The organism is Qipengyuania vesicularis (assembly GCF_019711415.1).
GTDB lineage: Bacteria > Pseudomonadota > Alphaproteobacteria > Sphingomonadales > Sphingomonadaceae > Qipengyuania > Qipengyuania vesicularis.
On sequence record NZ_JAIGNJ010000001.1, the window covers coordinates 1 to 52,500 of the forward strand.

The 52,500-nt window shown below is 62.1% G+C and carries 46 protein-coding genes and 1 tRNA gene; 23 read left to right on the forward strand and 24 right to left on the reverse strand.

Going from position 1 to position 52,500, the window contains the following annotated elements:
* Positions 1 to 565 precede the first annotated feature (565 nt).
* Complete coding sequence (locus K3146_RS00005; protein WP_221544181.1) at positions 566 to 1,789, reverse strand: MFS transporter; 1,224 nt, start codon at positions 1,787 to 1,789, stop codon at positions 566 to 568.
* An 85-nt stretch (positions 1,790 to 1,874) separates the two neighbouring features.
* Here K3146_RS00005 and K3146_RS00010 point away from each other — a divergent pair, with 85 nt between their 5' ends.
* Positions 1,875 to 2,210: a tRNA-binding protein gene (locus K3146_RS00010; RefSeq protein WP_221544182.1), complete on the forward strand. Its 336-nt coding sequence runs from the start codon at positions 1,875 to 1,877 to the stop codon at positions 2,208 to 2,210.
* On the opposite strand, the gene K3146_RS00015 is transcribed toward K3146_RS00010, so the two are convergent.
* The 4 genes from K3146_RS00015 to K3146_RS00030 form a co-directional block, all read right to left on the reverse strand.
* On the reverse strand, positions 2,207 to 4,174 hold the full coding sequence (locus K3146_RS00015; RefSeq protein WP_221544183.1) for a tetratricopeptide repeat-containing sulfotransferase family protein: 1,968 nt from the start codon (positions 4,172 to 4,174) through the stop codon (positions 2,207 to 2,209). The genes K3146_RS00010 and K3146_RS00015 overlap by 4 nt on opposite strands.
* An 82-nt stretch (positions 4,175 to 4,256) precedes the next feature.
* Positions 4,257 to 6,899: a TonB-dependent receptor gene (locus tag K3146_RS00020; protein WP_221544184.1), complete on the reverse strand. Its 2,643-nt coding sequence runs from the start codon at positions 6,897 to 6,899 to the stop codon at positions 4,257 to 4,259.
* A gap of 364 nt (positions 6,900 to 7,263) precedes the next feature.
* On the reverse strand, positions 7,264 to 8,946 hold the full coding sequence (locus K3146_RS00025; RefSeq protein WP_221544185.1) for a BCCT family transporter: 1,683 nt from the start codon (positions 8,944 to 8,946) through the stop codon (positions 7,264 to 7,266).
* A 284-nt stretch (positions 8,947 to 9,230) separates the two neighbouring features.
* Positions 9,231 to 10,469 (reverse strand): TetR/AcrR family transcriptional regulator, encoded by a 1,239-nt coding sequence (locus K3146_RS00030; RefSeq protein WP_221544186.1) that lies wholly within the window; start codon positions 10,467 to 10,469, stop codon positions 9,231 to 9,233.
* A 141-nt stretch (positions 10,470 to 10,610) separates the two neighbouring features.
* Between K3146_RS00030 and K3146_RS00035 the strand changes: the two genes are divergently transcribed.
* From K3146_RS00035 to K3146_RS00045, 3 genes are all read left to right on the forward strand, one after another.
* Positions 10,611 to 13,733, forward strand: coding sequence for a TonB-dependent receptor plug domain-containing protein (locus tag K3146_RS00035; protein ID WP_221544187.1), 3,123 nt, complete (start codon positions 10,611 to 10,613; stop codon positions 13,731 to 13,733).
* A gap of 118 nt (positions 13,734 to 13,851) precedes the next feature.
* Positions 13,852 to 15,324 carry an SLC13 family permease gene (locus K3146_RS00040; RefSeq protein ID WP_221544188.1) on the forward strand — a complete coding sequence of 491 codons (1,473 nt, stop codon included), beginning with the start codon at positions 13,852 to 13,854 and terminating at the stop codon, positions 15,322 to 15,324.
* Between the two features lie 9 nt (positions 15,325 to 15,333).
* On the forward strand, positions 15,334 to 16,743 hold the full coding sequence (locus K3146_RS00045) for a lyase family protein (RefSeq protein ID WP_221544189.1): 1,410 nt from the start codon (positions 15,334 to 15,336) through the stop codon (positions 16,741 to 16,743).
* On the opposite strand, the gene K3146_RS00050 is transcribed toward K3146_RS00045, so the two are convergent.
* From K3146_RS00050 to K3146_RS00070, 5 genes are all read right to left on the reverse strand, one after another.
* Complete coding sequence (locus K3146_RS00050; protein WP_221544190.1) at positions 16,730 to 17,806, reverse strand: PEP-CTERM sorting domain-containing protein; 1,077 nt, start codon at positions 17,804 to 17,806, stop codon at positions 16,730 to 16,732. The two genes, K3146_RS00045 and K3146_RS00050, sit on opposite strands and share 14 nt — an antisense overlap.
* A 39-nt stretch (positions 17,807 to 17,845) precedes the next feature.
* Positions 17,846 to 19,744, reverse strand: coding sequence for a tetratricopeptide repeat protein (locus tag K3146_RS00055; RefSeq protein WP_221544191.1), 1,899 nt, complete (start codon positions 19,742 to 19,744; stop codon positions 17,846 to 17,848).
* 13 nt (positions 19,745 to 19,757) lie between these two features.
* The gene (locus K3146_RS00060; RefSeq protein WP_221544192.1) at positions 19,758 to 20,225 is read right to left on the reverse strand and encodes a PEP-CTERM sorting domain-containing protein; all 468 of its coding nucleotides are present in this window, start codon (positions 20,223 to 20,225) and stop codon (positions 19,758 to 19,760) included.
* Positions 20,226 to 20,412: 187 nt separating this feature from the next.
* Positions 20,413 to 22,215, reverse strand: coding sequence for a hypothetical protein (locus K3146_RS00065; RefSeq protein ID WP_221544193.1), 1,803 nt, complete (start codon positions 22,213 to 22,215; stop codon positions 20,413 to 20,415).
* A gap of 40 nt (positions 22,216 to 22,255) precedes the next feature.
* Positions 22,256 to 22,684, reverse strand: coding sequence for a potassium channel family protein (locus K3146_RS00070; RefSeq protein ID WP_221544194.1), 429 nt, complete (start codon positions 22,682 to 22,684; stop codon positions 22,256 to 22,258).
* 228 nt (positions 22,685 to 22,912) lie between these two features.
* On the opposite strand from K3146_RS00070, the gene K3146_RS00075 reads away from it, so the two are divergent.
* The 5 genes from K3146_RS00075 (at position 22,913) to K3146_RS00095 (ending at position 30,231) form a co-directional block, all read left to right on the forward strand.
* Positions 22,913 to 24,349, forward strand: coding sequence for a TolC family protein (locus tag K3146_RS00075; protein WP_221544195.1), 1,437 nt, complete (start codon positions 22,913 to 22,915; stop codon positions 24,347 to 24,349).
* Positions 24,350 to 24,354: 5 nt separating this feature from the next.
* Positions 24,355 to 26,076, forward strand: coding sequence for a type I secretion system permease/ATPase (locus K3146_RS00080; protein ID WP_221545167.1), 1,722 nt, complete (start codon positions 24,355 to 24,357; stop codon positions 26,074 to 26,076).
* Between the two features lie 5 nt (positions 26,077 to 26,081).
* Positions 26,082 to 27,425 carry an HlyD family type I secretion periplasmic adaptor subunit gene (locus K3146_RS00085; RefSeq protein WP_247711014.1) on the forward strand — a complete coding sequence of 448 codons (1,344 nt, stop codon included), beginning with the start codon at positions 26,082 to 26,084 and terminating at the stop codon, positions 27,423 to 27,425.
* Between the two features lie 121 nt (positions 27,426 to 27,546).
* The gene (locus tag K3146_RS00090; RefSeq protein WP_221544197.1) at positions 27,547 to 29,856 is read left to right on the forward strand and encodes a M10 family metallopeptidase C-terminal domain-containing protein; all 2,310 of its coding nucleotides are present in this window, start codon (positions 27,547 to 27,549) and stop codon (positions 29,854 to 29,856) included.
* An 87-nt stretch (positions 29,857 to 29,943) separates the two neighbouring features.
* A complete protein-coding gene (locus K3146_RS00095) occupies positions 29,944 to 30,231 on the forward strand; it encodes a hypothetical protein (RefSeq protein ID WP_221544198.1) in 288 nt (95 codons plus the stop codon).
* Between the two features lie 38 nt (positions 30,232 to 30,269).
* On the opposite strand, the gene K3146_RS00100 is transcribed toward K3146_RS00095, so the two are convergent.
* A tRNA-Ser gene (locus K3146_RS00100) sits at positions 30,270 to 30,361 on the reverse strand.
* Positions 30,362 to 30,589: 228 nt separating this feature from the next.
* Between K3146_RS00100 and K3146_RS00105 the strand changes: the two genes are divergently transcribed.
* From K3146_RS00105 to K3146_RS00115, 3 genes are all read left to right on the forward strand, one after another.
* Positions 30,590 to 31,396, forward strand: a complete 807-nt coding sequence (locus K3146_RS00105; protein ID WP_247710964.1) for a DUF1134 domain-containing protein — start codon at positions 30,590 to 30,592, stop codon at positions 31,394 to 31,396.
* 87 nt (positions 31,397 to 31,483) lie between these two features.
* A complete protein-coding gene (locus K3146_RS00110; protein WP_221544200.1) occupies positions 31,484 to 32,665 on the forward strand; it encodes an amino acid aminotransferase in 1,182 nt (393 codons plus the stop codon).
* Between the two features lie 45 nt (positions 32,666 to 32,710).
* The gene (locus tag K3146_RS00115; RefSeq protein ID WP_247710965.1) at positions 32,711 to 33,217 is read left to right on the forward strand and encodes a GNAT family N-acetyltransferase; all 507 of its coding nucleotides are present in this window, start codon (positions 32,711 to 32,713) and stop codon (positions 33,215 to 33,217) included.
* A gap of 258 nt (positions 33,218 to 33,475) precedes the next feature.
* Here K3146_RS00115 and K3146_RS00120 read toward each other — a convergent pair whose 3' ends face one another.
* Positions 33,476 to 33,736, reverse strand: a complete 261-nt coding sequence (locus K3146_RS00120) for a hypothetical protein (RefSeq protein WP_221544202.1) — start codon at positions 33,734 to 33,736, stop codon at positions 33,476 to 33,478.
* 204 nt (positions 33,737 to 33,940) lie between these two features.
* On the opposite strand from K3146_RS00120, the gene K3146_RS00125 reads away from it, so the two are divergent.
* Positions 33,941 to 34,675: an energy transducer TonB gene (locus tag K3146_RS00125; RefSeq protein WP_221544203.1), complete on the forward strand. Its 735-nt coding sequence runs from the start codon at positions 33,941 to 33,943 to the stop codon at positions 34,673 to 34,675.
* On the opposite strand, the gene K3146_RS00130 is transcribed toward K3146_RS00125, so the two are convergent.
* The 6 genes from K3146_RS00130 to K3146_RS00155 are packed head-to-tail and all read right to left on the reverse strand — an operon-like array spanning position 34,672 to position 38,524.
* Positions 34,672 to 35,289: a riboflavin synthase gene (locus K3146_RS00130; RefSeq protein ID WP_221544204.1), complete on the reverse strand. Its 618-nt coding sequence runs from the start codon at positions 35,287 to 35,289 to the stop codon at positions 34,672 to 34,674. The two genes, K3146_RS00125 and K3146_RS00130, sit on opposite strands and share 4 nt — an antisense overlap.
* A gap of 6 nt (positions 35,290 to 35,295) precedes the next feature.
* A complete protein-coding gene (gene ribD / locus K3146_RS00135; RefSeq protein ID WP_221545239.1) occupies positions 35,296 to 36,297 on the reverse strand; it encodes a bifunctional diaminohydroxyphosphoribosylaminopyrimidine deaminase/5-amino-6-(5-phosphoribosylamino)uracil reductase RibD in 1,002 nt (333 codons plus the stop codon).
* A complete protein-coding gene (locus K3146_RS00140) occupies positions 36,260 to 36,718 on the reverse strand; it encodes a hypothetical protein (protein ID WP_221544205.1) in 459 nt (152 codons plus the stop codon). The genes ribD and K3146_RS00140 overlap by 38 nt, the downstream gene beginning before the upstream one ends.
* A gap of 32 nt (positions 36,719 to 36,750) precedes the next feature.
* Entirely contained in the window at positions 36,751 to 37,473 is a 723-nt protein-coding gene (locus K3146_RS00145; protein WP_221544206.1) for a M48 family metallopeptidase, read from the reverse strand.
* Entirely contained in the window at positions 37,470 to 37,928 is a 459-nt protein-coding gene (locus K3146_RS00150; RefSeq protein WP_221544207.1) for a YcgN family cysteine cluster protein, read from the reverse strand. Before K3146_RS00150 ends, K3146_RS00145 begins: the two co-directional genes overlap by 4 nt.
* Complete coding sequence (locus K3146_RS00155; protein ID WP_247710966.1) at positions 37,916 to 38,524, reverse strand: SCO family protein; 609 nt, start codon at positions 38,522 to 38,524, stop codon at positions 37,916 to 37,918. The genes K3146_RS00150 and K3146_RS00155 overlap by 13 nt, the downstream gene beginning before the upstream one ends.
* Positions 38,525 to 38,613: 89 nt before the next feature.
* Here K3146_RS00155 and K3146_RS00160 point away from each other — a divergent pair, with 89 nt between their 5' ends.
* The 6 genes from K3146_RS00160 to K3146_RS00185 all read left to right on the forward strand — a co-directional run bounded on the left by K3146_RS00160 (position 38,614) and on the right by K3146_RS00185 (position 43,141).
* Entirely contained in the window at positions 38,614 to 39,210 is a 597-nt protein-coding gene (locus tag K3146_RS00160) for an ankyrin repeat domain-containing protein (RefSeq protein WP_247710967.1), read from the forward strand.
* On the forward strand, positions 39,210 to 39,881 hold the full coding sequence (locus K3146_RS00165; RefSeq protein WP_221544209.1) for a COQ9 family protein: 672 nt from the start codon (positions 39,210 to 39,212) through the stop codon (positions 39,879 to 39,881). Before K3146_RS00160 ends, K3146_RS00165 begins: the two co-directional genes overlap by 1 nt.
* Before the next feature lie 56 nt (positions 39,882 to 39,937).
* Complete coding sequence (locus K3146_RS00170; RefSeq protein WP_221544210.1) at positions 39,938 to 40,177, forward strand: FeoA family protein; 240 nt, start codon at positions 39,938 to 39,940, stop codon at positions 40,175 to 40,177.
* On the forward strand, positions 40,174 to 42,036 hold the full coding sequence (gene feoB, locus K3146_RS00175) for a ferrous iron transporter B (RefSeq protein WP_221544211.1): 1,863 nt from the start codon (positions 40,174 to 40,176) through the stop codon (positions 42,034 to 42,036). The genes K3146_RS00170 and feoB overlap by 4 nt, the downstream gene beginning before the upstream one ends.
* 90 nt (positions 42,037 to 42,126) lie before the next feature.
* The gene (gene ssb / locus K3146_RS00180; protein ID WP_221544212.1) at positions 42,127 to 42,624 is read left to right on the forward strand and encodes a single-stranded DNA-binding protein; all 498 of its coding nucleotides are present in this window, start codon (positions 42,127 to 42,129) and stop codon (positions 42,622 to 42,624) included.
* Positions 42,625 to 42,673: 49 nt separating this feature from the next.
* The gene (locus K3146_RS00185; protein ID WP_247710968.1) at positions 42,674 to 43,141 is read left to right on the forward strand and encodes a hypothetical protein; all 468 of its coding nucleotides are present in this window, start codon (positions 42,674 to 42,676) and stop codon (positions 43,139 to 43,141) included.
* Here K3146_RS00185 and K3146_RS00190 read toward each other — a convergent pair whose 3' ends face one another.
* Together K3146_RS00190 and K3146_RS00195 are read right to left on the reverse strand one after the other, a co-directional pair.
* Positions 43,142 to 43,678, reverse strand: a complete 537-nt coding sequence (locus K3146_RS00190; RefSeq protein ID WP_221544213.1) for a YceD family protein — start codon at positions 43,676 to 43,678, stop codon at positions 43,142 to 43,144.
* Complete coding sequence (locus K3146_RS00195) at positions 43,675 to 44,193, reverse strand: ubiquinol-cytochrome C chaperone family protein (protein ID WP_221544214.1); 519 nt, start codon at positions 44,191 to 44,193, stop codon at positions 43,675 to 43,677. Before K3146_RS00195 ends, K3146_RS00190 begins: the two co-directional genes overlap by 4 nt.
* 174 nt (positions 44,194 to 44,367) lie before the next feature.
* Here K3146_RS00195 and K3146_RS00200 point away from each other — a divergent pair, with 174 nt between their 5' ends.
* The 4 genes from K3146_RS00200 (at position 44,368) to K3146_RS00215 (ending at position 47,181) form a co-directional block, all read left to right on the forward strand.
* Positions 44,368 to 44,841, forward strand: coding sequence for an outer membrane protein assembly factor BamE (locus K3146_RS00200; protein ID WP_221544215.1), 474 nt, complete (start codon positions 44,368 to 44,370; stop codon positions 44,839 to 44,841).
* Positions 44,842 to 44,909: 68 nt separating this feature from the next.
* A complete protein-coding gene (gene hslV / locus K3146_RS00205; RefSeq protein WP_282098451.1) occupies positions 44,910 to 45,470 on the forward strand; it encodes an ATP-dependent protease subunit HslV in 561 nt (186 codons plus the stop codon).
* A gap of 8 nt (positions 45,471 to 45,478) precedes the next feature.
* Entirely contained in the window at positions 45,479 to 46,777 is a 1,299-nt protein-coding gene (gene hslU, locus K3146_RS00210) for an ATP-dependent protease ATPase subunit HslU (RefSeq protein WP_221544216.1), read from the forward strand.
* The gene (locus tag K3146_RS00215) at positions 46,777 to 47,181 is read left to right on the forward strand and encodes an ACT domain-containing protein (RefSeq protein ID WP_221544217.1); all 405 of its coding nucleotides are present in this window, start codon (positions 46,777 to 46,779) and stop codon (positions 47,179 to 47,181) included. Before hslU ends, K3146_RS00215 begins: the two co-directional genes overlap by 1 nt.
* 7 nt (positions 47,182 to 47,188) lie before the next feature.
* Here K3146_RS00215 and K3146_RS00220 read toward each other — a convergent pair whose 3' ends face one another.
* The 4 genes from K3146_RS00220 to K3146_RS00235 all read right to left on the reverse strand — a co-directional run bounded on the left by K3146_RS00220 (position 47,189) and on the right by K3146_RS00235 (position 52,450).
* Positions 47,189 to 47,965 (reverse strand): hypothetical protein, encoded by a 777-nt coding sequence (locus tag K3146_RS00220; RefSeq protein ID WP_221544218.1) that lies wholly within the window; start codon positions 47,963 to 47,965, stop codon positions 47,189 to 47,191.
* A gap of 48 nt (positions 47,966 to 48,013) precedes the next feature.
* On the reverse strand, positions 48,014 to 49,519 hold the full coding sequence (locus K3146_RS00225) for a SulP family inorganic anion transporter (RefSeq protein ID WP_221544219.1): 1,506 nt from the start codon (positions 49,517 to 49,519) through the stop codon (positions 48,014 to 48,016).
* Positions 49,520 to 49,623: 104 nt separating this feature from the next.
* Positions 49,624 to 51,441, reverse strand: a complete 1,818-nt coding sequence (locus tag K3146_RS00230) for an ABCB family ABC transporter ATP-binding protein/permease (RefSeq protein ID WP_221544220.1) — start codon at positions 51,439 to 51,441, stop codon at positions 49,624 to 49,626.
* A 49-nt stretch (positions 51,442 to 51,490) separates the two neighbouring features.
* The gene (locus K3146_RS00235; RefSeq protein ID WP_221544221.1) at positions 51,491 to 52,450 is read right to left on the reverse strand and encodes an aspartyl protease family protein; all 960 of its coding nucleotides are present in this window, start codon (positions 52,448 to 52,450) and stop codon (positions 51,491 to 51,493) included.
* Between the last annotated feature and the right edge of the window lie 50 nt (positions 52,451 to 52,500).

Genomic DNA, 52,500 nt, shown 5'->3' on the forward strand with positions numbered 1-52,500 from the left:
GATCCGTCCAGCACGGGTCTGCTTCTAAACCTAGCGAACCTCGATCATGCGATCCGGCGAATGGCCGCTTTCCACCCCAACAGCGGAACCTCAATGCATTCCCGCAGGTGATATTAGCTGACATTAGCCTGCCAAATCGCCGACAATAGACCAAGTGCGGGGGCACTTTTGGGGGGCACTTGTGATTGCTCTTGAAAAGAAATTAAAAAATATCAAGCCATTGTACGGAATGTGTGGGTCACGTAAGCGCACCACCTTTAACGATGGCGGAAACCCCAGTTCTTGGTGCCCCTATAGACGACTGCTGAGAACTTTTGGGCCGTATGGCGGGGCAGGTGACCGCTTCGCCTCATTTCGGAAGATCAAATTATTCTCAAGAATGCCTAAAAGCGGACCGGCAGCTTTGCTCCGATAGTTGGTACCGCCATTGTCCGATACTGGTTGATCTGGTGACATTCAGCTTTCCGGCTTTAGGTCGGAGATAAACGACATTCGCGGAGGTCGGAGTTGGGGCGGGATCGTGCCGACCCTGCAAATTACTAGACCGCAAACCGTCGCCCATCCATCAGCCATCGCCCTCCGCCTCAAGGACAGCAGCCATCGGAGTGGTTCTCGGCAGGCTTTGGAATGTCTGCTGCAATTCTCCCGGAACGGCCGCGCGCATTGCCAATCGCCAGATACCGAACGCGCCGCCCCATGCGGCGAGAGCTCCGATGATTATGAAGAGTCCGGTAGGGCCGAACGCGCCCATTCCGGCCGAACCGACAAGCGGGCCGGCCACCGCTCCTGCGGAATAGACAAGAACGAGACCACCGCTGGCGGATATCCGCTCCTCTTCGGTAAGGTGGTCGTTCGAATGCGCCACACACAAGGGGTAGAGGGCGAAAGCAAAGCCGCCGAACAGACTGCCCAGTGCAATCGTTCCGGTGGGCCCCAGCGGAAGCAGGGCGATGGCCGCGCACACTGCTGCAGCGGCCACGAAGCACAGGATGACTATCAACCGCCGGTCGAAGCGATCGGAAAGCAGGCCGAGTGGATATTGCAGAGCGACCCCGCCTGCGATGACGCACGACGTGAAAAGCGCGACCTGCGACAGGCCCATGCCGATCCGCTGTATGTAGACTGCGCCCAATGCATAGAAGGCGCCCAGCATCGCCCCCGTCATCAGCGTGCCGACAATGCCTAGGGGCGATGCCTTGTATAGCCGACGCAAGGAAAAAGGCGCGACAGCTTCGATACGGGGCTGTTCCATGCGCGTAAGCAGGACGGGCAAGAGGGCGATCGACAGCAGGATAGCCGACACCATGAACGGAAGGTCGGGTGCATTATCGCCAAGGTTGAGCAGGAATTGCCCAGCCGCTTGCCCGCAATAGAGCGCGATCATGTAGAAGGCGAGCACTGCGCTACGGTTTTGCGGACTCGCCTGCTGGTTCAGCCAGCTTTCGAGGCAAACAAACACGCCGGCCATCGCAAATCCGTCGATGAAGCGCAGCGCCGTCCACACGCCGGGGTGATCGATGATCGCGTAGGTCAGGCTGCTCGCCGAATAGACGGTCACGAAAGCGGCAAAGGCACGAATATGGCCGATGCGGGTAATGACTTTCTCGACCCGAAGCGATCCCAGCATCAGCCCGGCAAAGTAGCTGGTCGCGACAAGCCCGATGATCCCCGCCGAAGCTCCGGCAAGCTCAAGCCTGATTGCGATCAGCGTCGAAAGAAATCCGCTCCCCATCATGAGGATGAAGATCGCGACGAGAAGTGCGCGAACGGGATAGGCGGACGACATCATAATTGCGCCCGTATTCTCGCCCGGCGATCGCTTCAAGCCCAACGCACGGTTCGACATCGAGGCGGTGGACCGTTAGGCCGACGTAATGGACCAGATAGGCTTCGATGATTTTCTCAAGGTGGACATCCGCAGCGGCACCGTGATCGCCGCGGATCCCTTTCCAGGGGCCCGGAAGCCGGCGATAAAGCTTCGCGTAGATTTCGGCGCCGAGATCGGGGTGAAAAAGAGCTCTGCACAGATCACCGATCTCTATGCGCCGGCGGATCTGGTCGGGCGCAAGGTCATGGCCGTGGTGAATTTCCCTCACCGCCAGATCGGCCCCTTCATGTCGGAAGTTCTCGTGCTTGGATTCCCCGATGCGGACGGCAGGATCGTGCTCGCTTCGCCGGGTGATGCACCCGATGGCGCGCGATTGGCCTAAAGCGCCAGGGGGCCGAGCGCATCCTTTAGCGGTTCGAGCCAGGGCTCATAGGGCTTCCAGGCATCCTGCCCGCTGCGATTGATCGGTTGGCGTACCTGCTCGCTGCTGGCGGTGCGAACTGCTCGCTTCGACTTGTGGAAGTCGAGACAGGCTTCTTCGAAAGGGAGGTTGCAGTATTCCAGGATTCGGCGCGTCTGACCTTCCAGATCGTCGAGTACGTCCTCGTGGTGCACACGCAGGATCTTGCCTGGGAGTACATTGTCCCAGTGTTCCATCAGTGCGACGTAGTCGGAGTAGTAACGACCGACTTCGGTTAGCCCGTAGGTGAACTCCTGCCCTTCGGCGAACAGCTGTTTGAAGCCGGAGAAACAGCAATCCATCGGCGCGCGGCGGGCGTCGATGATCTTCGCGTTCGGCAGGATAAGGTGGATCAGGCCGATGTGACGGAAGTTGTTCGGCATCTTGTCGATAAAGAAGGGTGCGCCCTGCCGATGGACGCGGGTTTCCTCGATGAACTGCTGACCGAATTGCGCAAGCTGCTCGAGCGACAGGTCGTGAAGCACCTCCGGATAGTTCGACTGGCCCGCCCTGCGACCGCGCAGTTTGTGGGCAAGGGCGAGGATATTGGGCAGTTCCATCGTTCCGTCGACCTGGCTGTGGCTCGCCAAAATTTGCTCCAACAACGTCGAGCCGGCGCGCGGAAGGCCGAGGATGAAAATTGGGTCGGGCGCCGCATGCCCTGCACCCGAGTGGGAATCGAAGAGCTCCTTCGTGCAGATCTCTGCCTGCCGTGAAAGCTCCTCGCTCATCGCATCGGCACTGTAGCGGGTCTGGGCGCGTTTGAGCGCATTGCCCTCGTCGTAAAAACGGAAGGATTCTTCATATTCCCCGCGATCTTCATATGCCTTGCCGAGGCCAAAGGAGAGGTGGACCCGGTCCATGAAGCCCAGTTCGGGTCTCTCCACCTGCGCCCGCATTGCTGCGATCTCTTCGTCGGGAAAGCTGTAGGTCTTCAAGTTTGCAAGTGCATAATAGGCGTCGCCATGGTCGGGCTTTGCGGCAAAGGCGGCGCGGTAGCTAGCGACCGCCGCTTCCTGCTTACCCGTCGTCTTGAGTGCATGGCCGCGGCTGGTGAGCGTGGCGGCATCTCCCGGCAGTTTTTCGAGCACCGCGTCGAACAGTTCGAAAGCGCGGTCGAAGTCGCCTGTCTGCATGCTCTCGATCGCGAGATGCGATTGGAACAGCGGGTTTTCCGGATCGCGGGCGTACAAGCCCTCTGCCTCATCGCGTGCTTTCTCGAATTTTTGGCGCCGGCGAAGCGCATCGATATAGTCGAGACGCACCTGCACATTGTCCGGCTCGAATGCTGCTGCGCTGTCGAGCAGGAACTCGGCATCGTCGAGGATGCCCAGCTTGATGCCGATCTGCGCGAGCAGGCGCATGCCTTCCACATTCCTCGGATTGGCGCGCAGGAAATGGCGACAGATTTCCTCTGCCCGCAGCAAGCGCCCTTCGTGAAGGTGGTGTGTAACTGCCACCAGCTCGCGTGGTAGCGCGGCGATACGCTCGGCCTGTGCCTTGGCGGCGGCGGCCTCAGCCATGCGGCTAGCCCCTTGAAGTTCATCTGCCAATGCACGCCAACTCGCATCGAGTGCGGGGTTGAGGCGCGTCGCCAGCGAATAGGCAGCGATCGCATCATCCCTGCGGCCCTGTGCGCGGGCAAGGTGCCCGGCCTCCTGCCAGGCGCGGCCGTATTCGGGCATGGCATGGTGAAGGGCCTGCAAATGGCTCTGCGCGCGGCCGAACTGTTTGAGATAACGTGCAGAGACGGCCGCCATATAACGCGCCTCGGTGTCGTCCGGCGCATTGGCCAGCATCTCGTCCGCGAGCTCTGCACCGCGTGCAAAGTCGCCCGCCTGAAGCGCCTGCTGCGCTGCCTTCAATGTACTCTCACGCGCCGTCATGCGTGTGCCCTTAACAAGCGAAAGCGGCGGAAGCGATGCCCAAGCCCGCTCCCGCCGCCAGTTCTTCGATTAGCTTCGCCGATCAGTAATCGAAGCCGACCCGCAGCCCCACGGTGAGCGGGCGGTTGGTGGTGATCCGTGCGCGATCGTTGACGAAGTTGCCCGAGATCTGTGCTCGCTCATCGAACAGATTGTCGGCGTAGAGTTCGACGCTCCACTGGTCGCTCTTCACGCCTGCGGACAGGTTGGCGATCGTGTAGCTGTCAAGTTCGAGCTTGTTGATCTCGATCACATCGGTGAACTTCGATGCCGAGTACGAAACCTGTGGCTGGATGAAGGCCATCCAGTCGCTCGAAAGGTCCCATTCGTAGCGGAGACGCAGATTGCCCTGGAAGCTCGGCGCGAAAGCCAGGTCTTCACCCACGACCACGTCTTGTGTCGGGATTAGCACCTCGGTGATTTCCGTGTCGAGGATCGAAAAAGCGCCCGCAACAGTCAGCCCCGGCACCGAGTAGGGTGCATAAGTGAAGTCGCCTTCGATACCCATGATCTCCGCATTCGCAGCGTTCGCCGAGAAGAACAGGTTGGTGATCGAGGGGTCGAAGATGGTGGTCTGCAGATTGGTGATATCGACGTAGAAGGCGCTGCCGTTGAAACGCACCTGCCCATCGGCAAGGTCGAGCTTCCAGCCCAGCTCGTAGTTCGCCACCTCGTCGGTATCGAGCTCGTAGGGAACCGTGAAGCCGGCGCCATTGGTAGCGCCGCCGGGACGGTTGAGGAGTCCCGGTCGATAGCCTTCCGAATAGGTGCCATAAAACAGCAGGTCCGGCGTAGGCGTGTAGGTTAGCGTGCCCTTGAAGATCACGCCTTCCGCCTTCGCCACGTCGGGGGCCCCGACCGGGCCGTTGCCACCGAACTGGAACGAGATATTCGTACCCGCCCGCTGCTGGTCGACACGCTGGTCGGCCGGGACGCCGGTGTTGGCGCCGAAGACAGGCGAGTTGAGGTTGAAGAACGAGCTGTTCGCACTGCCCGCAAGATCGACCTCGACGTTGTAGTAACGCGCGCCGCCGGTAATCGTCAGGATATCCGGCACGATGTCGAAGCTCGCCTCGCCGAAGATGCCGATCTGCTCGTCGGTCCGGAGGATGTCGTTGCGGAAAATGGTTTCGGGAGCGAACGGTCCGGGGTCGCTGAAATATCCTGCTGCGGCCGAATTGATCTCACCCGGAGGCGCAGTGATGTCGGTCAGCGGATAGTTGGGCAGGAAGCCCGTGGTCACACCGTCCGAACCGCGCACCTGCACATTCGAGAAGTAGTTGAAGTTGTTGAGCTCTTTCAGCTCGAGATCGCTGTAGAACGCACCACCGGTGAAGCGGAAGCGCCAGTCGTCGGGCGTGCTGAAGCGCAGCTCCTGCGTGAACACTGTCGTATCCGTAGTCGAGTCCACGGCGAGGTTCGGTGCGTAGCAGGTCGGATCTGCCGGAGCGTTGGTGACATAGCCGGGGTACACGACTGCCGTGTCGCAGATATAGTACGGCAGGTACTGTCCCACGTAGAGGTAATCGGTGTAGTCTACATTCTGCTGCGTACGGCGATCGGTATATGCGCCAGTATACACGATATCGAGCATCGCGAGACGACCTTCGACGGTCCAGGATGTGTTCGAAAATTCGTCGTTCAGCCGGTCTTCTTCGTAGCGCTGGATCTGCAGATCATCGAGACCGTCGAGTTCCGGATCGGCGAAGAAGACCCCGTCGCTTTCCACTTCCTGCTGCGTGTGCGCGACAGTGATGGTCCAATCGGGCGTGATTTCCCAAAGCGCCGTGCCGCGGAAGCCGAGATAGCTGGTGTCGTTGAAGTCTTCCTCGACCAGCGCAGCATTGTCGGCGGCGATGAAGGTGACACCGCTGAGGTCTGCGTTCTGCTGGAAACCGGCGCGTAGCGCGCTGACCGGAACGCCATTGGCGCGGACTGTGCCTTCTGGACGGAAACGGGCGCTCTCGCTGGCATCGACCGTGCCTGCGACATTGTCGATATAGCCGCCCTGGTGCTCGTAATAGACGACCCCGCGCAAGGCGATGGTGTCGCTCACGGGCGCGTTGATCATGAACTCGCCCTTGTAGCTCGCTTCGCCGCCATCGGTGAAGGAAAGGCCTGCATCGACACTGGCGTCGAAACCGGACAGGTCGGGCTTGTTGGTGATCAGGCGAACCACACCGGCCTGCGAGCTGGCACCGAACAGCGTGCCCTGCGGACCGGAGAGGACTTCGATACGCTCCAGGTCGGCCGCGTATACGTCGAGGTTACGGCCGGGCTGCGCCAGCGGCTGCTCGTCGAGATAGAGCGACACGTTCGGGGCAAGGCCAGCCACACCGGCGGTCGTTAGGTTCGGCGTGGTCGAGGCAAGGCCGCGGATATAAATCGTGCTCTGCCCCGGGCCGCTCCCGCCGGCAGTGACGGTAGGCAGCTGCTCCAAGTAATCCTCGAACGTGTCGATACCGAGCTCGTCGAGCTGTTCCTCACCGATCGCCGCGACCGAGACGGGCACGTCCTGCAGATCTTCGCTACGTTTCTGCGCGGTCACGACGATGGTTTGAACCCCGCCCTGGCGCTGTTGCTGCGCGGGCGCGTCGGTCTGTGCGGTGGTGTCCTGCGCGACGGCAGGTGCAGCGATGGCAATGGCGAGCGCGCTTACGGACGCGCCGCTTACAAATGTCTTCATTTTGGAAGATTCCCCCAATTCGGACCTTGATTTTGCACCCGACCGGACGGCGGGCAAATATTCGTGATCGGGATTGAGGCACAATCCCGCTCGACGAAATCAATAGGGTCGCGATTGCAGCCCGGCCACCGTCTCCCGGGCAATTTTCCGAATGAATTGGAGTCTGTTGCGAAAGGACAACATATCCATTCTAAGGGAAGAATAGATTAAGCTTCAAATTCGAAATCTGTTTATCAATTGTATTTTTACTTCGAAGTGTGTCATTTTACGGTTTTACGCTCAAGAGCAATTTAAAGTAGTTTCAAATAGCAATCTTTCTATTCGACGCGTTTGCGATTCTTTAGTGCAAACTCTTGTTCAGTCTTTACTTTGCTGCGCTCCATTCTGCACATCCTTCGGCAGTAGTCGGCACTCCGTGGCGTTTGCGCCGGATGTCGAACACCACTGCCTTGATGATGGAAATCGCCATCAGAGCGACCACAAAGGAGAACGGCAGCGCACCGATAATCATCGTGATCCGGATCGCATCAATCCCGCCAAGGATCAGCATCGAACCGACGACGAAGGCCAATGCGGCGCCCCAGAACAGGATGTGGTAACGGCGCTGGCCCTCTGTCTCCCCCGCGCCATTGATCGTGTTCACGATCAGGATCGCACTGTCGGCCGATGTCACGAGATAGGTCATCAGCAGCAATACGACGAGCCCGGACACCACTCCCGCGACACCCGGCGACAGCAAAACCGAAAGCGTAGCGAAGAGCTGGTCCGAAATTCCGGTGCCGACGATCGAACCGCCGGCTGCACCGCTGAGCTCGAGATTGATCGCCGTTCCGCCAACCAGCGTCATCCAGACAAAGCACATGAGCGAGGGCACGAGCACAACGCCAAGGACATATTCCCGCACAGTCCGTCCGCGTGAAATGCGCGCGATGAACATCCCCACGAAGGGCGCGAATGCGATCCACCAGGCCCAGTAGAAGACCGACCAGTCGAGCTGCCATTGCACCAGCGCATCTCCGGTCTCACCGCCGCCGGGAAACAGCGTCAGCGAATTGGGCACCAGCGTGCGGAGATAGTCCCACAGCCCGACGAACAGGTATTCCAGTCCCAGCAGGCCCGAACCCACAATTGCGAAAAGGGCCAAGAGGGCGAAGGATAGCGCCATATTGAGGTTGGACAGCCACTTGATGCCCTTGCCCACGCCCGAAAGCGCGCTGATGGTCGAAGCTCCGACGAGCACCAGCAGTGAAATGACGACCGCCATGGCCGAAGACGACCCGTCGGAATCCAGCAGCCAGTCGCCAAGGCCAAGCCGCGCCAGGCCGGCTACGAATTGCTCGACCCCGAAGCCCATCGTGACGGCCACGCCAAGGATCGTCGCGACCACGGCGACGATGTCGATCACATGTCCCCATATGCCCGACATGCGCAGCCCGAACAGCGGCGCCAGCGCGCTGCGGATCGTAAGGGGCAGGTTGCGGCGATAGGCGACATAGCCAATCGCAAGCCCCACCAACGCGTAGCTGCCCCAGGCCGCGAACCCCCAGTGCAGGAAGGTGTATATATAGGCGGGCCTGACCGCTTCTGCGGACAGCGGCTCGATCGTTCCGCGAATGATATCCGGATTGTTTGCGAAATGCGCGAGTGGCTCGCCCGTAGAATAGGTCAGCATCCCGATCCCGATGCCGGCCCCGAACAACATGGCGAACCAGGAGAACCGCCCGAACTCCGGCGCCTCATCTTGCGCGCCGATCTTGAGGCGCCCCGATGCGGGCCACAGTGCAAGCAGGAAGCAGACGGCCATCAGCGAAGCAACCAGGTAGACATACCAGCCCGAGAAGCTGGCAATGATCGTCGAATTGGCCGCACTCAGTGTTTCGCTGGCGCTGACCGGAAAGAAGATCGCCCACATGATGATCAGCGACACGATGATCTTCGAAGGGATCGTCACGGCCCGACTGAAACCGTCGTAAAAGCCGCGATCATGCGTATCGATGGGCAGTTCGACGAGCGGCGGCGCTACGGGAGCGTCGTCAATGGAGTGCATGGGATGATCATCCTGTCGGGCTGCGCGCTGAGGCAAGGGAAAGCGCGAACGGATGCAATCTTGCCGCGCATGAAGGTTCACCGAAGCATAGATAACGGCCCGAACAATGCAAACTCGGCTCGGGCGGAGTGGCAGTTGTCGCACCGGGATCGCCAAGGGTTGCGTCTTGCTTCAACCGATCTTGGGAACACTAGTAGACCAGAGAAGCATGGGCGCCCTGCAATCCATGTCGGGTCGTACTCGTAAGACCGCTATTGTTTGCATGGCGAGCTTGCCGGCTCAATCTACGTGGAAATTCCGCGGAAGAAGGGGGCGAAATAGTCGGTTGCGGCGACGGTGCTGAAAGGGTTGCCGCCCATCGTGCCGACGAGGCCGGCGCTGACTGTGATATTCCGCAGGGCTGCGAGGATCAGTAGCTCGAGCTTCTCTACTTGCGTCTCGCGTCGGCTGCCCTCTTCGGAACTCTCGGCGAGGAGACGCGCCATGCGCGCAGCGATGCCTTGCCATTCGGCTTCTGCGATTGCCTCCCTCGCGCTTGGCAGTGACGTGTAGATACACGCCCTCAGCATGGGCTCGAGATTGGAGACGTGTTCCGAATAAAGCTTGGCCAGGCCGGCTTCGATCCTGGGGAGGACAGGGCCGGGCGCCGCATCGATCGAATCCAGGATCGCCAGGATGCGCGCATGCGATCGCCGGGCGCAGGATTCGAGAAGCTCGTCCTTGTCGGCGAATGTGTAGTAGAATGTGCCGCGGCTGACGCCAAGGTCGTCGGCGAGGGCATTCAGGGAAAATCCGGCATAGCCGCGCTGGTTGAAGCTGCGGATGCCAGCACGCTCGAAGGCGTCGCGCTTCAGCCGGTTGCGCTCTTCCCGATTGAACAGGAGATCGGTTGTTCCGTTTGAGAGCTGGAGCGACGGCGGGTCCATGGCCTCGCTGCCCTTCGCAATGCCATCGCGCAGGAGGCGAACAAGGGCTTCGATCTGCCGTTCGTGACGCCGAGCCGGAATGGCTGCGAGCCACGGCCCGATCCAGGCAGGCATTGTCCACAATAGCAAAGTCGCGCCGCGGCTGCTCCCCTGGGACGAAGCGGAGGAAAGGAACTTCTCGATAGCTTCGAGCTGTGCTGCGATGCGGGCGGCGACCCGATTGTGTGCTGGCTCGCCCAGAGCATTCAGGTCGTTCAGAATTGCGGGCTGCGCGCGGGCGTTGATCTGCGCCTGTGACTGCATCTGGCCAACCTGCCTGATCCAGGTGCCCGCCTGCGCGATACCGCCGGTCTCTTCGCGCGCCGAGTCGATGAAGCCGTCGAGAAGATCGCAAGTTCGCATATAGGCCGCTTCGAGCAGCGCGCCTTTGGAGTCGAAATGGTAGCTGATGCTGGCCTTGGTGGCATCGAGCGCCTCGGCGATGTCTTCCAGCCGGACATCGTGAAAGCCATGCTCGTTGAACTGCGCGCTGGCCTCGGCGAGAATCAGCTCGCGCTTATCGTCTCGCTCGGCCTTGCGCAGTGTCGTTACCGCCATGCTGCACATCTTTCCTGAGAGACCCCCAAGCACAAGCGGGAAATGATCCGCTGCGCAAAAACTGAACGAGGTGTACAAACTTCCTTGACTGGGTTCAAGTTTCCCGTAGCTTCAGGCCCAAGAAAGAACGGGGAGGATCACATGAATTTTCGACGCACTTCGCTTCTGTGCGGATCGGCGCTCGCTCTGGCGGCAATGGTCGGGGCGACACCGCTAGCGGCACAGCAGGCAAACGAGGGTGAGGAGGCCGACGATACGGTCGCTTCCGACGCCGCCGAAGAGGATGAGGACGATCTTATCATCGTTACGGGTTCTCAGATTCGTGGGGCCCGGATCGACGATGTGCTTCCGGTCACGCGTGTCGACGAAGAGCAGATCGAAGCGATCAATCCGGGTTCGGGCGACGAGCTGTTCCGGGCGATTCCGCAGGCGGGCTTCGTCGCTTTCAACGAGCAGAATACGACCGGTGGTATCAATGGCGTGCGCGGCGACGTGGCTTCGATCAACCTGCGCGCCCTGGGAACGGGCAATACCCTGCTGTTGCTGAATGGTCGCAGGATGGTGAACGACCCCGGTTTCCAGACCGAACTGCTGGTGCCGGTGGTTTCCCCCGACACCAACACCATCAGCCCGGGCAGCGTGCGCCGGGTGGAAGTGCTGCGCGACGGCGCATCGGCCATTTACGGCGCGGATGCGGTAGCCGGTGTGGTCAACACCGTGCTCAAGGGGGGACTGGATGGCGGGTTCCTCCAGGCGAACTATCGCCTCTCCGATGGCATCGGATTGTACAATTTCAGCCTGCGTGGCGGGATCGGCTTCGATTTCAACGATGGCCGGACGAACTTCACGGTTTACGGCAACTACTTCCATGAGAATGGGGCGCCTGCCAGCGACCGCTTCTATTCGCGCAGCAGCGATCGCCGTTTCGACCCACGACTGGTCGGCACGCCCTACGAGCAGGACACCAATTTCCGTAACACGTCGACGTTCACGCCCTGGGGGCAGTTTGATATCCAGGGTTCCGGAGCGCGGACAGCGACGGACATTGGTGACGACGACTTCCAGATCCAGCCAGACAGTTTCAGCGGGTGCCGGCTTGACCTTGGCAACGGTATCTGTGCCGACAATGGCACCTCCGTCGATGTCGCCCTGCGTTACGACCTCGACGCCGATCGCGACCTCTATTCGGAAAAGGATCGCTACAATTTCAGCACCTTGCTGACCCATGAGTTCGGAGCTGGTCTCGAGCTCTACTGGGAAGGATCCTACTATCGTTCCGAAAGCAATCGCCAGAGCCAGGGTAGCGCGCTTCTCAGCGCTGTTCCCATCGGCATTTCGCGGGATGCCTACTGGAACCCGTTCGGCGCGGAGTTCTTCCCCGACGGCTCACCCAATCCGAACCGCCTGCAGAGCGGCATTGACGGCGTCGGGCCTGACGGGCGCGACGTCATTCTGGAGCGCTATCGCGTCCTCGATGCGGGGCTGCGCCAGATTGAGGTGACCAAGGACGTCTACCGCGCCGTGCTCGGCCTGCGCGGTGAATTCGGGGCGTGGGATTTCGACACGGGCTTCCTCTATAGTCACGCCAACAAGACAGACCTGACCCGCAATCGGATTTCGAACACCGCGTTCCAGGATGCGATCAACCGCTCTACCCCGGACGCCTACAATCCGTTCAACGGAGGCTGCTATTTCCCCGATCGCGAGGTGGCGCCTGCCAATGGCGATTGCACGCCAAATGCGGAATCCATTCTCGACGGCATCCGCATCGACGTTTTCCGCAAGGGTGAGACCACGCTTGCGCTCTGGGACTTCAAGGTATCGCGTGACGATCTCTTCACCCTGCCGGGTGGACCAGTCGGCATCGCCACCGGCATCGAGTTCCGGCGCGAGACATTCGAGGATGATCGCGATCCGCGCCTCGATGGCACGATAACCTTCACCGATTCCGTTACCGGAGACTTCTTCGGCAGCGACGTGATGAATTCGAGCCCGTCCCCGGACACGAGCGGCGATCGGAACGTCTATTCTGGCTTCGCGGAAGTCTTCGTCCCGCTCGTGTCGGACGATATGGACATTCCTCTGATCCAGAATCTGAGCATCCAGCTGGCCGGGCGCTTCGAACGTTTCGACGACATCAAGGAAACCGCAATAGTCCCGCGTGTCGCGGCGTCTTGGTCGCTATTCGACAGCCTCATGGTCCGCGGCGCCTGGTCGCAGGGTTTCCGCGCACCGAACCTGGTGCAGGTGAACGATCTTGGTACGACCCGCGTGAACACGCGTGACGATTACGTGCGCTGCTATGCCGAGATCCTCCAGGGCGATATCGATACGTTCGACGATTGCACGGGCACCGGCACTGTCAGCCTGCGGACGGGTACGAACGTGCTCAAACCGGAGGATACAGAGAGCATCAATGTCGGCGTGGTCGTCACCCCGACATTCCTGCCCGGCCTGACGCTCACTGCCGATTACTGGCGCGTCGAGCAGAAAGGTATCGTCGGGGTATTCGGGGATGACAATGCGCTGGCGCTGGATCTCTTGCGCCGACTGCAGGGTTCGACCAACCCCAACGTCATCCGCGACACGCCCGATCAGGACCGGATCGACCTGTTCGCTGGTACCGGGCTCGACCCGGCAGGCGATGTCATCCAGGTGCTCGATCCCTATCGCAATCTCGACAGCCGGATCGTCAAGGGTTGGGACTTCGGGATGGATTATCAGATACCCGATTTCGGTGCCGGCGATTTCAGCCTGCAGTTCAATGCCGCCTTGCTCGATAGCTTCTTCCAGTCGCCGGGTCCGGACGGTCAGGAATTGCTTGATGCAGTGGCCGACGGCACGCTGCCAGAGAGCATCGTGATCGACAATATCGGCGAGCAGCGCGAACAGAACGGGCGTCCGAAATGGCGCTGGACCGGCGGGGTCAACTGGCGCTCCGGTCCGGTGCGAGTCACCTGGTTCGGCCGCTACGTTGGCGGGGTCTACGATTCCAGCGTCACGCAGAATGCGACCGACATCAACGGCAATGCCAACCCCGATCCGGGAGCGCTCTATCGCGTGGACGACTGGTTCACCATGAATGCGGCGATCAGTTACACCATCGAGAACGGAACTGCGATCGATGGCACCCGCCTGCGGTTCGGGGTGAACAACATCACCGGTGAAGCGCCGCCTCTTGCCGACCAAAGCTATGGCTTCTTCAGCGGACTTCACAATGCCCGCGGACGTCAATTCACTTTCGAAATTCGCAAGAACTTCTAAACACCACGGAGCGGGCGGTCCTAGGCCGCTCGCTCCGCATTCTCACGTAGCATTTTCCCGTTGTCGCCGCACCCGGACAGGGCACGGGCACTGTCGGGAAGCAGGGTAGGACGGCTGGATGACCACCACTGATGCGGGCCCGAGGTCGGACATTGCGCTTCACCAGCGTATCGGCCTCGTACTGGGGCCGGTTGCTGCCCTTGGACTTCTTGCGTTCTTCCATCCCGAGGGCTTGTCGGAAGCGGGCGTCAGGACGGCCGCCATCGCCGCACTAATGGCGATCTGGTGGGGCACCGAGGCGGTCCCAATCTCGGTGACGGCATTCCTTCCGATGGTCCTTTTCCCGTTTCTCGGCGTCCTGCCGATGGCCGAGACTGCACCGCTCTACGCCCATCCGATCATCTACCTGTTCTTCGGGGGCTTTGTCATGGCGCTCGCCATCGAACGATCGGGGCTCCACCGGAGGGTCGCACTTCGCATCTTCCACCTCGCCGGGATGGACGGCCGATCCCTGATCGGCGGTTTCATGCTCGCGGCAGCGCTAATCAGCATGTGGATTTCCAACACCTCCACGGCGTTGATGCTGCTGCCGATCGCCATGTCGGTCATCGTCGTGATCCGGGAGGGGATGAGCGAACTAACCCCGGTCCAGCGCTCCGATTTCGAGACTGCCCTGCTCCTGGGCCTTGCTTACGGCGCGACGCTGGGCGGTGTTGCGACGCTGGTTGGCACGCCTCCCAATGCTTTCATGTCGGGCTTCCTCGAAAGCAATTATGGCATCACGATCGATTTTGCGCGCTGGATGCTGGTCGGCGTGCCGGTCACGGTTATCATGCTGCCACTGACATGGATCGTGTTGACGCGGCTCGTGTTCAAGGTCGGCTTCCGATCCACCGACGACGCGCGTGCACACCTCGCCCGGCTGGGTAGCGATCTGGGGAAGGCGACCACCGCGGAGAAGCGCGTGGGCATCCTTTTCCTGGTACTTGTCGCCGCGTGGATCCTGCGCTCGCCGCTCGAGGGGAGACTTGGTCTCGAAGGTGTTACCGACGCCGGTATCGCGATGGCTGTGGCACTTGCAGCATTCATCCTGCCGGCCGGATCGCGGAGCGGCGCGCTAGTGTGCTGGGAAGATACGCGCGACCTGCCGTGGGGCGTGCTCATACTGTTCGGCGGTGGTCTCGCGCTGGCTGGAGCGATGACCCAGTCCGGCTTGACCCAATGGATCGGCCAGTCGCTGGCGCCGCTTGGTGCAATCAATATCGCGGTTCTTGTGGTGGCCGCGACGCTGCTGGTGATTTTCCTCACCGAACTGACCAGCAACCTCGCGACCACTGCGACGTTTCTGCCGGTCATGGCAGCCGTTGCGGTCGAAACGGGCCAGGACCCGCTGCTCTTCGTGGTGCCGGTCACCCTCGCTGCCAGCTGCGCCTTCATGCTTCCCGTGGCCACTCCGCCCAATGCGATCGTCTTCAGTTCGGGTTCGGTTTCCATCCCACGAATGATGCGCGCGGGCGTCGTGCTCAACCTTATCGGCGTTGCGGTGCTGACGGTGGTTTCGCTCTATCTCGTCCCGATGGTTTTCGGCTAGACGCGCGATATGGCAAGGCTTCGCGCTACGACCCGTTTCCTTGCAGGCGTAGCAGCCTGCCTGGCCTTTTCGACATCTGCTCTTGCGCAGGAAGACGTCGCCGAGATCTTCGAACAGGCAGAGACCAACCGCCTCGTCATGGAGGTCGAGGTCGCAATTGCGCGGGCACAAGCCGATCTTGGGATAATTCCGAAAGATGCTGCCGACGAAATAGCTCGCACCGCAAATCCTGAAACGGTCTCGGTAGAGGAGTGGAGGGCGGAGTACGATGTTGTCCGTCACCGGCTCGTGGCGCTGCTCAACGTCTGGCGCCGTTCGCTGTCGCCTGAAGCAAGCAACGCCCTGCATTTCGGCCCGACGACAGTGGACATCTACGATGCAGTCATGGTCCTCCAGTTACGTCGCAGTATCCAGAGCCTGAGAGAACGTATGTTCGCGAACGAGCGCGCCATGATCGCGCTGGCGCAGGAACATCGCGATACGCCGATGGTCGGGCGCACTCTCGGCCAGCACGCTCTGACGATTACCTTTGGCAAGAAGGTGGCCGTGTGGGCAGATGCGAACCGCAGGAATATCGATCGTCTGGGTGCGGTCCATTGTCGCCTCGGACGTCTCGGCGTGGTCAAGGGCGCGGTGGGAACCCATCTAGGTCTCGGCGATCAGGCGGTCGAGGTGGAGCAGCGAGCGGCTGCCTATCTCGGGCTTGGTCCTCTATACCCAGCGGATTGGCACGGGATGCGCGATGTCTTTGCGGAGTATGCCATGACGCTGGCGCTGGTTGCTCGCGTGAATGCGGGGATCGGGCAGGAGGTATTCATGCTCCAGATGACCGATATCGGCGAGGTTTACGAGGAACGTCCTGGCGATGCAGTCAGCAGCAGTACGATGCCGCACAAGCGCAATCCCAGTCGCTCGGAAAGCCTCATGCACCTGGGCCGCACTATACCTGCCCAAGCGAGCGTCCTGGTCGACGATGTCGCAAATTTCTTCGAGCGCGATAACACCTCGCACCCCAACCGTTCGCTCGAGCAGATATCGATCGATGCTGCGGCCAGCGTCCGGGACCTCTCGGTCCTGCTGCGCCGCCTGCAGGTCGACCCGGACAGGATGCGGGCAAATCTGGGGCAGACCGACGGGATGATCCTCGCCCAGCGCATCGTCTTCGACCTGAAGGACGTGATCGGCAAGGATCGTGCCGAGGAGCATGTCGCCCAGGCGGCGCAGCGCTCGCTGACAACCGGCAGGTCGTTCCGCGACGAGCTACTGGCGGATGCCGTTCTGGCCCCTCATCTCGAAGGACGCATCGATAGCCTTCTCGATTATTCGACCTATCTCGGCGACGCATCGGGGCAGGTCGAGCGGACCATCGCGATGCTCGAGGCAGCCCGGCCGGAGCTGGAGTGCGCTACCCGGCCATAAGCTCCGAGGAACCTGCCTTCCTCTTGCGCTCACGCCTCGCGAGCCCCCCGATCGCAAAGAACCCGAGCAGCAACATCAGCCAGGTCGAAGGCTCGGGCACTGCGCCGCCGGGTCCGCGATAATTAGTACCATAGGTCACAGTACCCGTTGGCCCGGATGGCAGGGGCGGAGGGGCATCCACCTGTACAAATTGGTAGAAGACCTGGAACGGGTCGAATTCGGCGCCTACCGCGGGTGTCAACGGATCGTCCGTCGCATTAAGCAACGAGGCGAATGATGCGAAGCTGTCGGCGCTCATGCTTGCAAGGGCGTTGATGCCCCCAGCGTTCCTCGGATCGCCGAATGCGACCTGGAAGCTCTCGCATAGGGTGGGATCCGCGCAATCGGGCTGCGACGTCGCGATTGTCAGGATCGAAGTGTAAGTCAGCACGGTCGACAGTCCCGGGCCGAGCGTTGCCAGCGGGAGCGAGAGGTCGGTCGCGCTCCAGTCGAGTACGTCCCATTCAGGATCGGAATTGGTGTCGTAGAGGAGGTTGTTGAAGCTCGAACCGTCGCTGGTGTTGAGCGTCAGCGGGGCGGTCGTCGCATCTCCGTCGGCAGAATAAATCAGGCCTTGGCGTATGCCCTGCTCCTGGGAGACGGTAAAATCGAAGCTGGCCACCGAATTCGAGCCGTCTTCCAGGAAGGAGTTGGCCAGGTGGCCTGGAGTGATCTGGGAATCGAAACGCAGGTCGACCGGATCCGAACCGAGGTTGGTCAGGAAGAAGGTGACCTCGGTGATCATCGTGATCGAGCACACGCCCACGCATGCTCCGTCCTGGAGGAAGAAGAAGCTTCCGCTGTCGAGCGTCCCCGTCAGCGAGAGTCCCATCTCCGAAACCCCTCCGGTATCGGAGACTACCGAGCGGTCGATTTCCGTCGTGCCGCCATTATCCGAACCAGAGCCCGATTGATCACCAACCTGATAGTCGTATCGGTTGGTGATCGTCGCGGTTTCGACGACCTGGGCCGCGATAGCCGTGGGTGACGCCAAGAGCGCCAGGCCTAATATCGTCTTCCTCATCACATTCCCTTTCAAGTCCCATTGCGATTGGCGTTGATGTCACCTGCTGGCAGCAAGCCTTCCATCTCGCGCGATTGCGTTGCAGTTCGCCTTGGTGTCGGCCAAGGTCTCGCTTCCCATGTCCAATTGCGCCTGCATCTGCAGCGCCTGCTGGCACTGCTCATGCGCGATGCCCCGCTCGCCGCGCTGCGTATTTATCCGTGACCTCAGAAGCAGCAATTCGGCCTGGTCCGGGTCCATCGGACCGTAGGATGCGGTGTAGACCTGTTCGACCTCCCGGGTCAGGCCGAGTGCCTTGTCGAACTGTCGATCCAGACCCAGGGTTTCGGCGAGGTAAAAGTTCACATCGGCTACCGCCGGATTGTCGGCGGAATAGACATCGGTGAAGATCTCGCGTGCCTTGCCGAACGCCGTGATCGCTTCGGAGTATTCCTTCCGCGCCGTGTAGATCCTGCCGAGCAGCAGGTAGGCGACGGCGAGGCCGGGATGGTCCGCTTCGAGCACTTTTCGATAGACGCCCAACGCCTTTTCCATGCGCGGGCCGGCGCTTTCCACATCGCCTGCCGAAAGACTTGCGAAGGCCTGATTGTGGAGGGCCTTGGCGGTCCTCACGTCGAACTCTCCATAGGCACGGCTGTAACGCGCGTAGGCCTCGTCATAGAGGGGCATCGCCTCATCATATTGACCCGCCTGGACCAGTGCATAAGCCTGATCCATCAGGGCGCGCCCGATCGGCAACGTATTGTCGCCAGCCAGTTCCTTGAAGGTCGCCACGCTGCTCGCGTAAAGATCGGCGGCGTCATCATAGTCCGCCTTCAGATATGCGATGTTGGCGCGCTGACTGTAGAGAGTCGCTTCGACAACTCCGTCGTTTGTCCCTGCTTCGCGATGTGCCCGATTTGCCCTTGAAACAAGGCTCTCGAGCTCTTCGAGATCGCCGCGCTGCTTGGCCAGTTCCGCCAGCCTGAGCAATGTGCGCGCCCGACCTGAACCGTCATCGGGCTCAAGCTCAAGTGCGCGATTGAGGTCACGCGTGGATTCTTCGTAGAGGCCGAGATTGTAGTAGATATCGCCCGTCGTCCTCAGGAGTGTGGCGGCCACCCTGGGCCGCCCCGCAAACTCGGACATCGCGCGATTGCTGGCCCGGTCGAGAACGGTCAGCGCGGTGATGGTGCGCGGGTTCTCCGTCGCCGGATTGGCAACTTCGAAGGTGCCCGTCAGGAATTCGAGGCTGCTTTCGGCCAGATCGCGCTCCTCGACCGCAATCCGCCTCTGCTCATTGGCATAAATGGCGAGGCCCAGCGTGACGACTGCCACCGCGGTCGAGGCTGCCATGTAGGCGAACATGCGGCGCTGGCGCCGGGCGAGGTCGCGGCGGACGAGCGCGTCCAGCGGCAGGCCGGTTATCCCGGCCAGCACTTTCAGCTTGGCGAGACGCCGCCCGTCCTTGCCAGAACGGATATCGGCTGCGATCGGCTCTGCAGGGGTGTTCGAGATATTCCCTTCGGCATCGAGCTTGAAGCGCAGCGCCGGTGGGAAGCATTCGTCGTCTTTGCCAGAGTATGGTTCGCCAGATGCGATCAACGCAAGGGTTCGGCCCTCGCCATGCGCCTGCTTGTAGAGGCGGATTTCCTCGTTCACCCAGAAGGAATTGGCGGCAGCAGGCGAGCAGACCACTATCTGGAAGCGCGATGCCAAGAGAGCATTGCGCAGATCATCGCCGAGATCGCCGCTGGCGGCCAGTTCATCCCTGTCGCGGAATACGTGAGGGAGCTTTCGGGGGAGCGGACCGTGTGGTGTCTCAGTTCCGATGACCGCCTTAGGGAAGCGATAGGATTCGATCGCCCGGTGCAGCCATTTGGCGATTTCCTCATCGCTATGGCTGTAGCTGATGAATGCGGAAAAGCGTTCCTCGGCAGATGGCTCGTTCCCGCTCATTGCGCGTCGATCGCTATGATGTAAGCGGTTTGGAAGCGATGGCGCGACGGCGGCGAAGTAGGCCGGCGAGCAGGAAGAAGCCCGTCAGGATCATGAGCCAGGCTTCCGGCTCCGGAACGGCAGCGCCAAGATCAGTCGCGGTGAGCGAGAACTTCAGACTGTCGTCGGTGTAGCCCACGAGGTCGAAATTCCCCGACAGCAGATTGGGGGCGTTGTTCGGGCCGGTAAACAGCGTAGGCCCCGCCAGGTCATACTGCGTGCCCAAGATCACCAGGCCGCCATCGCTGTACTCGTAGACGAAACCGATGTCGGCAATCTGGACGACCGAATTCACGGTAACGTTCACACTGCGGAAAATGAAACCGTCTGGCTGGGCATCGAAAACCAGGGCGTCGGTATCGATGGTGAAGCTGATCGTGTCGTTGCCAGTCAACTGGTAGAGGAATTGTGCCGCGTGCGCGGGTGCTGGCAGGGTTGCCACCGAAGCAACCAAGCCTGCTGTCAAGAAACCACGTAGAGATCGCATAGCTTACTTCCCCCTGGGCGACCCACGGATGAATACGACCATGTTTTTGTTATGATTCCAATAACCTTACTGGAATTGTGACAGTTTGGCCAGTTGATTCTCGCAGCCCACTCCAAGCGGCTCCAAAGCGGGTGCCTAAAGGTTAACCGGGCAGGCTGAGCGGACGGGTTTCATACTGCTGCTGCCACTGGTGAATATCTGACAGCATGATCTCACTCAGTCGCCTGAAGCGATCGACCAGCCTCGAATAGCTCAACTGGTCGGCGGCAAGCGATGCACGCAGCTTCGACAGGCGGTTCTCGATCGCCGCGGACCGTTCTGCAGTGGCTGCGAAATCGCCCTGCATGCGGATACCATAAAGCGATGCCGCCAATGCCGGAAAGAGGGCAGTGGCGACCGTCACGATCTGGGTAAGACCGATCCCGTTGAACTCGACATAGAGCGCCGGGAAGACCTTCGCAGTAAGGAAGAAAAGACAAAACAGGATCGTCCCGATGAACAGGAAATCACCCATGCGATGAAGCCGGTGGTTGGCATGCTCCATGATGTGCTTGTTGCGGTGATGGTATCCGATCTGGTCTTCGATCAGGGCGAGCATGGTGTTGCGAACCTTGGCCAGGTAATCCTGATCCAGAGTTCCCGGAGGCAGCTCGAGCTCGCGCGCGGTGGCCCTTGCATACCAGGTTTCCCATCCGGGATGGGTCGTTCCATCCTCAACGTCGCGCAACGACAGTCGGCCCATCGTCGATGAAATGGCGAGCAGTCGCAAGCGCTCGGCCAGATGCCGACGGTCGATCCACAGCTGGTGGTAATTGCGCAGGTTTGCCCGCCGCGTGTTGAGGATGATCGACAGGATGACGAAGAGTTCGGCCAGGATCAGCCCGACCTTCGCGCTCGGCACCAGCAGGCCGGTCAGGGCGAGCATGACTGCCAGGGCCGCGAGGGCAAAATTGGTCACGAAGCTGCTGCGGAACTGCAATGCCGATGCGCTGGCCGCGGCATCGGCTCTCGCGAAGCGGTCTGCCAGCGGACCGGCTAGCCGGCGCCCGAACCTGCCGAGCTCTGCAAAGGGTTCTACCAGAGGCTCGAAATACTGGCGCGACTGGGCCGGGCCGGGAGAGGCGAAGCTGGTCTGCGACCATTTCTTCGCTCCGGTCGCGAGCAAGAGAAACGGCCACTCGATACTCGACTTGCCCGCAAGCGCGACCCCCCTCATGAAATCCTGCAGCGACGTGAATTCGTCTCCTTCAGGTGGTGCGCAAAGTGCGTCGACGAGAGATGGGAGGGCCCCTTTTGCCGGGATCCGCAGCACACCGTCGATCGAAGGGCGGTCGGGCAATTCCTCGTGCAGTCCGCTCCACAAAAGAATTGGCTCGTGCCGACCGTCGGGGTTGATGTGGATCACCGGGATGTGCCGCGACACGGCCTCGGCGACCACCTCCGTCGTCCCGCCTCGCCCCCGGGCAGGCTCGCCGTCCCAGATCGCGATGAGAATGTCCGATTGTGCCAGTACGAGCCTACCGATCGCCTCATAAGCCGCTTCGTCCGAAGGAGCGAAATCGTCGATCGCCAGAGTGCCGTCCGCAGCCTTGGCCAGCGCCTCGGCATTGCGCCATTCCTCTTCCGAAAAATCCTTGCTGTAAGTTTCCGAAGGGAAGGGCAGGCAAGCCGAAAGGGCAATCCCTTCGGCATAGGCTGCTTCGGCGGCGACCGTATCGGCGCCCGAAGCAAGCGCGGTTACCAGCCGCAGCGTTGGCTTCTCCTCTGAGAAAACCTCGGGGAAGCGCTTGTGAATTCCGGTGAGGGCGATCTCCGCGTCGCGAAACAGTTCGGTGCAGGCCTGGCGGGCGATTTCGTGATGGTCGAGGGAAAGGCGTGGGGGGCGATGCCCGGTTACCCCGAAGCGCAGGGCCAGTCGCGGGCGCAGGCTCTCGTCACTAATCAAACTCGCTCTCCCCGAATGGCGCCTTGGCGTGCAAAGCTTGCTAGCGCGCCCTGATATGCCAGAATTTTTCCATGTAGAGATACGTCATGGAGGCGGTCCAGCCGACCATTACAAGTCCGTTGAGCGCCTGGATCCCGCTGATGATCCGCAAGCTGCCTGTTGGGTAGAGATCGCCAATGCCGAGCGTCGTGTAGCTCGTGATCGAGAAATAGAAGGCGTCTTCGAGCCCGTGACCGCGGTCTCCGTCAAGCGTACCATACCCGCCCAGGTTCTCGAGCAGGAGATAGGCATAGGCATAGAGAAGGGTGTGAGCGAGGTGCGAGGCGAGTGCCGCAACCAGTATGACGATAATGCGCAGGCGCGGGTAGATCCTGAGGTGCGTCAGCTTCGAGGAAGTGAAACGCAGCGCCTCGTAATGGATCGCGATGGTGAGAGCTACCAACGCCAAAGAAATCAGGATCGACTGCATTGCGATTGCCCCTTCAATCCACTTCCAGCGACCTTCCCGAGTAAAGCCGTAACGCAAGCCGAGCGCAACAGGGGACTGAAAAAGGAGCAAATATCTCGCTGATCGCGCAGGCGTCTCTGAATTGATTCTTGTGTCACCAGGGCACAGGGAGAGACGCCGTTGGATTTCTTAAGACCTTTTGGTTAAGGCGCTGACAAGGCTTTTGGCCATAGGGATTCGAATTCGGACATGCTGCTTGGCACTCGTGGAAGCGCTTTCGCGCTATCGGTCGCGCTGACTTTGGTCGGCGGGACGGACCTTACTGCGCAGGAAGCGGTGTTGCAGGCCGATTCCGAGCCCACGTTGCCGGATCCCGAAGCACGCCCGCTGGAGATCGATTTCGCAGGCGACCCAGTGCTTTCACTCGCCGACGCGACGGCCGAACCCGAAGCCTTCCGCTCAATCGTAGTGGCATCGCTACAGGAAAGCCCCGTCGAGCGGGAAGCCAGGGCGCTGGAGGATGCGGCAAAGGCGCGTATCGGTGAAGCACGAGGGGGCTATCTGCCCACGATTGATGTCGGCGTATCGGCTTTCAAGACGCTGGAGCGCAATTTCTCCAACGATCCGTTCAACCTGATCGAACGCTCGCGGCCCCGTGAGCGAGTGGATTTCACGTTTACCGTCGCGCAGCCACTGATCGACTTCGGCCAGACCGATGGTCGCGTGGGCTCCGCGATCGCCCGCCTGCGCGCAGCAGGTTTCGAGCGTGAAGCACGCGTGGGCGAAACCGCTGGCGACATGGTCGCCGCCTGGACCCAGGTGTTCGGATACCAAGCTCTCGAGCGACTGATCGAAGGCTTCGTTGCGGGGCAGGACAGCCTCGACGAAGCCATTACGAAGCGCATCGAACGCGGCGTTTCGGCGGATGGTGATCGCGCGCGCGTCGAAAGCATTCGCGCACAGGGGTTGGTGCAGCTTGCCCAGGTTCGCCGACAACTGGCGAGCGCAGAAGCCCGGTTCGAACAGCTGAGCGGATTTGCTCCGCCCGAGCGACTCTTGCGGCCGCCGCTGCTCGATGCCACGCGCTTTACCAAGGAATACGCGGTCTACGTCGCCGAAGCCGCGCCTCAGGTGCAGGGTGCAGAAGCCCTGGCACAGGCGCGTGAGCAGGAAGCTCGCTCTGCCGAAGCCGCGAAGTTCCCGCAACTAAGCGCGCGTCTCGAGAACGGCCGCTACGGCATTTTCGAGAACGGTCGCAACGATTACGACACGCGCGCTACGGTCAATCTCAACTGGCGTATCCTCGGCGGCGGAGTCTGGTCGCGGGCCAGCGCTGCCGAAGCCGAAGCCGAAGCTGCCGAGGCGGTGGCCGACCGCATTCGCGAGGAAGCCCGGCGCGATGCAGCGATCGCCTGGTCCGACGTTCAGGCCATCGAAGAGCAGGTCGAGGCGCTGGAAACGGCCTACAAGGCGGCGCGCCAGTCGCGCGATATCGTAGTCGCGCGGTTCGGGGCCCTGCGCGGGACGCTGTTCGATGTGGCCGATGCGCAGGACGCCTATCTCAACGCCTCGAGCGCTTATATCCGGGCCTTGGTGGAACTGGACCAGGCGCGCTATATCCTGCTGCTTCGAACCGGGCGGCTGCTCAATGTACTCAAGATCGATGATGAAGAGGTGCCGCTGTGAGCGATATGTCGCTCGTGCACATTCCTGAGAAGCGGATTGCGGATTGGCTTGCCGATCCGATCAGACGCAACTGGCGCACATACTCCAAGGTCGCCCTCGCGGCGACGCTGATCAACATTTTCGGGCTCGCCACGGCGCTGTTCACGATGACGGTCTACGACCGCGTGGTTCCAAACTCGGCCTATGGATCGTTGCTGGCATTGTCGATCGGGCTCGGCATCATCCTGATCTTCGACTTCATCCTGAAGTTGCTGCGCGCCTATTTCGTCGACTTCGCAGGGATGCGGATCGATGAAGAGGTGGGCGAGGATGTCTTCGGCCGATTGACGGCCATGCGGCTCGAACTGCGCAAGGGTTCGACCGGCCAGCTGACCGGCATGATGCGCGAGCTCGAGACGATCCGCGATTTCTTCGCCTCGGCAACGCTGGTGGCAGTGGTGGACCTGCCCTTCATCTTCATCACTCTGGCTGTCGTTGCCATGATCGGTGGCTGGGTCGCCTTGGTCCCGGCGGTCATGGTCCCACTAGTTATCCTCGTCGGCCTTGCGGCGCAGCCTGCGCTGCAACGCATCGCCGCCACCACGCTTGGCCAGGGCCTGCTCAAGCAATCGGTGCTGGTCGAGACTGTCGGCAGCATCGAGCATGTGAAGGTGTCCGGGGCGGACCGGATGCTGAAGCGCCGCTGGAAGGAAGCGGTGAAGGAGCATGCGCATAGCAACATGCGCCAGCGCATGATCTCCTCGATCGGCACGACCTTTGCGAGCACGGCGGGCATGATCAGCTATGCCGGTGTGGTCATTGTCGGTGTCTTCATGGTCGCGGACAACACGCTCACGCTGGGCGGACTGATCGCCTGTTCGATCCTCGCCGGTCGAGCAATCGCTCCCCTGGCCCAGATCTCGCAACTGGTCGGCCGCATCACGGCAACGCGGACTGCCTATCGCCATGTCCGACAGCTGATGGAGCAGCCCAAGGAAGGCCCGGAAACAGAGCCGCTGCAAATGGGCGCGACCGACGGCGCCATCGAGCTGCGCGGTGTGACCTTCACATATCCGGGCGGGTCCGCTCCCGCGTTGGACAATGTCAGCTTCACGATCGAGCCGGGCCAGCATGTTGCGCTGCTGGGGCGTGTCGGATCGGGCAAGTCGACCGTCGCACGCATGCTTCTCGGCCTTTATCCTCCGCAGGAGGGTATGGTGCTGGTCGATGGCGTCGATCTGGCCCAGTTCGATCCCTATTCGCTTCGCGCGCAAATCGGATCGGTGCTGCAAGAGCCCGCGCTATTCTCGGGCTCCATTCGCGAGAACATCGTGCTTGAGCGGCCATACATCGACGACGAGGAAATGCTGCGAGCGGCGCGTCTGTCCGGGACCGACCAATTCGTTTCGCGCATCTCCAACGGCTATGACCTAAAGCTCGTCGACCGGGGTGAGGGACTGTCGGGTGGGCAGCGCCAGTCGATCGCAATTGCGCGAGCGCTGGCCGGAAAGCCACCGATCGTGGTCATGGACGAGCCTTCCAGCGCGATGGATGCGCAAACTGAATCGGATCTCATCGGGCGTCTCGAGGGCGAATTGAAGAACCGAACGCTCGTAGTCGTGACGCATCGCCAGCCCTTGTTGAAGCTGGTCGATCGCATCATCATCATGGATCGCGGCCGCATGGTGGCTGATGGCCCGCGCGACAAGATCCTCGAGAAGCTCGCCCAGGGGGGTAAGCAGCCGTGAATACGATGCCCGAAACCATTACCGAAGGCGACATTGTGATCGAGGAGGAGCGCGAGCGCCACCTCGAGGACCTGGTCGACGATATCGAGCCTGGCAAGGCGTCGAAGGTGCTCTTCTGGGGCATCACCCTCTTCTTTGTTCTGTTCGTGATCTGGGCCGCTTTCGCCGAGATCGACCGGACGGTGCGCGGCATGGGGCGGGTCATTTCCAGTAGCGAACTGCAGGTCGTCTCCAGCCTCGAAGGCGGCATTCTCGAAGATATCATGGTCCGGCCGGGCGACGATGTGACGGAGGGCCAGCCCTTGCTGCGGCTTGATCCGACCGAAACGGGGGCCAATCTGGGAAGTACTGCAGCCACGGCGCAGGCGCTCGACATGAAGGTCGCGCGTCTGTCGGCGGAAATCACCGGTCGCGCTCCGGCATATCCTGCGCCGGCTAACGAGGAAGCCGCCCGCCAGCTGGAAATCGAAAAAGCACTCTATGCGTCGCGGCAGGCTGCCTTGCGCAGTGCGCTATCCGCAGTTCAGGCGCAGCTTGAGCGCTCGCGCCAGAGCGTGGTCGAGGCGGAAGCGACCGTGGCGTCGCGACAGAGTTCGCTTACGCGTGCGGAGACCGAATTGTCGGCCGTCCGGCCGCTCGTCGAAAGCGGCATCGAGCCACGCATGACGCTGACCCGCGCCGAAAGCGAGGCAGCCAGCGCTCGAAGCGATCTGGCCGGAGCGCAGGCAGCGCTGGGTCGGGCGCAGGCGCAGATATCCGAAGCGCGCGCAAATCTTGCTCGTACGCGACAGGATTGGCGGGAGCAGGCAGCGAGCGAATTGGCCGCGGCTCAGGCAGATTATGATTCTCGAGCGAGTACGCTTCCCGCGCTTCAGGAACGCATGCAGCGAACAATTCTGCGCGCACCGATCAAGGGCAAGGTAAGCCGGGTCCTGGTCACTACGCGGGGCAGTGCGGTCGGTCCGGGGGAAGCCCTGGTCGAACTGGTCGCGCAGGAAGAAAGCCTGCTGGTCGAGGCGCGCATTTCGCCTCAGGATATCGGCAATGTCCGCATGGGCCAGGAGGCCAAGGTCGGCATCACCGCCTATGACCAGTCCGTATATGGGACACTTTCGGGAACCGTATCGACCATCTCGGCGGATTCGATACAGGACCCGCAATCGGGTGAAATCTATTATCTCGTGCGGGTGACCACACAGGATAATGCGCTTGAGGGGCCCGGTGGGCAGGAGCTTGCAATCGGCCCCGGGATGGTTGCCGATGTCAGCCTCCTGGGCGACAAGCGCACTGTTTTGCAGTATATTCTGACCCCGATCACGCGGTTGAGCGAGACGGCATTCCGCGAGTAGACTGCAGCCCTTCTGGGTGAGTTAATGGCTCGGAAAGCCTTTGTATGTGATGTAGATAGCCACGAAATCCGTCCGCAGACGACGGATTCGTTCGTGCGAGAAATTAAAGAAGGTCGTAAAGATGATCGTCACAGAACAGTGCTGCGCATGCAGTGCATGTAAGTCGGATAGCGGCACCGCCGCGTTTTCGGGCTGGCTGTTTGCCGCCGATGGCGATCACATGTTCGACCTCGACGCTGGAAACTTCGTAGTTGCCATGGCGGGCGATATTCCCGGCAATACGTCGACAAGCGCGACGATCACCGTCGGCCAGAGTGTGGTGGGCGATCTCGAAGTCCTCGGCGACAGTGACTGGTATCGCGTGACGCTGACCGCAGGTGAGACCTATGCCATCTCGCTCGACGGGACAGGCAATTCGCCGGTCGGAGATACCTATCTCCGCATTTACGACGCGAATGGCACGCTGATCGCTGAGAACGACGATGGCGGCGGCGGCCTGGATTCCTTTCTTCGGTTCACTGCCGGATTGACCGGCGATTACTACATCGAGGCAGACTCCTATGCCGGCCAGTCGACCGGCGAGTATACAGTCGGCGTCGTCGTGGCGCCGGCGCTCGAAGTGTTCTCCGTCGACGAAATCGCCGACCAGCTGCTCACCGGCTACTGGGGTGGGACCACGCGTTCCTTCAATGTCGGTGGTGATGGCGCGATCACGGTCAACATTACCGGTTTGCGTGCGAGCGAGATGACGCTGGCCCGCCAGGCGCTCGCCTTGTGGTCCGACGTTACCGGGATCACGTTCACCGAGGTTTCCTCGGGCGCAGAAATCACGTTCACCAACACCGATTCCGGTGCCTATACCTCGTCGTCTTTCTCGGGCAGCACCCTGATCTCATCGACCGTGAATATCGAGACCGACTGGGTCGATACTTACGGCACCACGCTGACCAGCTACAGCTTCCACACCTATGTGCACGAGATCGGGCATGCCCTCGGACTTGGCCATGCTGGCAATTACAACGGCAATGCCGTCTATGCGAACGAAGCTCTCTACCTGAACGACTCTTGGGCCGTTTCGGCGATGAGCTATTTCGACAATTCCGAGAATAGCTACTTCGACCAGCAGGGATTCAGCGACGTTTCGATTACCTCGCCGATGATGGCCGATATCGCGGCAATGATCTCGCTGTACGGCGCATCGACCACCACGCGGACAGGCGACACCGTTTACGGCTTCAACAGCACGTCCAACCGGTCGATCCACGACGCTACGCAGTTCAGCAACACGGCCTATGCCATCGTCGATAGCGGTGGTTTCGACACGCTCGATTATAGCGGCTTTGGCGCCAACCAGCTTATCGACCTCAACCCCGAAAGCTTCATGAATATTGGCGGACTGGTCGGCAACGTCTCGATCGGTCGTGGCACGGTGATCGAAGCGGCTTTCGGCGGTTCCGGTGACGATACGATCATCGGGAATAGCGTGGTCAACGACCTGCGCGGCAACTCCGGGATCGATACCATTAGCGGAGGCGGCGGAAGCGACATTATCCGCGGCGGCGCAGGTGCGGACAAGCTTTACGGCGAAGCCGGCTGGGACACCTTGTATGGCGACGATGGCGCCGACGAGATCTACGGCGGCTTCGGCACCGATATTGTCTATGGCGGCGCCGGTGCCGACCTTCTCTATGGCGAAACCGGCGACGATTACCTGCGCGGCGGATCGGACAGCGACACGATCCACGGCGGCGAAGGTCTCGACCGGCTGTGGGGCGATGCCGGAACCGACACGATCTACGGCGGAGATGGTAACGACATCGTCTACGGCGGTGACGATGTCGATACGATTTCCGGCGATGCCGGCGACGACGAAATCTATGGCGATTTCGGGAGCGACATCATTTCCGGCCAGTCGGGCAACGACGTGCTCTTCGGCGGCGCGGGCTGGGACAAGCTCTATGGCGGCAATGGCGACGACGAACTCTACGCGGCCAACGGCAATGACTATATCAATGGCGGCTTGGGCATCGACACCATCGAAGGCGGCTGGGGCGACGATATCATCGTCCTCGAAATGTTCGGTGATGCCAACATCAGCATCGTCTCCGATTTCGGCTATGGCGACGACATCTTCTGGCTCGACCGGAGCATTGGGTTCGGCGAACTCGCCTGGGGCGATCTCACGGCTGGTGCCTTCAACTTCGGTTCGCAGGCCAGTGAGGCAGATGATCGTATCATCTATCAGTGGTCCACCGGTGATATCTTTTACGACCCCGACGGTCTTGGCGGACAGGATGCCGTGCTGATCGCGCAGGTCGCGGCGCAGACGGCAATCACCCATGCCGACTTCAGGGCCTTCGGTCCTGCCATGCCGCCGCCTGCCGCAGCAGCGCTCGACGTGTTGCCGGGTGCCGACTTCCTGGTCGCCTGATCGGGCTGGGTAGCCTTGAAGGCGATCGCTGCAGGACTGGCCTTGGCATTGTCTGCCTGCGCCTCGGCCCAGGATGGAGGAATCCCGATGCCTAATGACGTCTCCTGCTCCGTTGCCGGTATGAAGCACGCCGGAATGGAAGAGGCCGATCTCTGCGCGCTTTTCGCCGAGCAAGTGCGCGCCGCTGGCCGCGAGGACATTGCATCGCTCGCCATTGAGGCGAGCTCTAACAGATTGGCAGCGGCCAAGGCCTATGATGCCCGGGGTGAGCTCGTTGCCGAACTTGGCTTCTCAATAAGCGACCAGGAACTCTCGCCGACCGCATGGCAGATTTTCGCGCGCGACTTCGCGCGGCACATCTCGCTGCAGCAATAATGCGCGCGTGGCGCCAGCGGCGTCGGATCGTCGGGAAATGGCGGAGACGGAGGGATTCGAACCCTCGATACCCGTTACCAGGTATGGCTCCTTAGCAGGGAGCTGGTTTCAGCCACTCACCCACGTCTCCGCGCGCGTGCCTTACGGCTGCGAGGGGCGCGCTATAGCCAGCACATCGGCACCCTTCAAGGAAGAAATCCGGCCTTCTGCGATTCATTTCCGGCGCGCGTAGCGGGACTCATTTCGGCGCATTTCCGATTCGGTTCATCGCGCTTTCATTGCGGCGCTGGTCAAAGGGGATTCTGATTGCGGTGCAGCGCCTTGCGTGCGCTCCGCCATGCCGGACGAAGGGATCACGATGAACACCGTCACCAAGATTGCCGCCAGCCTGATGGCCGCCTTGTCGCTCGCCGCCACGCCGCTCGCGGCGCAGGTTGAAAGCGTCGATCCCGATGCCGCATGGGAAGCCCCGATCGACGGCGATCTGGAGCAGCCGGCGAGTGAATTGCCGCCCGTCACCGATCAGTCCGGTTCGGGCCAGCCTGCGCCTGTCGACACCGCCGATACTGCGACGAGCTGGGAAGAGCCCGCAGCCACCGACGCGCAGCCCCAATGGTCCGAGCACGATGCCGAAGCGGCCGCTTCCGAGGCTGTCGAAGTGGCACAGACGGACAATCCGGCCACCACCTATCGCGAAGACGACCTGATCGGCGCAGCCGAAGGCGTGTTCGGCAAGGGCGCTGAAGGCGTCGCCAAGATGATCCGCAAGCTGCTCGCCGAGCAGGGTGAACCCAATGGCTATATCGTCGGCCGCGAGGCGGGTGGCGCACTGGTCGTCGGCGCGCGCTACGGTTCGGGAACGCTGTTCCACAAGGTCGAGGGCGAACTGCCGGTCTACTGGACCGGACCATCGGTCGGGTTCGACGCCGGTGCCAATGCCGCCAGTACCTTCGTGCTGGTATACAACCTCTATGACAGCGAAGAGCTTTACGAACGTTTCCCCGCCGCAGAAGGCCAGGCCTATGTCGTGGGCGGACTGCATGCGAGCTACGTACGTCGCGGGGACATTGTCCTGATCCCGATCCGCATGGGTGCTGGCCTGCGGCTTGGCGTGAACGCGGGCTACATGAAGTTCACCAAGAAGCGGAAGTGGCTTCCCTTCTGAGGATGCCCTAGCGGAAAAGCCGCATTTGAGGGGCCGCAACCGCGATTGAGGTTGCGGCCCTTTGCATATCTGCGCAAAGAGCGGCGCATGCTCGACAAACTCACCGCACAAGCCCCAGACGCCCTCCTCGCCCTCATCAAGATGCACGCGGCCGATCCGCGCGAGGACAAGATCGATCTCGGCGTCGGCGTCTATCGCACGAACGAGGGCGCGACGCCGGTCTTCCGGGCGATTAAGCAGGCCGAACAGAAGCTGCTCGATGTGCAGGATTCCAAGAGCTATCTCGGCCCCGAAGGCGACAGCGGTTTCGTCAAGGCGCTGATGCCCTACATCTTCGGCGAAGGCTCGCCTCTTACCGAGCGTATCGAAGGCATGCAGACGCCCGGTGGCACCGGTGCGGTCCGCCTCGCGGTTTCGCTGGCTGCCAAGGCGGGCGTAAAGCGCATCCACCTCGGCATTCCGAGTTGGCCCAATCACGCGCAGATCCTCGATGACGTGGGCGTGGAGACGGTACCTTTCTCCCACGCGAAGTCCGATGGCACCGCCGATCTCGACGCAGTCCTCGGCGCGATCCGCGGAGCCGGAAGTGACGGTGCGGTGCTGCTGCACGGCTGCTGTCACAACCCGACGGGGATCGACTACACTGGCGAGCAATGGGATGCGATTGCAGATGCCTTTGCCGAAACGGGTGTGCTTCCGATTCTCGACATCGCCTACCAGGGCCTTGGGCAGGGAATGGAAGAGGATGTCGCGGGCGTGCGCGCGGTCCTCGCCAAGGTGCCCGAAGCGCTGATCGCCTATAGCTGCGACAAGAACTTCGGCCTTTACCGCGACCGTGTGGGTGCCTTCTACATGATGGCAAGCGAGGCGGGGCAACTGTCCGCCATCGCCTCCAACGCCAATGCGCTGGCCCGCGCGAACTGGTCGATGCCGCCCGATCATGGCGGCGCGGCAGTGCGGTTGCTGCTTGAGGACAAGGGCATGACCGCGACCTGGTTGGAAGAACTCGACGAGATGCGCGCTCGCATGCGCCGCGTGCGTGATCGACTGGCTGCAGCAGACAATGAGGCGCCCGGCCTCGGCCTTACCGCGCTGGGCGAACAGAATGGGTTGTTTGCCATGCTGCCGCTCACGAAGGACCAGATCGCCAGTCTGCGCGAGGACCACGCGATCTACATGGCTGGATCGGGCCGCATCAACGTGGCGGGGCTTCATGCCGGCAATACCGAGAAGTTCATCGCCGCTCTTGCCGATGTGACCAGGGGGTAACCCACGGTGGCGCTCGACCGGCAACCGGTGCTGGAGACCGAGCGCTTGATCCTGCGCCCGCTCGCCGAGGAGGACCGAGAGGCGCTCTACGAAGTGGCCTCCGACCCGTCCGTGTGGGAGCAGCACCCGATCCACGATCGCTGGCGGCGCGAGGTATTCGACGCCTTTTTCGACGAAGGCATCGCCTGCGGCGGTGCGCTCGCCGTCGTGCGCAAGAGCGACGAGCGGATGCTCGGCTCCACCCGCTTCGATCGGTTCTATGACGAAGACGGCGGCGTGGTCGAGATCGGGTGGACATTCCTCGCGCCCATGTGCTGGGGCAAGGGCTACAACCCCGAGATGAAGCGCGCGATGGTCGCCCATGCCCTCGCCGAAGTTGCCACCGTCGAGTTCCGCGTCGGCGACACCAACTACCGCTCGCGCAACGCCCTCGAAGCCATCGGCGCGGTGCGCACCGACCGCTACGAACTCGGCCGTTACCAGGGCAAGCGCGTGGTCCACCTCGTCTACGAGATCACCCGCGAAGCGTTCGAAAGCGGGCCGCTCGCCTGAGTAGGACTGCCGAAGGGCAGCGCTACAGGATGGAACACTTGGAACACGGTCCTGGGGAAGAACTCCCATTGCGCCTCTAGCCCCTCCCATGAATGAAAATGTCGGGCAGGAAGCTGGCGTCGGCACGGGTGGATATGTGCCGAAAAACTGGAGCGTAGGAAAATGTGCTCGTCGTCCGCGGCCGCTACATGGCAGGCGGAACCTGTCCAGCCATGTCACCGCGGGGTCGCCAAAACCCCGCAGCGACAGAAGGCCAGTTCAGTTGCCCCGGCAGGAATTGCCCGGATGCCACGGTGCGGAGGGATCCATGAATCCGATCACATACCGCCAGAACGAAGCAAAGGTCTGGGTGAACCCCATGGCATCCCACGGGGTATCATTCCGCCCCGAGTAGCTGCATTCCGAGGCGCCGTTCACGCCGCCGGGAACGGACTTGCCGTTGCCGCCGATCTCGCCCGCCGAAACAGGCGCGGTCGCAACCAACGCAGCGATGACGATTGCAGAGCTTAGTTTACGCATATCCAGTCTCCTAGAGTTGCCAATGATGCAACCCGTTTCAGGCGACCCGACTCTTATGCGGTGGACAATGGATACACGTTTCCCTGCGTGCAGCCAAATATGGCCCTGCGGGATTGGCGGTGGATTTCCGACAAGTTGATATGAATTGCCGTGCTCGATCGCGTGACATTTGTGTCTGCAAATGTGTCGCGATACACTAACAGTATGCTGTTTCATTTCGCTTTTGCGGCCTCGGCCCTTGCACTTCCCGATTTTACTCCAATCCAAACCTATTATCCGCCTTCCGCTCTGAGGAAGGATCAGTCCGCAGCTGCACTCTTGGAGCTCACTGTCGATCCGGAAGGCAAGCGCATCGGTTGTGAGACACTGGCCATCTTCGGTGACGAGGAACTGGCGGAAGATATTTGCAAGCTGCAAGCCCGGGCTGAGATCGGCGCGGCTCGGGATTCCAGCGGCAACCCCGCATATGGCGTCCTTCGAGTGTTTGTCCGATATTCGATTATCCAGACCGAGAAGGGACGTGAAATCTATCGCCTGGAAGCACCGGGATACACGCATACAGTGACTGGCATGCGGTTCCGTAGCGGGACGCGCCCAGCGCCATTCGAGCAATTCGAAGCAATGGTCGGAGAGCCGAAACATCTATTGAGCGCCGATGCCACGCTCACCGTCGAATCCTTGCCCGGTGTTGACGGCACCATGTGGCACCAGAACCTGATCGTCGAAGTGAGTCGTGACGGATCGCTGGCCCACTGTCAGGCCGACGCCAGATTCGACGTTTCTCGGCATCCCGCTTACGCCAAGGCAGCTTGCGATCAGCTTGCAATGGTGGGTCTTGAGCCCCTTCTCGTCGAAGGCCGACCGGTGGTCCACGTGAGGCGCTACGAAGTGCAGTTCCGCATTCCAGAAGAGCAGAAAGCGACTGAATCAGAGAACTAACCCGCCAAGCTCTGCATCCGTTTCAGATACCGCGCCAGTACATCGATCTCGAGATTGACGTGGTCGCCTTGCGACAGCTCGCCCAAGGTCGTCACTTCGGCGGTGTGCGGGATGATGTTGAGCGCGAAGTCGCAGGTGCCGTCCTCGCGGTCGCGGACGTCGTTTACGGTGAGCGAGACGCCGTCGACGGTGATCGAGCCCTTCTCTGCCACGAAGGGCGCGAATTCGCGGCCGAGGCGGATGGCGAGGTGCCAGGAGCCGCCCTTTTCCTTTTTGGCGACGACTTCGCCGACCGTGTCGACATGGCCGGTGACGAGATGACCGCCTAGCTCATCGCCGAGCTTCAGCGCGGGCTCGAGATTGAGCTTGCGGCCTGCCTCCCACATGCCGGACACAGTGCGGCTGATCGTCTCGCCCGAAACGTCGAAGCCGATGCGGGCATCGCCCTTGCTGCCGGCCAGCGTCACCACGGTCAGGCACACGCCCGAGCAGGCGATCGAGGCGCCGATATCTATGGCCTCGGGATCGAAGGGGCAGGCAACGTTCACGCGCGTGTCGCCGCGCTGCTCGACGCTTTCGATGGTGCCGATGGCGGTGACGATGCCGGTGAACATGGTGCGCTATATCTCCTGTCGGGTGCGGCGATAGGCGGTGAATGTGTCGCTGCCAAGCTGGCGGATTTCGGCAAGCGCCCAGCGGCCATGCGCTTCGGCCAGGCTCCCAAGTCCGATATCGCCCAGCGCGCTCTGGCCAGCACCGATCAGGATCGGCGCGCGGTAGATTTCGAGCCGGTCGACGAGGTCGGCCTGGAGGAAACTCGCCGCCGCGCCCGCGCCGCCTTCGACATAGAGATGTTGCACGCCGTCGAGGCTCGCGATTTGTTCGGGCGAGTTGATCACCTTGACCCCGTCGGGCGGGATGCCGCGCGTCAGCAACACACGCTGCGGGCTGCGGGCTTCGAGGCCTTCCAGTCGGACATCGAGCCGGGGCTTGTCCTGCCGCCAGGTGCCTCCGCCGACAAGGATGGCATCGCTCATCGCGCGCCGCGAATGGACATGCGCGCGCGCTTCCTCGCCGGTGATCCACTGGCTCTCGCCATTGTCCATCGCGATGCAGCCATCAAGCGACAGCGCGAGCTTGAGCGTGACATGCGGGCGTCCGAGATGCGCGCGGGTGAGGTAACCGGCGAGGCTTTCCTCAACCTCGGGCAGCGCCAGCGTGTGGACGTCGATCCCCGCCTTGCCGAGCCGCAGGATACCCTCGCCCGACGTGCGCGGATCGGGGTCGGATGCGCCGATGACGACACTCGCGAGGCCCGCTTCGGCGAGCAGGTCGGCGCAGGCCGGGCCGCGTTCGGATTGGTGGGCGCAGGGTTCGAGCGTGACATAGGCTGTGGCGCCCTGCGCCCGCGCGCCCGCCTGTTCGAGAGCCACCGCCTCGGCATGCGGGCGACCGCCTTCGCGGGTCCAGCCGCGGCCGACGACCGTGCCGTCCTTGACGATGATGCAACCGACTGCCGGATTGGGGCGCGAAACGGGCCGTCCGCGCGAGGCAAGCCGCGCTGCTGCAGCCAGGAAGGCGGCGTCACTCGCTATCGGATTCGGTCCCTTGTGTGCTTTCACCGAACAGGCTTTCGAGGCGCTGGCGCTCGGCCGCGGCGGCGGCGGCTTCCTCTGCCTCGATCTGGGCTTCCATCGCCTCGACATCGAGTCCGCTCGCCGCGCCCACTTCCTTGTAGAGTTCGCGCCGACGTTCGATCAGGCGCGCTTCCTCGGCCTCGCGCTCGTCCTTCAGGCGCTGGTTCTCGATATTGGACTGACGGATTTCCTCGTCCGTGCGATCAGCTGCATAGGTGGTGATGTAGGTCACATCGGGTTCTTGCGGCGGATAGTAATATTTCTCCTGCGTCACCCAGAACAGGAGACTGCCCGAGATCGCAAATGAGGCCGCGAGGATCGGCCAGCGATAGGGCGTGGGCTTCTTCCATTCCTGGATGAAGTCATTGATGCCGCCGACAGCATTGAAGCGGGTACGATAGCGCATATCGGCTAGATAGTAGGCCTCGCGCCTGAACGCTAGCCGAAGCTGGCGTAGAGCGTGCGGCCGTGCTGCGAGAGCCAACGATTGGCCTCCGCGATTTCGCCTTCGAAGATATCGTCAAGCAGCGCGTGGAATGCGGGCGAGTGGTCGAAATGGACGAGGTGCGCGACTTCGTGTGCCACCACCGAGCGGCGCACATGGTCGGGCGCTTGCACCAGGCGCCAGTTGAGCCTGAGGACGCCTCCCGACGAGCAACTGCCCCAACGCCGCTTGGCACGCGTCAGGCGGACGGGAGCGGCGGGCAGCTTCGCCCGCTCGCAATAGGTCGCGGCATCCTCGGTAAACAGCGCCAGCGCCCGGTGCTCGAGCCAGCGCGAGAGGCGCTTGCCCAGCGTTTCCTCTGGACCGCCTAGCCGCAGGGCGTTACCCTCCAGCACGGGTTTGCGAGGGGCATCGGCGAGCCACTCGACGCGCAATTGGCGCCCGCAATAGGTGAGTGCGCGTTCCGCCACCGGATCGCGCTTCTCCGGAACCTTCGCGACCTGCTGCTCCAGCCATGCCGCACGTGCATGAGCGAAGGCAATCGCCTCCTTCGAGGCACACCAGCGCGGCAAAGTTATCCGCACCGCGCTGCCATCGGGGGCGAGGCGCAAGGTCAGGCGCTTGGCGGTCGGGTGGCGGCGCAGCTCGATGGGAAGCTTCTGCCCGCCGATCTCGATCTCGGGCTTGAGGTTCGCCTCGCGCAGCCACTCGATCATGCGGGCTGTTCCTCCCCGTCCGCCCATTCGACAATGTGGTGTTCGAGCGGCCCGGCCTCGTCCTCGCTGATGACCCGGCCTGCCACCGAAACGCCCGCGCGGATGACTGCCTCGCGGTCGCCCGAGATCAGGTAATGCCAGCGCGGCAGCGGCCGGTCCTCGGCGCGGCGGCGATAGGCGCAGGTGTCGGGGAGCCAAGGCACGCGGTCGACCAGCTTCAGGGTCAGGCGCAGGCAATCGGGCACGAAAGCCTTGCGGTGCTTGTAATCGGTGCAACGCGCGGTCTCGCAGTCGAGCAGCTTGCAGGCGACGTTCGTCTCTTCGATCTCGCCGGTGTCCTCGTATTCGACCTTGTGCAGGCAGCAGCGCCCGCAGCCATCGCACAGCGCTTCCCATTCCTCCTGGTTGAGCTGGGCCAGCGGCCGCTCCCAGAAGCGGTCCCTCAGCGTACCCATTTGGCCAATTCCGCCGCCACCGCATCGGGGCCCTCGTCGGTCGGGAGCATCGCTAGCGGCTTTCCATCTGGTCCGAACAGGTAGGTGATGTTGGTGTGATTCACCAAATAGCCGCCCGATTCCGATTCCTCGCCGCGGCTGAAGAACACGGCAAAGGAGCTGGCTACCTCTTCGAGCTGCTCCTTGCTCCCTGTCATACCGATCAGGCGCGGGTGGAAGGCATCGGTGAACTCGGTAAGTACCTCAGGCGTGTCACGTTCGGGATCCACGCTGACGAAGAGCGGCTGGATTTTTGCGCCCAGCTCGGGATTGTCGGCCTCGAACTTCTTCAGGCCGGCCATCGCGCGCTGGTTGTCGGTCGGGCAGACGTCGGGGCAATAGGCGTAGCCGAAATAGATCGTACGGAACTGTCCGTCGAAATCATTCCAGCTTACCTGCTCGCCGGTCTCGCCTGTCAGCGTGAATTCGCTTCCAATCGCGGCACCCGCCAGCGGCGGTTCGCCGGGGTCGGTTGGCGAAGCGCCCTGCGAACAGGCGGCAAGGATCAGGCTGGCGGCGAGGATTGTTGGAACGCGGTACATGACATAGCGGTTCATGGTCTGCTAACGGCCCCTGTTCAAGGGTTCGCCCTTAAGGAAATTGCGAATAATCGAAGGCGGAGAATACGGCAGTGCGCAGCTTGGGCATGACACGGGGACTTGCAATTGCGATGGGGACGCTGGCGATGCTGGCAACTCCGCTTGCTGCCCAGCGGACGACCGATGGGTACAAGTTCATCAAGGCTGTGCGCGACCGTGACGGCGACGTGGCGACGGCATTGCTCAACGAACCGGGTTCCACCATCGTCAACGCGCGCGAGATCACGACCGGCGAAACCGCTCTCCACGCGGTTGTCCAGCGGCGCGACCTCACTTGGGTGCGCTTCCTCCTGCAGCGCGGCGCCAATCCGAACATTGCCGACAAGAATGGCGTCTACCCGCTGCAGATTGCAGCCCAGCTCGGATTTATCGAGGGCGTGGAGCGCCTGATCGAGGGCGGGGCGGAAGTCGATGTTTCGGACGTAACGGGCGAAACGCCGCTGATCAGCGCTGTGCACCGCCGCGACGTCAAGATGGTCGAGGTGCTCGTTGTGAACGGTGCGAACCCCGACCGCACGGACAACTCCGGCCGCTCGGCCCGCGACTACGCGATGCTGCTGGGCGCGCGCGCGGGCGTGCTCGAAGCGATCGAAGAGGCAGAAGCTTCCGACGAGGATGAAGCCGAAATCTACGGCCCGAACTGATGGACGAAACCGCCCCCGACATCGCAGACCTGACGCTCGACGAGCTTCGTCTCGCGCTCGCCCCCGCAATTGCAGATGCGGCGATCTTCGACGGCTGGAGCGACGAGGCGCTGGTCATGGCTGCCGAACAGATGGGCGCCGATGTCGACGTGGCGCGACTGGCGTTCAAAGTCGGGGCGATGGAGATGATCATCGCCTGGATCGAGGCGGTCGATTTCGCCATGGCGGCGGCTTTCCCCGAAGAGGTGGTTGCGGAGATGAAGATCCGCGAGCGGATCCGGGCGCTGGTGCAATTCCGTCTCGATGCCGTGGCCGGACAGGAAGAGGCGCTGCGCCGCGCGCTCGCCATCATGGCCATGCCGCAGAACATTGCCCGCTCGACCAAGCGCGGCTGGCAGACCGCCGATCTGATGTGGCGGCTCGCAGGCGATACAGCGACCGATTACAATCACTACACCAAGCGCGCGATCTTGGCCTCGATCTACGGCGCGACGCTTGCAGTCTTCGTAGACGACCAGAGCGAAGGCAAGGCCGACACCCGCGCCTTCCTTGACCGCCGGATCGACGGGGTGATGCAGTTCGAGAAGGTCAAGGCCAAGTGGCTGAACCCCGAACGCGAGAGCTTCAGCGTCACGCGTTTCCTAGGACGTCTCAGATATCCGGCGCGCTAACACCCGCTATTGATAACCAGTTGCAATAAGCCTCGCGTTCTGACAGGGCGCTGGGCATGACTTTGGACGGTTTCGAAAGCGGGCGCAGCGCGCGCATTACCGGTGTCGACTGGGCCGCTCTGGCCGAGGACGAGGGCAAGCGCCTGAAGGCATTGGGCGTGGACGAGGGGGCAGAAGTGGCCATCGTCCACCGCGGCGTCTTCGGAACGCGCGATCCGCTGGCCCTCCGTCTCGGCAACATGACTATCGCCATACGCCGCGCGCATGCACGCGCCATCAGCGTGGAGGCCGCATGAGCCGCGAGGACCGGGTAAAGACGCGCACCGCCGCGCTGGTCGGCAATCCCAATTCGGGCAAGTCGGCGCTGTTCAACGCGCTCACCGGCGCGCGCCAGAAAATCGCGAATTACGCCGGTGTTACGGTCGAGCGGAAGGCCGGAAAGCTGACTTTGCCGAATGGCGAGGCGGTCGAACTGCTCGACCTGCCCGGCTCCTACAGTTTCGACGCTGCCAGCCCCGATGAGGCGGTTACGCGCGATGTCGTGAAGGGCACGTTCGAAGGTGAGGCCGTGCCCGATGTGCTCGTGCTCGTGCTCGATGCGGCCAATCTCGAACAGCACCTCGTCTTTGCGCAGGAAGTGCTCGAGCTGGGCCGCCCGACAGTGGTCGCGCTCAACATGGTCGACCTTGCGGAGCGCGACGGGCTGACGCTCGATCCGGCCGCGCTTTCGGAAGCGCTGGGCGTGCCGGTTATCCCGACCGTAGCCGTGCGTCGCCGTGGGATTGCCGAGCTCAACGCCGCGATTGCCGAAGCCGAAACCCATGCCGACGAGGAGGCGCACACGCGCTGGCACCTCACGCTGCCCGAGCGGCGGCTGTCGGCCAAGCACATCGCCAAGGCTGCGATCCTGTCGAAATCGACGCGCCACACGATCGAGAACGGGGTCGACCGGATTTTGCTCAATCCGTGGATCGGCCCGATCATCCTGTTTGGCCTGCTCTTCGTCATCTTCCAGGCCGTATTTGCCTGGGCGACACCCTTTGCCGATGCGCTCGAAGGCGGTGTGGGAATAGTATCGCAAGCCGTCACGGACACGATGGCACCCGGCCTCGTCCGGGATTTCCTGACCGAGGGCGTGCTTGCGGGCGTCGGCTCGGTGGTCGTCTTCCTGCCGCAGATCATCATCCTCTTCGCCTTCATCCTCGTGATGGAAGCGAGCGGCTACATGGCGCGCGCGGCCTTCCTGATGGACCGGTTGATGGCGGGCGTGGGGCTGAGCGGGAAAAGCTTTATCCCGCTGCTCTCGAGCTTCGCCTGCGCCATTCCCGGCATCATGGCGACGCGCAGCATCGCAGATCCCAAGGACCGGCTGACGACCATCCTCATCGCACCGCTGATGACATGTTCGGCGCGCCTGCCGGTTTATGCCGTGATCATTGCAGCGGTCATTCCGCAGTCCACGGTCGGCCCCGGGGTTGGTCTTCAGGGGCTGGTCCTGTTCGCGCTCTATGTTGCCGGGATAATCGGAGCGATGGTGGTCGCACTCGTGCTGCGTAGCACGGTGACCAAGGGCGCCGCTTCGGGCTTCATCATGGAGCTTCCGCGTTATCAGCTGCCGCGCATCAAGGACCTGGCGATCGGACTCTGGCAGCGCGCCTGGGTCTTCCTGCGACGCGCAGGTACGATCATCTTCGTCGCCACGATTGCCCTGTGGGTGCTGCTGTCGTTCCCGAAGGCGGGCGAGGGCGAAAGCCAGCTCGATTCGAGCTATGCCGGGGCCGTCGCCGATGCGATCCACCCGGTTCTCGAACCGATCGGATTCAACCGCGAAATGAGCTTGGCGCTCGTGCCGGCCATGGCCGCGCGCGAAGTTGCGGTCTCGGCGCTGGCAACCACCTATGCCGTCGATGCGGAGGACGAGGATCTGGCGGCGGAGGGCGTGACCGCGAAGATCGCCGCGCTGTGGAGCCTGCCTACCGCGCTCGCCTTCCTCGCGTGGTTCGTCTTCGCCCCACAGTGCCTGTCGACCATCGCAGTCGCAAGGCGCGAGACGAATGGGTGGAAGTGGCCGATCGTGATGGTCGCCTACCTGTTCGCGCTGGCTTGGCTCGCGGCAGGGGCGACCTACTGGATCGCGGTCAGCCTCGGGCTTTAGCTCCGCTTCGGTGGAAACCTCGCCTGCGCCCTAGAACCGACTCGCTTCGCCCGTTAGGCCAAGCGCCAACAGTTACGAAGGAACGATTCGATGGCCGGTAGCCTCAACAAAGTCATGCTCATCGGAAACCTGGGCGCAGACCCGGAAATCCGCAGCTTTCCCAATGGTGGTAAGGTCGCCAATCTGCGCATCGCGACTTCCGAACAATGGAAGGACCGCAACACCGGCGAACGGCAGGAGCGGACCGAGTGGCACACAGTCTCGATCTTCTCCGAAGGCCTGATCAACGTGGTAGAGCGCTATTTGCGCAAGGGTTCGAAGGTCTTCGTCGAAGGCCAGCTCCAGACCCGCAAGTGGCAGGACCAGCAGGGCAATGACCGTTATTCGACCGAAGTCGTCCTGCGCGGCTTCAACGGCACGCTGACCATGCTCGACGGTCCCGGCGGCGGCTATGGCGGAGGCCAGCAGGGCGGCGGCTACGGCGGCGGAAGCGGCGGTGGCGGGTTCGGCGGCGGCCAGTCAGGCGGCGGCAACAACCAGGGCGGCGGTTCGAACTACGACGACCTGGACGACGATATTCCGTTCTGATTGTCGACGAGATTTGTCTGATCGAATGATTTTACGATAGGTTCGGTCGATGATCAAAGCGCTCCTATCTTTCGCCTCGCTTCATGTCCTTGGCTCAATGGCTGTGGTCTGCTCGCCAGTGGCCGCTCAAGAATCTGCTGCCGGGCAAGAAATCGAGCACCTGCAAAATATTGAGATCGCAGAGGCGAGGCGCGTGCTTACAGCTGTGCGGCGGGAACAAGCTACTTTGCGCCGTGGGGAGGCGACATACTTCCACCTCTACAGCGGTGCGCCGGCATCCTACGATCAGAACAAGGTTGCGCCCATCGATGCCTTTGTCGAACTCGATCTCGGCCGGATTTGGCAGATCAAGCGCATATCCGACAAGCGGGAGGTCTTTCCGGTATATGAACTGACGGTCACGCCAAACGGTCTTGGTCAGACGATGTGGAAACTGACCGTCCAGATGGGGTGGGCCGATCCGGAAGGCCGGGTCGAGCGCATAACGATGTTCTTCGGCCCTCCGCCGCCTTTCTGATCAATCTTTCTTTAGTGCCGCCAGCGCCTCGGCCAATGGGCCGCTCGGCCCGCGCTGCTCATCGCTTTCGATGCCTGCTTCTTCGCGTGCGGCGTCGGCACCCGGGCCTTCGCGGAAGGGATCGATGGAGAGGCCCAGTTCCTGCGCAATCGCTTCGCCGAGGTCGAAGGCATCGCCTTCGTATTCGATCTCGTCGAGGTCCTCCTCGGTCAGCTCGAATTCGGCGTCTTCCTCGTATTCGCCCATCTGCCCGGCAGGAACAAAGCGCAGCGAGAATTCCTCCTCGACACGGTAGCTCAGCGGTTCGCGGGTCACTGCGCAGGGCTGGGTAATGCCTGCTGACAGGGTGCCCTTGGCGATCACGGCCTGGTCTTTCTCTACGAAACCGACCGTGGCAGTGAAGTCGTCTATCCCGAGCACGTCGAAGCGCGTTGCCAGCGCCGCGCGCTCATCGGCATTGGCTTCGATTGCCATCTCGCCAGCCGGCAGGGCGCGCGGCTTGACGAGGCGGACGAGTTCGCTTTGCCCGCCGCTCATGCTGCCACCTCGCCCTTGCGAAGCTGTTCGGCAGAAGTCCGCTCGAAGCGCTTGTGGAGACGGATCATCCGCTCGGCGAGCGCCTCGGCCTCGTCTTCCTGCGACAGGGTCACATTGCGCCTGAGCGCCCCTGCCAGCTCGCCGCGATCCTCATTTGCGAGCGCCTTGCGGTAGGTGCCGAGCCGGCCGCCCATGCTGCTCATGAGGTTGCCGATCTTCTTGCCGACGGTGGGATCGCCGATGCCTGCTTCGCGCAGCTGGCCCTCCATGTCCTCGACGAAGAGTTCGGTCACCAGCGCAGTGTGCGGGGCGAGGGACTCCTCGCGCTCCATCCGCAACATGACGAGGCTGAGCACCAACGTGATCATGTCGAAGCGCCCTTCCACCGTGTCGGCCACACCGCACATGCGATACCAGTCGGGATCGCGCGCCTCCTCGACGATGGTGTGCCACAGCGGGCGCCATTCTTCGCGCGGGTCGCTCTGTGTGCCGAAAAGGCGGGCGAGGAAGGACATGTCTTCGCGTATTCCTGTCTGCTTGTTCAGCGGTAATTAAAGCCGCCATCCCCACCGCTCGATCACACATACGTTGCATGGGCGCGCATGGGCGTTTAGGGCGTCGTCCGCGCATATAGGGTGCCGCTGCCATCAGGCCAAGCGCGCCGGAGTTACGGAGTTCGAAGTATTCGCATGAGGACCACCAAAATCCTTGCCACGACCGCTCTGGTCGCTGCCGGTCTTTCGCTGGGCGCATGCTCCTCGATCCGCGAATCGCGCGGCTACATCAACGATGCGGTCCTGCTCAATTCCGTACAGCCGGGCATCGACAACCAGCGCAGCGTCGAAATGACGCTGGGCCGCCCGACCTTCACCAGCCAGTTCGGCGAACCGACGTGGTATTACGTGTCTTCCACCACCGGCCGGAAGCCATTCGTGCGCCCGCGCATCCAGCAGCATTCGGTGCTGACAGTGAAGTTCGGCCCCGATGGCAATGTCGTTTCGGCCGATCGGAGCGGGCTGGACCAGGTTACCTACCTGACCCCCGATGGCGACAAGACGCCGACGCTCGGCCGCGAGCGCGGCTTCCTCGAAGACCTCTTCGGCAATATCGGCACTGTCGGCCAACCGGGTCTTGGCGGGCAGGGCGGTCCGGGCGGGCGCTAGGCGCGCCCTCATCCCACTTCTTGGCCACGCTTCTTGACCCCTAGGGCGCACTCCCCATATCGCGCCGCATGGACGATAGAGACAATCGCCACGGGCTGACCCAGTGGCACGGAACCACCATCATCGGTGTACGCAAGGGTGACCGCATCGTGGTCGCCGGGGACGGACAGGTCTCCATGGGCAACACGGTGATGAAGCCCAATGCCCGCAAGGTCCGCCGGATCGGTGAGGGCGGCAAGGTCGTGGCAGGTTTTGCCGGTGCGACCGCCGATGCCTTCACCCTGTTCGAGCGGCTGGAAAAGAAGCTCGAGCAGTATAACGGCCAGCTTCTTCGCGCCGCGGTGGAACTGACCAAGGACTGGCGCACCGACAAGTACCTGCGCAATCTCGAAGCACTGATGATTGTGGCGGACAAGGAGAACCTCCTCGTACTGACCGGCAATGGCGACGTGCTCGAGCCCGAAGGCGGCATTACCGCGATCGGTTCGGGCGGGAACTATGCGCTCGCCGCGGCCAAGGCGATCGCCGAATATGAAGACGATCCCGAAGTGATTGCGCGCAAGGCGATGCAGGTCGCCGCCGACATCTGCGTCTTCACCAACGGCAATGTGACCCTCGAAGAGGTCTGAGAGAACTCATGGACAATCTGACCCCCAAGGCGATCGTCGCCGCGCTGGACGAGCATATCATCGGCCAGAAGGACGCGAAGCGCGCCGTGGCCGTGGCGCTCCGTAACCGCTGGCGCCGCCAGCGCCTCGATCGCGATCTCCGCGATGAGGTGACGCCCAAGAACATCCTGATGATCGGCCCCACCGGCTGCGGCAAGACCGAGATCAGCCGTCGTCTGGCGAAGCTGGCCGAGGCTCCCTTCGTGAAGGTCGAGGCGACCAAGTTCACCGAAGTCGGTTATGTCGGCCGCGATGTCGAACAGATCGCCCGCGACCTTGCCGAAGAAGCGATCCGGCTGGAGAAGGAGCGCCGCCGCGAGGCTGTGCGTGAGACCGCCAGCCAGGCGGCGATGGAACGCCTGCTCAACGCGCTTGTCGGCGAAAATGCCAGCGAGGCGACGCGCGAAGCCTTCCGCGAGCGCATCGTGCAGAACGCGATGAACGACACGGAAGTCGAGATCGACGTGAAGGAGCAGCCCTCCAGCAACATGGAAATCCCCGGCATGCCCGGCAATGTCGGCATGATTGACCTCTCCGACATGCTCGGCAAGGCGATGGGCAAATCCAATCTCAAGCGCCGCAAGCTGAAAGTCCCCGACGCGTGGGACCGGCTGGTGGAGGAAGAGGCCGAAAAGCGCATGGACCAGGACGACGTCAACCGCGTCGCGCTGGAAAATGCGGAGACCAACGGCATCGTCTTCCTCGACGAGATCGACAAGATTGCCGTCTCCGATGTACGCGGCGGTTCGGTGAGCCGTGAAGGCGTGCAGCGCGACCTGCTGCCGCTGATCGAAGGCACGACCGTGGCGACGAAGTACGGCCCGATGAAGACCGACCACGTCCTCTTTATCGCGAGCGGAGCGTTCCATGTCTCCAAGCCTTCGGACATGTTGCCCGAACTCCAGGGCCGCCTGCCGATCCGGGTCGAGCTGCGCGCGCTGACCGAGGAAGACTTCGTGCGCATCCTCACCGAAACGCGCGCCAACCTCGTGCAGCAGTACAAGGCGCTGATCGGGACCGAGGAAGTCACGCTCGACATCACCGACGATGCGATTGCGGAAGTCGCGAAGATCGCCGCGCGGGTAAACGAGAGCGTCGAGAACATCGGTGCCCGCCGCCTGCAAACGGTGATGGAGCGCCTGCTCGAGGACATCAGCTTCGAAGCCGAAGAGCACAAGGGCGAGACGATCACGGTCGACGCCGCCTATGTGCGCGAACGGCTGGACGATCTGTCGGGCGATACCGATCTCAGCAAGTATATCCTGTGATGACGAAGCCGGTGCGCGACCGTGAGGCGATGATCGCCGCCATGGAGCCCCGGCTCGACACCCAAAGCTGGTGCTTCGTTCTCGTGAGCCCCGACACGGCGCCGCAATTGCTCGGCGCGGCCATCGGGACTTTTCGGGAGGACGAGGGCGTAACGGCGATCGTCCCGTCTCAGCTAGCGGACGAACTGGGCATCGAGGGGCCGGACTTCGCCCGCATTACGCTGATGGTGCATTCCGACCTTGAAGGCGTGGGGCTGACGGCGGCCGTGTCAGGCGCGCTCGCTGATGCGGGTATCGCCTGCAACATGGTGGCAGCGTTTCACCACGACCATGCTTTCGTGCCTGCCACAAAGGGCGAAGAGGCGCTGTCGATCCTGAGAAGTTTGGCGGCTTCCGCCAGCTAGGCTGACGTCAGGATCGCAGAAGTTCGTCCAGCCGCTGCTGCAGCTCGAGCAAAATGGCTTCGCGCTGTTCGTAGGTGAGCAGAACATGTCCGTTGCGGCCCATATTGTCGAAGAGCTCGTTCAGGAACTGCCGGTTCGAGCGCATCTGCTCGACGTTGCATTGCGGCATCCAGCGCGAGTCCTTGTTCCTCATGAAGCCCCAGTCGATTTCCGTATCAGTCCCCCTGGGGACTAGCTCGATCTGGATAGCCTCGGGGTGGCGGCTGTAGAGGCGGAACAACTCATTCGTCCGCTCTTCATGATTGGCGCGCTGGCGGTCGCGGAAGAGGATATAGTTGCGGAGTTGCTGCTTGATGCCCTCGTCTGTCAAGCGATCGAAACGCCCGGTCGAGAGCATCTCTTCGAGTATCGGCAGCTGGTCGGATTCGCGCCGGTAAATGTGCGAGCCGGCCACGGCACTGCACTCCGCGGGGGTCAGCGGACGTGGTTCGTCCGAAGTGAAGATGATGGACTGTGCCTGCGCGAAGAGATCCACTTTTCGCTGCAGTACTTGGCGTTCCTCACGAACCGCCTCGAGAAGCGTGGCCGTTTCGGCCTGAAGCCGCGTGAGGATTTGCTCTTCATCCTCGCGCTCCTGACGTTCCTCGTTCCAGTTCGCAGCCTGCAGGCCGAGGAACACGCCGACCACAACGATGACGAGTTCAGCCGCGAGGGCGAACCAGTTCTGCTCGCGCAGCTGCACCGCGATCTTGTTCAGGAATACCGGTGTCTTTCCCCCTGCCATCGCCGGAGTATGGAACACCGGCCGCAAGGCGCAAGGGTAAATCGTTACCTACGGATGTGGCGCAAGCCCGATTTCGACACCCGTCTTGTCGGTCAGCGCGAACTTGTCGACCAGGTCCGAGCTCGCCCGGTTGAGACCGCGTACCTGCACGCTACGGCCGTTGCGGCGCATGCGTTCGACGACCTTGTCGAGCGCGCCGATCGCTGAGATGTCCCAGAAGTGGGCCTTGCGCACATCGATGATCACGTGGTCTGCCGGATCGGGCATGCTGCTTTCGGGGCCGAGCGCGGCTTCGAAACGCTCGACGCTGGCGTAGAAGATCTGGCCCTTGGCGCGATAGATGGCGGTGTCGCCTTCGCGCTCTCGAACCACTTCGAACATGGTCATCACCTTGTGGGTGAAGAACACGCCCGACAGGATCACGCCTGCCAGCACGCCGAGTGCTAGGTTGTGGGTGGCGACCACCACGACAACAGTCGCGAGCATCACAACGCTGGACTGCCACGGGTGCTTGGAAATGTTGGGGATCGAGTTCCACGAGAAGGTCCCGATCGACACCATGATCATGATCGCCACCAGCGCCGGCATGGGCACCTGGCCGACGAGGTCGCCGAGCACGGCAAGCAGGATCAGCAGCGAGAGGCCGGCCGTGAAAGTCGACAGGCGTCCACGCCCGCCGCTGGTCACGTTGATGACCGACTGGCCGATCATCGCGCAGCCGCCCATGCCGCCGAACATCGCAGCAACCACGTTGGCGACGCCCTGACCAGCACTCTCGCGGCGCTTGTTCGAGCCGGTGTGCGTCATGTCATCGACGATTTGCGCGGTCAGCAGCGATTCGAGCAGGCCGACTGCCGCCATGGTGGCGGAGTAGGGCGCGATGATTGCGAGCGTTTCCCAGGTCAGCGGGACATCGGGCAGCGCGAAATAGGGCAGGCCCTCGGGCAGCTCGCCCATGTCGGATACGGTATTCACTGGCGCGTCGAGCCAGATGGTCAGCGCAGTCAACACGACGATCGCGATCAGCGGGCTGGGGACTGCGGTGGTGAACTTCGGGATGATGTAGATCATCGCCAGCGCGGCGGCGACCATGGCGTAGGTCATCCAGCCGATGCCTGCCGCAGTCGGATCGAGCTGGGGCAGCTGCGCCATGAAGATCAGGATCGCGAGCGCGTTGACGAAGCCGGTGATGACCGAGCGCGACACGAACTGCATCAGCAGGTCGAGCCGCAGCAGCGCGGCGATGCCTTGGAAAATCCCCATCAGGATCGTTGCGGCGAAGAGGTATTCCACTCCGTGATCGCGCACCAGCGGTACGACCACTACGGCCACTGCAGCCGTCGCGGCGCTGATCATGCCCGGACGTCCGCCGGTAAAAGCGATCACCATGGCAATCGCGACCGAGGCATAGAGCCCCACGCGCGGATCCACGCCTGCGATGATCGAGAAGCCGATCGCTTCGGGGATCAGGGCCAGCGCGACGACGATCCCGGCGAGGATGTCTGCACGGATGTTGGAGAACCAGTCGCGTTTGATCGCGCCGAGGTTGGGCATGATTTCTGTCCAGCTATATCAGGAGGGCGCGCAAGTGCACCCGGAATGATTGCGCGCTACTTAGCGATTGTGCAGTGCAACACAACCCGTAGTGGCGAGCATTCCTATTCGGCAGCCGCCGCTTCGCTCGCTTCGGCCTGCTGGCGGGCCCACATCTCTGCATAGAGACCGCGTGCCCGCAGCAGGTCCGCATGCGTGCCGCTCTCGGCAAGCCTGCCCTGATCGAGCACGAGGATGCGATCGGCATCGGCGATGGTCGACAAGCGGTGCGCGATGGCGAGCGTGGTGCGGTCCTTGCTCACCTGCTTGAGCGTGCCGAGGATGTCCTGCTCGGTGCGGCTATCAAGCGCGCTGGTCGCCTCGTCGAGCAGCAGTATCGGTGGATCCTTCACCAATGTGCGCGCAATCGCGACGCGCTGCTTCTCGCCGCCCGAGAGCTTGAGGCCGCGCTCGCCGACTTCGGTGTCGAAGCCGTCGGGCAGCTTCTCGATAAAGGGGAGAATCGCTGCGGCACGAGCCGCATTGACCATGCGCTCCTCGCTCGCGCCCTCACGGCCGTAGGCAATGTTGTAGCCGATCGTGTCGTTGAACAGCACGCTGTCCTGCGGGACGATGCCGATATGCGCGCGCAAGCTCTCCTGTTGGACCTTCGATATGTCTTGCCCGTCGATAAGGATGCGCCCCTTCTGTGGATCGTAGAAGCGGAACAGCAACCGCGCGATGGTGCTCTTGCCTGCACCCGAGGGGCCGACGATGGCGACATTGCTGCCTGCCGGGACCTCGAAAGTAAGGCCATGCAGGATCGTGCGTTCCGGCTCGTAGCCGAAATGGACGTGATCGAAGGTGATCGAAGGACGACGCACCACCAGCGCGGGCGCTCCAGGAATGTCTTTCACCTCGGCCTCGGTGTCGATCAGGCGGAACATCTCGGCCATGTCGATCAGGCCCTGACGTACCGTGCGATAGACCATGCCCAACATGTCCAGCGGACGGAAGAGCTGCATCAGGTATGTGTTCACCAGCACGAGGTCGCCGGTGGTGAAGGTGCCCTGACTCCAGCCCAAGACCGTAAAGGCCATCGCCCCGCCCATGAGCAGGTTCATGATCGCCGCTTGCGTGATATTGAGCACACCGAGCGAGTTTTCCGACTTGATGGCGGCTTCGGCCCAGGCGTGGGCTGCCTCGCCATAACGGCGACGCTCGCGCTCCTCTGCGCCGAAATACTTCACCGTCTCGTAATTCAACAGGCTGTCGACCGATCGCGCCAGCGCCTGTCCGTCGAGCTCGTTCATCTTGCGACGCAAGTCGTTGCGCCATTCGGTGATCTTTCGCGTTACATATATATAGGCGGCGACGGTCGCGGCGGTTGCGACGACCAGTTCCCAGCCGAAGTTGAAATAGAAGATCGCGCCCACGGCCAGCAGTTCGATCGCTGTGGGAGCGATGTTGAACAGCAGGAAGTAGAGCATAACGTCGATGCTCTTTGTCCCGCGTTCGATCGTCTTGGTGATCTCGCCCGTGCGACGCGACAGGTGGAAGCGCAGCGAAAGCTTGTGCAGGCGGCTGAATGTGTCCTCGGCCAGCTTGCGCGTCGCATCCTGGCCTACACGTTCGAAGGTGATGTTGCGCAGATTGTCGAACATCACGCTGGCGAAGCGCCCCGCCGCGTAGGCAATGACCAGGGCCAGCGCGACCATCAGCGTTTCGTTCGCCGGCGTGGTCATGGTGTCGACTGCGTTCTTATAGGCGAAGGGCAGGGCGAGAATCGTCGCCTTGGCTGCCAGCACGAATCCCATCGCGCCGATAATGCGCCGCTTCAGCAGCGGATTATCGTGCGGCCATAGATATGGCAGGAAGCGTTTGATGGTGGGCCAGCCTTCGAGATCGATCGGCGGCTGGGTCTTGGCTTTATCGGGCGGCATCGCCCGCTATCTGGGGCAGGTCCGCGAATTCGGCAAGGTCAGCGGCAGATCAATGCCATCCGTCGATGAGCCGACTGGCATCGTGCCGGATCGATTCCTCGGGTACATCGAACAATACGCGCCGGGTGGGAAAGTCGATGGCCACGCGGTTGAACATGCGCAGGTTCCCCATGCCAAGGATCAGCGCAGGTTCGTCGGCATAGCCCAGCGCATCGAGGGCGGGGCTGTCGACGAAAGATATCGGTATCCGGTTCAGTTGCATGGGTCCGATCTCGAGCCGCTTTGCAAAGGCGACATCGCTCAGGATTTCGGTTCCATGGACGTCCGATGTAACGACCTTGTGCTTCGCTCGCGCGCGCAAGCGTTTGTATAGGGCAAGGTTGCCAACCGAGTTCTGCGCCCCCGTATCTATGATGACTGCGGTTTTCACGCCATTGAGCCGCGCGTCTGTGATGATCATCTGGCCCAGCCGCGAGCGAGCCCTCACGATGATCTCGTAGCCGGCGTTCCCGCCGAGAGCCTTCGCATCGGCCACGGTCATGCGCCCCTCGTTGAAATCGATAAGGACGCGCAGGTCCTGGAGTGTATCGAGTCCCAGGATACCGTCCGCGCCGATATGCTGGCGCTCGAGCAGGGGAGAGACGAGCCCGCTCAGCGTTCGGTCGGCAAATTCGAGGCGGTCGATCGCTATGAGGTCGACTTCCCTTGAGGAGCCCATCGCCACCAGCATGGCACGCGAGAATGGTTCAAGCGAAAGGTCCTCTGTAATCCGAGAGGTGACCACAGTGGCTTGGGCACCCGTGTCTATGAAGAAGCGGTATGGACCCTTGCCATCGATCACGACCGGCACGGTCAGGCGTTCGTAGCGATCCTTCGCCAACTCTACCTCTACAAGCTCGGGGCTCTTTTCTGCGGTGGGATCGGCGTCGGTCTCTTCTGCGAGGACCGGGACGCTTGCGGGGACTGCACAGGCCAGCAGCAGGCCGAACAGGAATTGCCTATTTGCCATGTCTTCTCTCCAGCGCGCCCGCGCGCGAGAGCCGGGCTCGCACAGCGATG

Excerpts from the sequence above, each read along its gene's own strand:
- K3146_RS00005 (WP_221544181.1), bottom strand. The coding sequence starts at position 1,789 with ATGATGTCGTCCGCCTATCCCGTTCGCGCACTTCTCGTCGCGATCTTC.
- K3146_RS00010 (WP_221544182.1), top strand. The coding sequence starts at position 1,875 with ATGGACCAGATAGGCTTCGATGATTTTCTCAAGGTGGACATCCGCAGC.
- K3146_RS00015 (WP_221544183.1), bottom strand. The coding sequence starts at position 4,174 with ATGACGGCGCGTGAGAGTACATTGAAGGCAGCGCAGCAGGCGCTTCAG.
- K3146_RS00020 (WP_221544184.1), bottom strand. The coding sequence starts at position 6,899 with ATGAAGACATTTGTAAGCGGCGCGTCCGTAAGCGCGCTCGCCATTGCC.
- K3146_RS00025 (WP_221544185.1), bottom strand. The coding sequence starts at position 8,946 with ATGCACTCCATTGACGACGCTCCCGTAGCGCCGCCGCTCGTCGAACTG.
- K3146_RS00030 (WP_221544186.1), bottom strand. The coding sequence starts at position 10,469 with ATGGCGGTAACGACACTGCGCAAGGCCGAGCGAGACGATAAGCGCGAG.
- K3146_RS00035 (WP_221544187.1), top strand. The coding sequence starts at position 10,611 with ATGAATTTTCGACGCACTTCGCTTCTGTGCGGATCGGCGCTCGCTCTG.
- K3146_RS00040 (WP_221544188.1), top strand. The coding sequence starts at position 13,852 with ATGACCACCACTGATGCGGGCCCGAGGTCGGACATTGCGCTTCACCAG.
- K3146_RS00045 (WP_221544189.1), top strand. The coding sequence starts at position 15,334 with ATGGCAAGGCTTCGCGCTACGACCCGTTTCCTTGCAGGCGTAGCAGCC.
- K3146_RS00050 (WP_221544190.1), bottom strand. The coding sequence starts at position 17,806 with ATGAGGAAGACGATATTAGGCCTGGCGCTCTTGGCGTCACCCACGGCT.
- K3146_RS00055 (WP_221544191.1), bottom strand. The coding sequence starts at position 19,744 with ATGAGCGGGAACGAGCCATCTGCCGAGGAACGCTTTTCCGCATTCATC.
- K3146_RS00070 (WP_221544194.1), bottom strand. The coding sequence starts at position 22,684 with ATGCAGTCGATCCTGATTTCTTTGGCGTTGGTAGCTCTCACCATCGCG.
- K3146_RS00075 (WP_221544195.1), top strand. The coding sequence starts at position 22,913 with ATGCTGCTTGGCACTCGTGGAAGCGCTTTCGCGCTATCGGTCGCGCTG.
- K3146_RS00080 (WP_221545167.1), top strand. The coding sequence starts at position 24,355 with ATGTCGCTCGTGCACATTCCTGAGAAGCGGATTGCGGATTGGCTTGCC.
- K3146_RS00085 (WP_247711014.1), top strand. The coding sequence starts at position 26,082 with ATGCCCGAAACCATTACCGAAGGCGACATTGTGATCGAGGAGGAGCGC.
- K3146_RS00090 (WP_221544197.1), top strand. The coding sequence starts at position 27,547 with ATGATCGTCACAGAACAGTGCTGCGCATGCAGTGCATGTAAGTCGGAT.
- K3146_RS00095 (WP_221544198.1), top strand. The coding sequence starts at position 29,944 with ATGCCTAATGACGTCTCCTGCTCCGTTGCCGGTATGAAGCACGCCGGA.
- K3146_RS00105 (WP_247710964.1), top strand. The coding sequence starts at position 30,590 with ATGAACACCGTCACCAAGATTGCCGCCAGCCTGATGGCCGCCTTGTCG.
- K3146_RS00110 (WP_221544200.1), top strand. The coding sequence starts at position 31,484 with ATGCTCGACAAACTCACCGCACAAGCCCCAGACGCCCTCCTCGCCCTC.
- K3146_RS00120 (WP_221544202.1), bottom strand. The coding sequence starts at position 33,736 with ATGCGTAAACTAAGCTCTGCAATCGTCATCGCTGCGTTGGTTGCGACC.
- K3146_RS00125 (WP_221544203.1), top strand. The coding sequence starts at position 33,941 with ATGCTGTTTCATTTCGCTTTTGCGGCCTCGGCCCTTGCACTTCCCGAT.
- K3146_RS00130 (WP_221544204.1), bottom strand. The coding sequence starts at position 35,289 with ATGTTCACCGGCATCGTCACCGCCATCGGCACCATCGAAAGCGTCGAG.
- K3146_RS00140 (WP_221544205.1), bottom strand. The coding sequence starts at position 36,718 with ATGCGCTATCGTACCCGCTTCAATGCTGTCGGCGGCATCAATGACTTC.
- K3146_RS00145 (WP_221544206.1), bottom strand. The coding sequence starts at position 37,473 with ATGATCGAGTGGCTGCGCGAGGCGAACCTCAAGCCCGAGATCGAGATC.
- K3146_RS00150 (WP_221544207.1), bottom strand. The coding sequence starts at position 37,928 with ATGGGTACGCTGAGGGACCGCTTCTGGGAGCGGCCGCTGGCCCAGCTC.
- K3146_RS00155 (WP_247710966.1), bottom strand. The coding sequence starts at position 38,524 with ATGAACCGCTATGTCATGTACCGCGTTCCAACAATCCTCGCCGCCAGC.
- K3146_RS00160 (WP_247710967.1), top strand. The coding sequence starts at position 38,614 with ATGACACGGGGACTTGCAATTGCGATGGGGACGCTGGCGATGCTGGCA.
- K3146_RS00165 (WP_221544209.1), top strand. The coding sequence starts at position 39,210 with ATGGACGAAACCGCCCCCGACATCGCAGACCTGACGCTCGACGAGCTT.
- K3146_RS00170 (WP_221544210.1), top strand. The coding sequence starts at position 39,938 with ATGACTTTGGACGGTTTCGAAAGCGGGCGCAGCGCGCGCATTACCGGT.
- feoB (WP_221544211.1), top strand. The coding sequence starts at position 40,174 with ATGAGCCGCGAGGACCGGGTAAAGACGCGCACCGCCGCGCTGGTCGGC.
- ssb (WP_221544212.1), top strand. The coding sequence starts at position 42,127 with ATGGCCGGTAGCCTCAACAAAGTCATGCTCATCGGAAACCTGGGCGCA.
- K3146_RS00185 (WP_247710968.1), top strand. The coding sequence starts at position 42,674 with ATGATCAAAGCGCTCCTATCTTTCGCCTCGCTTCATGTCCTTGGCTCA.
- K3146_RS00190 (WP_221544213.1), bottom strand. The coding sequence starts at position 43,678 with ATGAGCGGCGGGCAAAGCGAACTCGTCCGCCTCGTCAAGCCGCGCGCC.
- K3146_RS00195 (WP_221544214.1), bottom strand. The coding sequence starts at position 44,193 with ATGTCCTTCCTCGCCCGCCTTTTCGGCACACAGAGCGACCCGCGCGAA.
- K3146_RS00200 (WP_221544215.1), top strand. The coding sequence starts at position 44,368 with ATGAGGACCACCAAAATCCTTGCCACGACCGCTCTGGTCGCTGCCGGT.
- hslV (WP_282098451.1), top strand. The coding sequence starts at position 44,910 with ATGGACGATAGAGACAATCGCCACGGGCTGACCCAGTGGCACGGAACC.
- hslU (WP_221544216.1), top strand. The coding sequence starts at position 45,479 with ATGGACAATCTGACCCCCAAGGCGATCGTCGCCGCGCTGGACGAGCAT.
- K3146_RS00215 (WP_221544217.1), top strand. The coding sequence starts at position 46,777 with ATGACGAAGCCGGTGCGCGACCGTGAGGCGATGATCGCCGCCATGGAG.
- K3146_RS00220 (WP_221544218.1), bottom strand. The coding sequence starts at position 47,965 with ATGGCAGGGGGAAAGACACCGGTATTCCTGAACAAGATCGCGGTGCAG.
- K3146_RS00225 (WP_221544219.1), bottom strand. The coding sequence starts at position 49,519 with ATGCCCAACCTCGGCGCGATCAAACGCGACTGGTTCTCCAACATCCGT.
- K3146_RS00230 (WP_221544220.1), bottom strand. The coding sequence starts at position 51,441 with ATGCCGCCCGATAAAGCCAAGACCCAGCCGCCGATCGATCTCGAAGGC.
- K3146_RS00235 (WP_221544221.1), bottom strand. The coding sequence starts at position 52,450 with ATGGCAAATAGGCAATTCCTGTTCGGCCTGCTGCTGGCCTGTGCAGTC.